The organism is Streptomyces sp. NPDC017246, assembly GCF_044331325.1.
In the GTDB taxonomy this organism is placed as follows: domain Bacteria; phylum Actinomycetota; class Actinomycetes; order Streptomycetales; family Streptomycetaceae; genus Streptomyces.
Map to the genome: position 1 here is coordinate 57,672 of NZ_JBIRMW010000018.1, position 57,671 is coordinate 115,342.

Consider the following 57,671-nt stretch of genomic DNA (forward strand, 5'->3'; position numbering starts at 1 on the left):
GATCCGCCACAACCCCTTCGGGCCCGGCGACGACGCCGTCTGCATCGCCTCTCTCACCACCCCCCGTCCCTGGCCGGGAGCCACCACCATGCGCTCCCGCCTCGCCGACGTCATCGGCCGCCTCGCCGCCCGTACCGGCCGCCCCACCACGGCCGTCTCCGCCGAGTGGTTCCTCCGCTACCTCGATCAGGTCGTCCGCCCCATCCTCTGGCTCGACGGACACGCCGGCATCGCCCTGGAGGCCCACCAGCAGAACACCCTGGTGCTCCTCGACCCCGACGGCTGGCCGGTCGGCGGGCGCTACCGGGACAACCAGGGCTACTACTTCCGTGAGTCCCACCGGAGCGAGCTGGAGAGCCGCCTCCCCGGCATCGGCGCCGACAGCGACACCTTCGTCTCCGACCAGGTCACCGACGAGCGCTTCGCCTACTACCTCGGCATCAACAACGTCCTCGGCCTCATCGGAGCCTTCGGGGCCCAACACCTCGCCGACGAGCGGGTCCTGCTTGCCGCCCTCCGCAGCTTTCTCGCCTCCGCCACCAGCCTCGGATCACCCCTTCCCCACCGCCTTCTGGAGGCCGCGACCCTCCGCAGCAAGGCCAACCTCCTCACCAGGCTGCACGGCCTGGACGAACTCGTCGGCCCCGTCGACACCCAGTCCGTCTACGTCACCGTCGCCAACCCCCTCCGCGCCTGAGGCCGCCTTCCAAGAACCCACGCCCCGACCGCACCGCCGAGAGGAGAGCGACACCGTGTCACCCACCCGCCCACCGGCCGACCCGCCAGGCGACGACACCCTCGACCTGAGGCTCGACGAGCTCGTCGCTCTCCTCGAAGGCGGTCCCGCCGACACCGAACTCCGCGAGGGCGACCTCCTGGACTCCGTCGCCTCATGGGACCCGGCCGACACCGCCGTCGGGGTCTTCCGGCTCGTCCCCGTACAACTCGAACGGGATCTGGCCCTTCTCACCCGGTGGATGAACGACCCCGCCGTAGCCGCCTTCTGGGAACTGTCCGGACCCGAGAACGTGACCGCCGAGCACCTCCGCGCCCAGCTCGAGGGCGACGGCCGGAGCGTGCCCTGCCTCGGCCTGCTCGACGCCACGCCCATGAGCTATTTCGAGATCTACCGCGCCGACCTCGACCCGCTCGCCCGCCACTACCCGGCGCGTCCCCACGACACCGGTATCCATCTGCTGATCGGAGGTGTCACGGACCGGGGTCGCGGCGTCGGTGCCACACTTCTGCGCGCCGTCGCCGATCTCGTCCTCGACCACCGTCCCCGCTGTACCCGCGTCGTCGCCGAACCCGACATCCGTAACACTCCCTCCGTCTCGGCCTTCCTCAGCGGTGGCTTCCGCTATGCGGCGGAAGTCGACCTCCCCGACAAACGAGCGGCGCTCATGATGCGTGACCGCGCCCTCCGTCACGCTCTGTGAACAACCCTCTGCCTTCTATACACCGCTCGACCCACAGCGGTTCCCACTCCGAGGAGTCCTCGTGTCGATGTCCCCTGCACCCCACGACTCCGCACAGCCCGCCCCGTCCCCCACGGCCGAACCGACGCCGGCACCCCACCTGCTCGCGCCCCCCGAGCTGAACGCCGCCGCCTGGACCCGCGCCTCCTCCCGCCTCCTCGCCAAGGCCCTCGCCGAGTTCGCCTACGAGGAGATCCTCGAACCCGAACCCGAACCCGAACCCGAACCCCGACCCGCGGTGACCCCGGACCTCACGTCCGCCGAACCCGCGGCGGCCCCGGACCTCACGTCCGCCGAACCCGCGGTCGCCCCGAACCTCACGTCCGCCGAACCCGCCATCGCGGCCGAGGAAGCGGACCTCGCCCCCGCGACCGACGAGGCCCCCCACCGCTACACACTGCGCCTCGACGACGGCACGACCCTCACCTTCCGTGCCCGGCGAGGCGCCTACGGCAGCTGGCACGTCGCCGCGGACACGATCACCCACGAGGGCCGGCCCATGACGGACCCCCTCGACTTCCTGGTCCGGGCCCGCCGTCTCCTTCAGCTCGACGGTGCCACCCTCGGCCACCTCATCCGGGAGCTCTCCGCCACTCTCGCCGCCGACGCCCGCCTCGACCACACGGCCCTTCCGGCCGCCCGGCTCGCCGACCTCTCCTACGCGGAACTCGAAGGCCATCAGACCGGCCACCCCTGGCTCGTCCTCAACAAGGGCCGTATCGGCTTCTCCGCCACCGACGCCGCCCGCTGGGCCCCCGAGGCGCGTCGCGCGGCCCGGCTGCCGTGGATCGCCGTCAGCAACCGCCTCGCCGCGTACCGAGGGGTGTCGGGTCTCGACACCCCCGACCGTCTCTACGCCCAGGAGCTCGACCCCGAGGTCCATGCCGCCTTCCGTGCCGAGCTGACCGCCCGCGGCCACGAACCCGACGGCTACCTCCTGCTGCCCGTCCACCCCTGGCAGTGGGACGAGGTCCTCCTCCCGCTCTACGCCCCGGCGGTCGCCGCAGGGACCGTCGTCCCGCTTCGCACGGACGGGGACCTCCGGCTTCCGCAGCAGTCGGTCCGCACCTTCCTCAACACCAGCCGCCCCGACCGGCACACCGTCAAACTCCCGCTGTCGGTGCTCAACACCCTCGTCTGGCGCGGTCTGCCCACCGAGCGCACTCTGGCCGCCCCCGCCGTCACCGCCTGGGTGCACGGCCTGCGCGAAGCCGACCCCTTCCTGCGGGACGAGTGCGGGGTGGTCCTTCTCGGCGAGGTCGCCTCCGTCACCGTCGAGCATCCCCTGTATGACCGGCTCCCCGAAGTCCCCTACCAGTACAAGGAACTTCTCGGCGCGATCTGGCGCGAACCGCTCCGGCTGCCCCCGGGCGAGCGGGCCCGTACCCTCGCCTCCCTGCTCCACGCGGATCCCGAGGGGCGGGCGTTCGTCGCCGAACTCGTCGAGCGGTCCGGACTCGCCCCCGCCGTCTGGCTCCAGCACCTCTTCGCCGCCCTGCTGCCACCGCTGCTGCACTTCCTCTACCAGTACGGCACGGTCTTCTCCCCGCACGGCGAGAACGCCATCGTCGTCTACGACGACGAGGACGTCCCCGTACGACTGGCGATCAAGGACTTCGTCGACGACGTGAACATCAGTGCCCGGCCGCTCCCCGAGCACGACACCCTGCCGGACGACGTGCGCGCCGTCCTCCTGACCGAGGAACCCGACTTCCTCGTCCAGTTCATCCATTCGGGGCTCTTCGTCGGTGTCTTCCGCTATCTGGCGCCGCTCTGCGAGGAGCAACTCGATTTTCCCGAGCAGGATTTCTGGTCCCTCGTCCGGGCCGAGATCCTCCGCCATCAGGCGCGTTTCCCCGAGCTGAAGGAACGGTTCGAGCTCTTCGACCTCCTCACCCCCCGGATCGAGCGTCTCTGCCTCAACCGCAACCGTCTGCACCTGGACGGCTACCGTGACCGCCCCGAGCGCCCTCACGCGGCCGTCCACGGGACCGTCCCCAACCCGCTCGCGTGACGCGCGCGCGTGCCCTGGGTGTCAGTGGAGCCCCGTAGGCTGGACCAGCTATGACGAAGCCATCCCTCCCCGACCTCCTCCACGCCGCCGTCTCCGCCGTCGGCGGCACGGAGCGGCCCGGCCAGGTCACCATGGCCGAGGCCGTGGCCGAGGCCATCGACGACAACTCCCACCTCCTCGTCCAGGCCGGTACCGGCACGGGCAAGTCGCTCGGCTACCTGGTGCCGGCACTGGCCCAGGGGGAGCGGGTGGTGGTGGCCACGGCCACCCTGGCGCTGCAGCGCCAGCTCGTCGAGCGCGACCTTCCGCGGACGGTCGACGCACTGCATCCGCAGCTGCGTCGCCGCCCGCAGTTCGCCATGCTCAAGGGCCGGTCGAACTACCTCTGTCTCCACCGGCTGCACGAAGGCGTCCCGCAGGACGAGGAGGACGGCCTCTTCGACCCCTTCGAGGCGGCCGCGCCCACCAGCAAGCTGGGTCAGGACCTGATGCGGCTCCGGGACTGGTCGGACGAGACGGAGACCGGGGACCGGGACGACCTGACGCCGGGCGTCTCCGACAAGGCCTGGGCGCAGGTCTCGGTCTCCTCCCGGGAGTGCCTCGGTGCGAGCAAGTGCGCGTACGGGGCGGAGTGCTTCGCCGAGGCGGCCCGCGAGCGGGCCAAGCTCGCCGATGTCGTCGTCACCAACCACGCCCTGCTCGCCATCGACGCCATCGAGGGCGCCCCGGTGCTCCCGCAGCACGAGGTGCTGATCGTCGACGAGGCGCACGAGCTGGTCTCCCGGGTCACCGGGGTCGCCACCGGCGAGCTCACCCCCGGCCAGGTCAACCGCGCGGTCCGCCGGTCCGCCAAGCTGGTCGACGAGAAGGTCGCCGACCAGCTGCAGACCGCCGCCGAGGGCTTCGAGCGGGTCATGGAGCTGGCTCTGCCCGGGCGCCTGGAGGAGATCCCCGAAGACCTCGCGTACGCCCTGATGGCGCTGCGGGACGCGGCCCGCGCGGTGATCACGGCCCTGGGCTCCACCCGGGACCGGGCCGTGCAGGACGAGGACGCCGTACGCAAGCAGGCCATGGCCTTCGTGGAGAACGTGCACGGTGTCGCGGAGCGGATCACCCAGGGGTCGGAGTACGACGTCGTCTGGTACGAGCGTCATGACCGTTTCGGCGCCTCGGTGCGGGTCGCACCCCTCAGCGTCTCGGGCCTGCTGCGGGAGAAGCTGTTCACGGAGCGGTCCGTCGTCCTGGCCTCGGCCACGCTCAAGCTCGGCGGCGACTTCAACGGTGTCGGCGCCTCGCTCGGCCTGGCTCCGGAGGGCACCACGGGCGACGACCTGCCCGTCTGGAAGGGGATCGACGTCGGTTCCCCGTTCGACTACCCCAAGCAGGGCATTCTCTACGTCGCCAAGCACCTCTCCCGCCCCGCGCGGGACGGCGACCGGGGCGACATGCTCGACGAGCTGACCGAGCTGATGCAGTCGGCCGGCGGGCGCACCCTCGGCCTGTTCTCCTCCATGCGTGCGGCGCAGCAGGCGGCGGAGGAGCTTCGGACCCGGGTTCCGGAGCTGCCGATCCTGCTCCAGGGCGAGGACACGCTCGGTGAGCTGATCAAGAACTTCGCGGCCGACCCCAAGACCTGTCTCTTCGGCACGCTGTCGCTCTGGCAGGGTGTGGACGTCCCGGGGGCCAGCTGCCAGCTGGTCGTCATGGACAAGATCCCCTTCCCGCGCCCGGACGACCCGCTGATGAGTGCCCGGCAGAAGGCCGTGGAGGAGGCCGGGGGCAACGGCTTCATGGCGGTCGCGGCGACCCATGCCGCCCTGCTGATGGCCCAGGGCGCCGGCCGTCTGGTGCGGGCCACGGGCGACCGGGGTGTCGTGGCGGTCCTCGACTCCCGGCTGGCCACGGCCCGGTACGGCAGCTATCTGAAGGCCTCGCTGCCCGATTTCTGGTACACGACCGACCGCAACCAGGTGCGGAAGTCGCTCGCTGCCATCGACGCCGCGTCGAAGGCGGCGGGTGCCTGAGGTCCACGCCCGTAGGAGCCCCGGAGCGTGCCGGGGCTCCTACGGACACGGCAGGGCCCCGGGACCGGCGCAGTGGGTCCCGGGGCCCGGTCAGAGCCGGCGAGGTGTGTCACACCCGCCGGAGTACCGCCACGACCTTGCCGAGGATGGTCGCCTCGTCACCGGGGATCGGCTGGTACGCCGCGTTGTGCGGGAGCAGCCAGACATGACCGTCCTCGCGCTTGAAGCGCTTGACCGTCGCCTCGCCGTCGAGCATGGCCGCGACGATGTCGCCGTTCTCCGCGACGGGCTGACGGCGCACCGTGACCCAGTCGCCGTCGCAGATGGCGGCCTCGATCATCGAGTCACCGACGACCTTGAGGACGAACAGCTCACCGTCGCCGACCAGCTGCCGGGGGAGCGGGAAGACGTCCTCGACGGACTCTTCGGCCAGGATCGGGCCACCGGCCGCGATCCGGCCGACCAGGGGCACGTACGACGCGGCGGGCTTGCCCGTGGTGTCCGTCGGCTGGGTGCTCGGCTGGTCGGAACCGCGAACCTCGTACGCCCGGGGGCGGTGGGGGTCGCGGCGGAGGAAGCCCTTGCGCTCGAGCGCCATGAGCTGGTGCGCCACCGAAGAGGTGCTGGAGAGGCCGACCGCCTGCCCGATCTCACGCATCGACGGCGGGTAGCCGCGTCGCTGGACCGAATCGCGGATGACTTCGATGACCCTGCGCTGCCGGTCGGTGAGACCGGAGCTGTCGGCTCGGATGCCTGGAGGTCGCCCGGGGAGGGCCCGGGCGGGTCGCCCGGGGTCCTCGCCGTTCATGCTTGTGTCGTTCATGGCGTGCACCGGCTCGAGTCGGCCCTGGGAGCGGTCCTGGGCGGTGATGGTGGCACTGTCTGCGGTGGTGGTCACGTCGTCGGCCCCTCTCGAATGGTCTCCCTGGCTGGCACAACGGTAGTGGCTTTCGAAAGGTTGCGCCAAACACACGTTCGAGTGAAAATTCGCAGATTGCCTTACGCCTGTACGCATGCGGGTGTATGAGCACTCTCACGCCGCCGTCCCAATTCGGTCGTTACGGTAGCCTTCGCCGCTGGGCCGCGAGCATCCGGTGCACCCTCCCAGTGTCGCACCCGGAGGGGCGGATTCGCGGGAGCCGGCGCGCTGCGACACGCAGAGGGCCCGGAAGTGTCCGCAACCCAAGATCTAGTGGTTGGATGGCACCGGCCACCCAGGGGTAGTGGTCCCCGGTCTGCCGGGGATGCTCGTATCGCCTATGCTGGTGGTCGCTTCGCAGGGCCTTGACGGGTCGGGCGGGGTTCACCAGTCGTGCCATGAGGGAGGGTCGGAACCAATGCACTGCCCCTTCTGCAGGCACCCCGACAGCCGTGTCGTCGACAGTCGCACCACCGACGACGGGACGTCGATCCGACGCCGTCGCCAGTGCCCCGACTGCTCCCGTCGTTTCACGACGGTGGAGACGTGTTCGCTCATGGTCGTGAAGCGGTCCGGTGTCACCGAGCCCTTCAGCCGTACCAAGGTCATCTCCGGCGTACGCAAGGCGTGCCAGGGGCGACCGGTCACGGAGGACGCCCTCGCCAAGCTCGGCCAGTGGGTCGAGGAGGCGGTGCGCGCCACCGGCAGCGCCGAGCTGACCACCCATGACGTGGGTCTGGCCATCCTCGGCCCGTTGCAGGAGCTCGACGTCGTCGCGTACCTGCGCTTCGCGTCCGTGTACAAGGCTTTCGACAGCCTCGAAGACTTCGAGGCCGCCATCGTGGAACTCCGCGTGCGGCCTCCCGCTGAGAACCGCGGGACCGGTGCGACCCCCGAGGTCCCCGTTCCCGCCACCGCCGCCGACTGATCGGCGGTCCGGGCCCGCAGTGCCCGGCGACCGGCCGCGGTGCGGCCTGGCAGACGTGCCTCGAGCGACCCCCGTGGCGCTTGTGGCAGCAGTACAGAACGACGTACAGAAGACGGTGCCCTGGGACTTTCTGGGTGCCAAAGTGTGTTTTGCCCGTATATGGGAGGCGGCATGACAGAGACGGCGAGCGGTCCGGCAGCACGTGGTTCTCGTTCCAAGGGAGCCAAGGCGAGCAAGGGCCTGCGTATCGAGCGCATCCACACCACCCCCGGCGTGCATCCGTACGACGAGGTGGCGTGGGAGCGCCGTGACGTCGTCATGACCAACTGGCGCGACGGCTCGATCAACTTCGAGCAGCGTGGCGTCGAGTTCCCCGACTTCTGGTCGGTGAACGCGGTCAACATCGTCACCAGCAAGTACTTCCGGGGGGCCGTCGGCACCCCGCAGCGCGAGACCGGTCTCAAGCAGCTCATCGACCGGATCGTGAAGACGTACACGAAGGCCGGCGAGGAGTACGGCTACTTCGCCTCGCCCGCCGACGCCGAGATCTTCGAGCACGAGCTGGCCTACGCCCTCCTGCACCAGATCTTCAGCTTCAACTCGCCGGTCTGGTTCAACGTCGGCACGCCCCAGCCCCAGCAGGTCTCCGCCTGCTTCATCCTGGCCGTCGACGACTCCATGGAGTCCATCCTCGACTGGTACAAGGAAGAGGGCATGATCTTCAAGGGCGGCTCCGGTGCCGGCCTGAACCTCTCCCGCATCCGCTCCTCCAAGGAGCTGCTCTCCTCCGGCGGCAACGCCTCCGGTCCGGTCTCCTTCATGCGCGGCGCCGACGCCTCCGCCGGAACGATCAAGTCGGGCGGCGCGACCCGTCGCGCGGCCAAGATGGTCATCCTCGACGTCGACCACCCCGACATCGAGGACTTCATCGAGACCAAGGTCAAGGAGGAGGAGAAGATCCGCGCCCTCCGTGACGCGGGCTTCGACATGGACCTGGGCGGCGACGACATCACGTCCGTCCAGTACCAGAACGCCAACAACTCCGTCCGCGTGAACGACACGTTCATGAAGGCCGTCGAGTCCGGCGGGAAGTTCGGCCTCACCTCCCGTATGACCGGAGAGGTCATCGAGGAGGTCGACGCCAAGTCGCTCTTCCGCAAGATGGCCGAGGCCGCGTGGGCCTGTGCCGACCCGGGCATCCAGTACGACGACACGATCAACCACTGGCACACCTGCCCCGAGTCCGGCCGCATCAACGGCTCGAACCCGTGCAGCGAGTACATGCACCTGGACAACACGTCCTGCAACCTCGCCTCGCTGAACCTCATGAAGTTCCTCAAGGACGACGGCAAGGGCAACCAGTCCTTCGAGATCGAGCGCTTCGCCAAGGTCGTCGAGCTCGTCATCACCGCGATGGACATCTCCATCTGCTTCGCCGACTTCCCCACCCAGAAGATCGGTGAGAACACCCGCGCCTACCGCCAGCTCGGCATCGGCTACGCCAACCTCGGCGCCCTGCTGATGGCGACCGGCCACGCGTACGACTCCGACGGCGGCCGCGCCCTCGCCGGTGCCATCACCTCCCTGATGACCGGCACCTCGTACAAGCGCTCCGCCGAGCTCGCCGCGGTCGTCGGCGCGTACGACGGCTACGCCCTCAACGCCGAGCCGCACCAGCGCGTCATGCAGCAGCACGCCGACGAGAACACCAAGGCCGTCCGCACCGACGACCTCGACTCGCCGATCTGGGCCGCCGCCACGGAAGCCTGGCAGGACGTGATCCGCCTCGGCGCCAAGAACGGCTTCCGCAACGCCCAGGCCTCGGTCATCGCCCCGACCGGCACCATCGGTCTCGCGATGTCCTGTGACACCACCGGCCTCGAGCCCGACCTCGCCCTGGTCAAGTTCAAGAAGCTGGTCGGCGGCGGCTCTATGCAGATCGTCAACGGCACCGTTCCGCAGGCCCTGCGCCGCCTGGGCTACCAGGAGGAGCAGATCGAGGCGATCGTCGCCCACATCGCCGACCACGGCAATGTGATCGACGCCCCCGCTCTGAAGGCCGAGCACTACGAGGTCTTCGACTGCGCCATGGGCGAGCGTTCCATCTCCGCGATGGGCCACGTCCGCATGATGGCCGCCATCCAGCCGTGGATCTCGGGCGCCCTCTCCAAGACCGTGAACCTGCCGGAGACGGCCACGGTCGAGGACGTCGAGGAGGTCTACTTCGAGGCCTGGAAGATGGGCGTCAAGGCGCTCGCCATCTACCGCGACAACTGCAAGGTCGGCCAGCCCCTCTCCGCCAAGAAGAAGGAAGAGGAGAAGGTCGAGGTCACCGCGAAGACCGAGGCGACGATCCGCGAGGCCGTCGAGAAGGTCGTCGAGTACCGCCCGGTCCGCAAGCGCCTCCCCAAGGGCCGTCCGGGGATCACCACCTCCTTCACCGTCGGTGGCGCCGAGGGCTACATGACCGCCAACTCCTACCCGGACGACGGTCTCGGCGAGGTCTTCCTCAAGATGTCCAAGCAGGGTTCGACGCTCGCCGGAATGATGGACGCCTTCTCCATCGCCGTCTCCGTCGGCCTGCAGTACGGCGTCCCGCTGGAGACGTACGTCTCGAAGTTCACCAACATGCGCTTCGAGCCGGCCGGCATGACGGACGACCCGGACGTGCGGATGGCGCAGTCGATCGTCGACTACATCTTCCGCCGCCTGGCGCTCGACTTCCTGCCCTTCGAGACCCGCTCGGCCCTCGGCATCCACTCGGCCGAGGAGCGTCAGCGTCACCTGGACACCGGCTCCTACGAGCAGTCCGACGAGGACGACGTCGACGTCGAGGCGCTGGCCCAGTCCGCGCCCCGCGCCCAGGAGCTGAAGGCCGTCGCGGCCCCGGCCCCGAAGACCGAGATCCCGGCTCCGAAGCAGGCGCACACCTCGGCGGAGCTCGTCGAGATGCAGCTCGGCATCAGCGCCGACGCCCCGCTCTGCTTCTCCTGCGGTACGAAGATGCAGCGCGCCGGCTCCTGCTACATCTGCGAGGGCTGCGGCTCGACCAGCGGCTGCAGCTGACACTCCGCGGGAGCGCGTCGGACGTGATGTCCGACGCGGTCCGCGCGGGTGACTGACCAGAGCCTCGACGAAGGGGACCTGCCTCGGGCGGGTCCCCTTCGTCGTGCCGGGCCGCCGGGCGGCCGCGTGTCCCGTGTCTCAGGGGCGCGCGGAGCCGAGCAGCGTGGCGAAGTCCTGGGGGTCGGCGTCGAAACCGTGGAGAAGGGGGCGGTACGTCCAGCCCTCGGCGCCGTCGCGAGTGAACTCCACGACCGTCGCCGAGAGGGAGCCGGGCACGTCCGCGAAGTCGTGGACCAGCAGGTCCGTGTAGCCCTCGCGGACGCGTATGCCCGTGTTCGCTATGTCGCCGAAGGCGAGCCGCCCACCGGCCTGCTGAATCGTGACGCCCACCACTACGCGCGCGTACGTCGGTGCCAGCCGGTCCAGCTCCAGGGTCATGGCCTCGTCGTAGCCGAATCCCTGGCCCGTACGGCTGTCACGGTGAAGCGTGATCGTGCCGTCGGGGGAGCGACTGCCGAAGTGCACCAGATGGACCGGCGCCCCGTGCGGGTCGTCCGTGGTGAAGACGCCGGCGACGAGGTCCAGGTCGTGGGCCGGTGCGCCGATCCGGGCAGGGTCCCACCTGAGCGTGACCTCGACCCGTCCCACCCCTTTGTTGAGTCCGCTCATGGCGCTTCCCCTTTCCGCGTACGCCCCCGCGCACGCCTCGCGTCGTACCGTCGAACCGCTCAAAAGCCCGTGGTCGTGGGCCGATTGCTCATGGTGTCATGGGGCTACGACAGCGGACCCGGGGGATGAGGGGGAGAGCGGTTTGTGGAGCGGTGAGCAGCTGGATCTCGACGCATATCTGGCTCGAATCGGATACGAGACGGAACGGGACGGCGAACTCGCCCCGGATATACGCACCTTGACGGCCCTTCACCGGGCGCACATCCGGGCCGTTCCCTTCGAGAACCTCGACGTCGCCCTGGGGAAGCAGGTCCCCCTGGACGTGAAGAGCCTTCAGGGCAAGCTCGTCGAGCGTCGCCGCGGAGGCTACTGCTACGAGCAGAACTCCCTGTTCGCGGCGGTGCTCGAACGGATCGGCTTCTCGGTGGCCGGGCGCGGAGCCCGCAACCGTTCGCGGGGCGCGGCCCTGTCGCCCGTCACGCACGCACTCCTCGTCGTCACGATCGACGGCGAACAGTGGCTCGCCGACGTCGGGTTCGGCTGGCAGGGGCCGCTGGAGCCGGTGCCCCTGCGGGACGGGGCGCACGTCGAGCAGAGCGGCTGGACGTGCGGGATCGGAGTCGAGGCAGAGGGCATCCACGTGCTCCGCTCCCTGCGGCAGCAGGGCTGGACCGATCTGTACGCCTTCTCCTCGCAGGCGCTCTACCCCGGTGACTTCACCGTCATGAACCACTACAGCTCCAGCCATCCGGAGTCCCGATTCCTCGGCCAGGTGGTGGCCCAGAGACCCGGCGCGGAGCTGCGCAGGGCGCTGGTGCGCGACCGGCTGTCGACGGTGGGGACGGACGGAGTCGCCGAGGAACGGGTCGTGACCGCGAGCGAGTTGATCTCCGTTCTGGAGGGCGAGTTCGGCATCGAACTGGACGACGAGGAGCGCACGGGTCTGGAGCGAATGCACCCGGCGGGAGCCTGACGAGGTCTGCCGGGGCGGTCGCCGGGCCCGTACGATGGCGCGGTGCTGGTCAAGTGGATTCGCTGCACCGTGATGGACCGTCGTGGGTTCGAGCGGGGACAGCGGAAATGGGCGGGGCTGCTCGGTGAGCCGGGATTCCGGGGACAGGGCGGCGGGTGGAGCCGGGCTCGGCCGGACGTCGCCCACATCTTCGCGTTCTGGGAGAGCCGGGCCTTCTACGACTCGTTCATGGCGCGCTCGCACGATCGTCTGGCGGCCGCGCAGGTGGGCACGTTCAAGGACATCCAGGTGAAGCTGTTCGACCACCGCTTCGACGTGAAGACGGGGTTCGAGCCGCGGTTCTCCGATGCCGACGTGGCTCGGGTGGCGCACTGCCGTGTCCACGAGGACCGGGCCGAGCACTTCGCGCTCATGCAGGAGAAGGTATGGAACCCGGCCATGGCCGGGTCCCCCGGCATGCTGCGGGGACTGTTCGGGGAGGCGCCGGGGAGCGAGTTCCTGGTGCTGTCGATGTGGCAGTCCGCGGCGGAGCACGGGAAGTACCGGGTGGAGCGGATCGAGCGGCTCGGGCTCCGGGCCAAGACGGCGGCCGACGTGGCGGCGCTGGCCGGGGACGTGGTGCAGCTCGAGTCGACCTGGACGGTCTGAGCTGGCTCCTGGCCGACCGTTCTGGCCGGCCTGGGACGTCTGGTGGCGATGCCGGGACGGGCTGGGCCGGGACCGGGAGGGGTTACGGCGAGGCCGGAGCCGGAGTCGGGGCTGGAAGGGGCTGAGCCGGGGTCGGGGTCGGCTGCGTCGTGACGAATGCGCCCGCGTTCACCCCGGCGAGTACGGCTTGTGCCGCCTGGTCGGCGACCGCGCCGTCGATCGGCTCCCGGGTGACGAAGAGTCTGAGGAACAGGGGTGCCGAGACCGCCCGGACGACCGCACCGGCGTCCGTACCCCGCGGTGCCGCGCCGCGGGCCACGGCCCGGGTGACGACGTCCTCGCAGCGCCGGAACCGCTCGGCGTAGAAGGCGTGCAGTGCCTCGGCCGCCCGCGGAGACTGGAACGCGGCGCCGACGAACGCGGTCGGGGCGGCGCCTGCCGCGGGATCACCGAAGGCGTCGACGACCTCGCGCGCGAGTGCGCGCAGATCCCCGGAGAGGCTCCCGGTGTCCGGCGGCGTCCAGGTGTCCTCGCTCGCCAGGTCGAGCGCATCGGCGAGGAGACCTTCGACGCTGCCCCAGCGGCGGTAGAGCGTCGTCTTGTGCACACCCGAGTGTTCCGCCACGTATTCCACCGTGAGAGCCGGGTAGCCGTGCTCGGACAGACCGGTCAGGACGGCGTCCCGGACGGCCGCCCGGGTGCGGGCGGTGCGCCCCCCGGGTCGCAGGCTGCCGGGTGCGGGGGTCGACGGCTCCTCGATCGAGTCATTCAATTGCCACTCCCGTTGCGTTAGGGGTCCGAGTGTGCCACACTCGCCTTAATGCAATCAAGGTTGCATTTGACGGTCCCGACTTTCGGAGGCGCCCTTGCCCACTCAGATCTCGCTGCACGACGTCGTCGTGACCCGTGGCGAACGACTGCTTCTCGACCAGGTCTCGCTCTCCGTACGCCCCGGGGAGCGGATCGGGATCGTGGGGGAGAACGGCGCGGGGAAGTCCACCCTGCTGCGCCTCCTCGCCGGGGCGGAGCAGCCCGACGAGGGCAGGGTCGTCACCGTCGCCGACGGCGGCATGAGGATGCTGGCCCAGACTCCCGAACTGCCGCCCGGGGCCACCGTCGGCGACGCGATAGACGCCGCCCTCGCCGAACTCCGCGCCATGGAGCGGCGGCTCCGCACACTCGAGGCCGGACTCGACTCGGCGGACCGGGCGGAACTCGATACATACGGCGAGCTCCTCACCGCCTACGAGCTGCGGGGCGGGTACGAGGCCGACGCCCGGGTCGACAAAGCCCTGTACGGACTCGGTCTCGCCGGTACGGGACGCGGGCGACGGCTTGGCAGCCTCTCGGGCGGCGAGCTGGCCCGGCTCGGCATCGCCTGCGCGGTCGCCGCCGGCCCGGAGGTGCTCCTGCTCGACGAGCCGACCAACCACCTCGACGCGCAGGCACTCGACTGGCTGGAGGGCGCGCTCCTCGCGCACCGCGGCACCCTCGTGGCCGTCTCCCACGACCGGACCTTCCTGGAGCGGGTCGCCACCGCGATCGTCGAGGTGGACGCCGACAGACGCGCGCTCGTGCGGTACGGCGACGGATACGCCGGCTACCGCGCGGCACGGGAAGCGGCCCGTTGGCGTTGGGAGGAGGCGTACCAGGAATGGTGCGAGGAGACCGCACGGCTGGAGGCGTACGCGTCGACCACGGCTCGCGGTGTCGCGCCGGGGAGGGAGATGAAGGACAACAACAAGATGGCGTTCGACCGGGCGGCGGGCCGCGTCCAGGCCTCCGTCTCGGGCCGCGTCCGCAACGCCCGGGAGCGGCTGAGACGACTCCGTGAGGAGCCCGTGCCGCAGCCGCCGCCGCCCCTCGCCTTCGCCGCCCGGCCGCCGGCCGGGTCGGCCGAGGGAGCGCTCGTCACGCTGAGCGGAGTGCGGGTCGCGGACCGCCTCGCCGTCGACGCGCTCACCGTCCGTGCGGGGGACCGGCTGCTCGTCCACGGCGGCAACGGCGCGGGGAAGTCCACGCTGCTACGAGTCATGGCAGGGGCCGTCGGCCCCGATTCCGGGGACGTCCGGCGCACGGGACGGATCGGGTACCTCGCCCAGGACGTCGCCGTCCGGCACCAGGAGGAACGGCTGCTGGCCTGCTTCGGACGCGGGCTCGCACTGCCCGAGGAGGAGCGCGCCGAACTGCTCCTGTCGTACGGACTGTTCCGCCCGGCCGACCTGAGCGTTCCGGTCGGCGCTCTCTCCGCGGGCCAGCTCCGCCGGCTGGCACTCGCCCGGCTGCTGGCCCGGCCCGCCGATCTCCTCCTGCTCGACGAGCCCGGCAACCACCTGGCCCCGGGACTCGTCGAGGAGCTGGAGCAGGCCCTGGAGCAGTGGAAGGGAGCCCTGGTGGTGGTCTCGCACGACCGTGCGCTGCGGCGCCGCTTCACCGGAGACATACGCCGGATGGACTCCGGGCGCCTCCTCGGCTGAGCCTGCCCGGGACCGGCGATCTAGGGTCGGGGTATGGCACGACCGCGGCGCATCGTCCTCGTACGGCACGGAGAGTCCGAGGGCAATGTCGATGACACGGTGTACGAACGCGAGCCCGACCACGCGCTGAGGCTCACGGAGACCGGCCTGCGACAGGCGGAGGAGACGGGGGAGCGGCTGCGGGAGCTCTTCGGGGAGGAGGCGGTCAGCGTCTATGTCTCGCCGTACCGGCGCACCCACGAGACCCTCCGTGCCTTCCGGCTGCCCCCGGGGCAGGTCCGGGTGCGGGAGGAGCCGCGGCTGCGGGAGCAGGACTGGGGCAACTGGCAGGAGAGGGAGGACGTACGACTGCAGAAGGCCTACCGGGACGCGTACGGGCACTTCTTCTACCGCTTCGCCCAGGGGGAGTCGGGGGCGGACGTCTACGACCGGGTCGGGGCGTTCCTGGAGAGCCTGTACCGCAGTTTCGAGGCGCCCGACCACCCGCCCAACGTCCTGCTGGTCACCCACGGACTGACCATGCGGCTGTTCTGCATGCGCTGGTTCCACTGGACGGTCGCGGACTTCGAGTCGCTGTCGAATCCCGGCAACGCCGAGACCCGCATGCTCCGGCTCGACGAGGACGGGCGATACCGTCTGGACAGGCCGTTCGAGCGCTGGCGTACCCCCGAACCGTACGGCCCCACCGGATAGAGTGGCAGACCGATGACCGCTGACTCCGCATTCGACCGGCGCTTCGACCGCGCCCTGGCCAGCCTGCGCGGGCTGTCCGTGGGAGACGCCCTGGGCTCCCAGTTCTTCGTACCCGCCAACTATCCCCTGCTCAAGCGGCGCGAGCTGCCCGCCGGCCCCTGGCAGTGGACCGACGACACCGAGATGGCCTGCTCCGTCCTGGCCGTCCTCGCCCGCCACGAACGCATCGACCAGGACGCCCTGGCGATGTCCTTCGCCCAGCACCACGACTTCGACCGGGGATACGGCCCGGCCGTGAACCGGATGCTCCGGCTCATCAGGGAAGGGGGCGACTGGCGGGAGCTCGCCGCCGCGCTCTTCCAGGGCCAGGGGTCCTGGGGCAACGGCGCCGCGATGCGGATCGCCCCGCTCGGCGCCTGGTACGCGGACGACCCGGAGCAGGCGACGCACCAGGCCGAGATCTCGGCGTACACCACCCACCAGCACCGTGAGGCCGTGGTCGGCGCGATGGCCGTCGCCGCCGCGGCCGCCCTGGCCGCCGACCCGGCGGGACCGCCCACGCCAGAGGCGCTCCTCGACGGGGTCATCGCCCTGGTGCCGCGCAGTGCGGTCGGGGCGGGGCTGCGCCGGGCCCGGGACATGCTCGACTACGGCGACGCGGGCACGGTCGCCGCGGTGCTCGGCAGCGGCCGACGAACGAGCGCGCACGACACGGTTCCGTTCGCCCTCTGGTCGGCGGCCCGTGGCCTCGGCGATTTCGAGCGGGTGTTCTGGACGACCGCGCAGGTCGGTGGAGATGTCGACACCACCTGTGCCATCGCCGGAGGCGTGGTGGCCTCGGCGGCGGCCGGAGCTCCTCCCGAGCTGTGGCTGCGGCAGACCGAGGACCTTCCGGAGTGGATTCCGGTCACGACGGCCTGAGACGCCCGATGGCCCCTGCACCCCGGTCGGGACGCAGGGGCCATCGGTGTGTTCTCAGGCCACCGGCCCGGCGGCCTCCGCGCGCCCGCTGAGCGCTTCCAGGTCGCTCTTGCGGACCCGGATCACCAGGACGGCCGTGACCAGCGCGATCAGGACCATCGCCACAGCGGCCATGAACGCCGAGGAGATGCCCGAGGTCAGCACCTCGTGGCCCCAGGGCGGGGGCAGCTCCTTCGTCTTCATCGCCTCGGCCTGCTGCTCGGGCGTCGAGTTCGCGAGGAAGCCGGGCAACTGCTTCTCGCCCTCCTCGCGGCTCGCCGTGCCGAAGACGGTGACCAGGATGGACAGACCGAGCGAACCGCCGACCTGCTGCGTGGCGTTGAGCAGACCCGAAGCGGCGCCCGCCTCGTGCTGGGCCACTCCGGAGACTGCCGTGAGCGTGAGCGTCACGAAGTTGAGGCCCATGCCGAAACCGAACAGGACCATGGGGCCGAGGACACCGCTCGCGTAGCTGCTGTCCGATTCGATGAACGTCAGCCAGAAGAGGCCGACGCCCGTGATCGCCGCACCGCTCACCATGAACGGCTTGGGGCCGAGGGCCGGCAGCAGCCGCTGCGCGAGACCCGCGCCGGCACCGATCGCGACCGTCACGGGCAGGAAGGCGAGCCCGGACTGGATCGGGGTGTAGCCCAGGACGCCCTGGACCCAGAGCGCGATGAAGAAGAACATGCCGAACATGGCGGCCGCCAGGCTGAGCATGATGACGTACGTGCCCGAACGGTTGCGGTCCGCGAACATCCGGAGCGGGGTGATCGGCTCCTTGGCGCGGGACTCCACGAGCGCGAAGGCCACGAGCAGGATGACCGCGGAGACGAACGAGCCGATGGTCAGCGCGTCCTTCCAGCCTTCCTCGGACGCCCGGATGAACCCGTAGACCAACGCGGCCATGCCGAGGGTCGAGGTCGTGGCGCCCGCGATGTCGAAGCGGCCCGGGTGACGCTCGGACTCCGCGATGTAGCGCGGGGCGAGGAAGGCGATCAGCAGGCCGATCGGGACGTTGACGAAGAGAACCCAGCGCCAGTCCAGCCACTCTGTGAGCATGCCGCCGGCGAGCAGACCGATCGCGCCACCACCGGCGGAGACGGCGGCGAACACGCCGAACGCCCGGTTGCGCTCCGGTCCTTCTGGGAAGGTCGTGGTGATCAGGGCGAGCGAGGTGGGTGAGGCGATGGCGCCTCCCACTCCCTGCAGGGCCCGCGCGGCGAGCAGGTGCCAGGGCTCCTGGGCGAAGCCGCCGACGAGCGAGGCGAAGGTGAAGAGCAGGATGCCGACGATGAACACCCGGCGGCGGCCCAGGATGTCGCCCGCGCGCCCGCCGAGGAGCAGTAGACCGCCGAAGGTGAGCGTGTAGGCGCTGAGCACCCACGACAGGTCGGTCGTCGAGAAGGAGAGCGCGTCCTGGATGTGCGGCAGTGCGATGTTCACGATGGTGGCGTCGAGGACGACCATCAGCTGGCAGGCGGCGATGACGGTCAGGGCGATGCCCGGCCGACCTCCGGCGCGAGCAGGCCCGTCCTTGGTCTGTGTGTCCACCGGAGAAGTTGTCACTATGGATCCCCCACGGAAGAATTAGTGAACGCACCCGTTCACTGTCCATCACGGTAGTGAGTCCCCCTCAGTGAACGCAACCGTTCACTGTGCGCTGCCGAAGACCTGACATCGCCTCAACGGAGAGACCCTGATGGTTACTTCACGCTCCACGGCCGCCGCCCGGCCGGAAGGGGCATCGCTCCGACGTCGCGGTCCCGTCCTTGAACGGGCCATCCTGGAGGCCACGCTCGACCAGTTGAGCCGCGTCGGCTGGAGCGGTCTGACGATGGAGGGCGTCGCGGTCGGCGCGCAGACGGGCAAAGCCGCGGTGTACCGGCGCTGGCCGTCGAAGGAGGACCTCGTCGCGGACGCCCTCCAGGCCGGACTGCCGGTGCTCGACGAGGCGCCGGACCTCGGAAGTGTGCGCGAGGACCTGTACGAGCTGTGCCTCCGCGTCCGGGACGTCATGTACTCCAAGCCCGGCTTCGCCCTGCGCGCTGTGCTTCACGAATGCGATGCCGGGTCCGCCGAGAGGTTCCACGGTCTGATCACCACCGGAGTGGTCGAGCCCTCGGCCCGCCTCGTCCGGGACGTGCTGCGGCGCGGAATCGCGCGAGGCGAGGTCCGGGCCGACGCGAACGACGACCTGGTCATCGACGTCATTCCCGCCATGATGATGTATCGATCCAAGGTGTGCGCGAGCGAATGGCCGGACGGCGAGATCGCCGACCTGGTCGACCGGATCATGGTGCCGCTGCTGCGTGCCTGACGCGGGCGGGGGCGGCTCCCGAGGGATGGCACGCACGGATCCGGCCGGGCGAGCGAGGTCCTCTCGGGAGCCCGAGGGGAATCCGGGTATCGCACCCGGCGCCGAGCGGCGTAACCTGTCAGGCGCCATGCCGTACGAACCACCCACCCACACCGTCGAGCGATCGCTCCGAGCCACCACCGGCGCCAAGATCGTCGCCGGAGTCGACGAGGTCGGACGCGGGGCGTGGGCCGGCCCCGTCACCGTGTGCGCGGCCGTCACCGGCCTGCGTCGGGCGCCCGAGGGCCTCACCGACTCCAAACTGCTCACCCCCAAGCGCAGGACCGTGCTCGCCGCGGAGCTGGAGGGGTGGGTCACGGCGTACGCGCTCGGCGACGCCACCCCGCAGGAGATAGACGAGCTCGGCATGACCGCCGCACTGCGACTCGCGGCGGTCCGGGCTCTCGAAGGCCTTCCCGTGCGACCCGACGCGGTGATCCTCGACGGCAAGCACGACTATCTCGGCAGCCCCTGGCAGGTCCGCACGGTGATCAAGGGCGACCAGTCCTGCATCGCCGTGGCGGCGGCCTCCGTCATCGCCAAGGTCCGGCGGGACGCCGTCATGGCGGAGCTGGGGACCGGGGCCGAGGAGTACGCGGCGTACGCCTTCGGCGCCAACGCGGGCTACCCTTCGCCGGTCCACAAAGCGGCGCTCGAAGAGCTGGGGCCCACCCCTCACCACCGTCTCTCCTGGTCGTACCTGGACGCGATGCCCAGGTGGCGCCACCTCAAGAAGGTCCGCCTCTCCGCCGAGGCGGCCGCGCTGGAAAGCGGGGGCCAACTCGGCTTCGACTTCTGAACTTCCGGTCGCGGGACCCCGTCGAAGGGGCTCCCACGCGGCCGGGGTGCACATGTGTGCCCACCCGCCGGTGCTTCGCGCAGCGGCGTTTGATAGACATCCACTCATGCCTCTCATCCCCGAGGAGCCTCAGATTCACGAGAGCGCCCAGGGTCCCCGCGCCACCGCGTCGACCCCCCGTCCCGTACCCGGCCCGCGTTCCGCGGCCTCACCGCGTCCCGGACGTCCTGTCCCGGGTCCGGCCAGGCCCGCGGCCCCGGCACAGCGCCCGCACCCCGGTGCCGGGCCGGCTCCGGCGAACACCCCGGAGAATCGTTCCGAACAGCGATCCACGCCGCAGCTCCAGCTGATCCCGGCCCCCGTCGACGGTGCGCTGGACGCCGCCGAAGAGGCCCTGGACCTGCTCCTGGAGAGCGGACGGGCACCGGGCGAAGTCCTGGTACTCACCACCGGCGACCCGCACCCGTGGGTCACGCACGAGCTGTCCTTCGGCGAGGCCTCCTACTGGGCCCAGCAGGACACCGGTGACGACGTGTTCTTCGCACACGCCGCCGCCGTGGAGCGGGCCACCGCCCGCCCCGTGGTCATCGTCGCCGTCAACGGCGGAGACGACGAGACGGCCGCCACGGCCCTGCCGTCGGCGCTGGCCCGCGCCGGCACGCTTCTCGTCGTGTGCGGTGACCCGCAGCGCGTCACCACGCTCCTCGGAGCAGGCGCCGGAGTCTGACCGACCGCCCCTCCGCCGGACCGAACCGGGTCCGGCGGGGGCCGTCGTCGTTCAGGCGATCAGCGGGCGGCGGCCCGGCGCAAGGGCTCGGCCGCGCCGCTCGCGGTGCGAGGGGTCAGCAGCCCCAGCTCGGCCGGCCCGTCGTCGAGCGGCAGCGGGGGCGAGTCGGAGCTCGGACGACGACCGCCGCGCCCCTCCCCGAGCACCTGCCAGCCCGCGCGGGTCAGCGTGATGTACGCGCCGCAGCGGAGCCCGTGCAGGGTGCAGGCGTCCCGGAGACCCCACATCCAGGCTCCGTCCTCCTCCGTCCAGCGCTCGTCGCCCTCGCGGCAGTACAGCAGGACCGCGGTCCGTACCGGCGTGCGCCTGCGGAGGTCGTGCGGAATGACCCGCCGCAGATGCGCGAGCAGCGCGTTGCGGAAGTCCCAGCCGTCCGCGGGCGAGGGGCGCCGGACGAACGAGGCGCTGGCGGCCAGCCGTTCCTCGTGGTCCAGGACAGCGAGGACCGCCATCGAGGGCGTGGGCGTGTGACGTGAGTGCAGGCCGCTGACGACCTCACGAGGATTGCGCAGCAACGGGATCCCCGCCGCGGACCACTCGGCCGGTTCGAGTATCCGAGCGAGGCGGTTGGCGGACTCGGACGAAGATCTGAGCGAGGTGGCTGTGGGCGGAGCGAATCCGAGGGTCACGGTCCTCCCTTCGGATACGCGCCCGCGAGGCGGGCAAGGTCGGGTGAGGGCGCACCACGGCACAGTCCTTCAGGACCGCTGACGGGCCGTGCGGGGCGGTCTCCCAATTCTTGCTGGCCCGTGCGCGAGCGGCAACGAGCAATTGAGGCCGCTGACGGGAATGAGTCGGAATGCCTCTCATATCCCTGCCCAGTTGCCCATTGTTCACTCCCCGTTTCCCCTCCTGTCTCACCCCTGGACGGCGAGCACCAGCGGAAACACCCCTTCCGCTCCGGCCCGCCGCAGCAGCCTCGACGCGACCGCCAAGGTCCACCCGCTGTCGGACAGGTCGTCGACGAGGAGAATCGGCCCGCCGGCTTCGGCCAGCCGGCCCGCCAGCTCGGCGGTGACCGTCAGGGTCCGCTGCAACCCGACGACCCGCTGGGCGCTGTTGGTCCGGGACAACCGCAGCTCCTCCGCCTCGGGCGCGTACTCCACCGCACCGAGCAGGGGCATCCTGCCGATCTCGGCGATCCGCTGCCCGAGCGAACCCACCAGTCGCGGCCTGCGGTGGGAGGCGACCGTGACCACACCGGCGGGCCGAGCGGGGGCGTCCGACGCCCCGGAGGCCCAACCGCCTGGCCCCTTGGCCCAGTCGGCGAGGACATGCACCACCGCCTGCACGACATCGTCCGGAACCGGACCATCCGCAGCGGTGTCAGCCAGCAGCGGACGCAGCCGGTTGCCCCAGCCGATGTCCGAGAGCCGCCCCAGGGCCCGGCCGCCGAAGGCCTGCTCGCCGAGGGGGATACGGCCCTTCAGGTCGACCCCGACCGCCGCCAGGCCCGTCGGCCACATCTTCCGCGGCTCGACCTCCACGCCCGGCCGGCCCAGCTCTCCCTTGGCCGCGTCCAGGGCCGCGTCGGACACCTTCGGATCGAAGCGGTTTCCCGCGCAGTTGTCACAGCGGCCGCACGGAGCGGCCTCCTCGTCGTCCAACTGGCGCCGCAGGAATTCCATCCGGCAGCCCGTTCCCGCCGCGTAGTCGCGCATCGCCTGCTGCTCGGCCGCCCGCTGCCGCGCCACCCACGCGTACCGCTCCGTGTCGTACACCCAGGGCCGGCCCGTGCTCTCCCAGCCGCCCTTCACCCGCCGTACCGCGCCGTCCACGTCGAGGACCTTGAGCATCGTCTCCAGCCGGGTCCTGCGCAGTTCCACCAAGGGCTCGAGCGCGGGCAGGGACAAGGGCCGACCGGCCTGCGCGAGCACGTCGATCGTGCGGCGCACCTGCTCCTCCGGAGGGAAGGCGACCGAGGCGAAGTAGCGCCAGATCGCCTCGTCCTCCTGCCCGGGCAGCAGCAGTACCTCCGCGTGCTCCACGCCACGCCCGGCCCGGCCGACCTGCTGGTAGTAGGCGATCGGGGAGGAGGGCGACCCTAGGTGCACCACGAAGCCCAGGTCCGGCTTGTCGAAGCCCATGCCGAGGGCCGAGGTCGCCACGAGCGCCTTGACCCGGTTGGCCTGGAGATCGTCTTCCGCCTGCTGCCGGTCGGCGTTCTCCGTACGGCCCGTGTACGAGGAGACCGTGTGACCGCACTGGCGCAGATAGGCCGTGACCTCGTCGGCGGCGGCGACCGTCAGGGTGTAGATGATCCCGGAACCGGGCAGCTCGCCGAGGTGATCGGCGAGCCAGGCGAGCCGATGGGCCGCGTCCGGCAGCCTGACCACTCCCAGACTCAGGCTCTCCCGGTCCAACGGCCCGCGCAGCACCAGGGCGTCCGTGCCGGCACCCGTACCCAGCTGCTCGGCCACGTCCGCCGTCACCCGGGCGTTCGCCGTGGCGGTGGTGGCCAGGACCGGAACCCCGGACGGCAGATCGGCCAGCATCGTGCGCAGCCTGCGGTAGTCCGGGCGGAAGTCGTGCCCCCAGTCCGAGATGCAGTGTGCCTCGTCGACCACGAGCAGACCGGTGGCGGCGGCGAGCCGGGGGAGCACCTGGTCGCGGAAGTCGGGGTTGTTGAGCCGCTCGGGGCTCACCAGGAGCACATCCACCTCGCCGGCGGACACCTCCTCCTGGACCGTGTCCCACTCCTCCGTGTTCGACGAGTTGATCGTCCGGGCGCGAATACCCGCCCGGGCGGCCGCCTCCACCTGGTTGCGCATCAACGCGAGCAGCGGGGAGACGATCACGGTCGGGCCGCTGCCGCGCTCGCGGAGCAGTGAGGTCGCCACGAAGTACACGGCCGACTTGCCCCAGCCGGTCCGCTGCACCACCAGGGCCCGCCGGTGGTCGGCGACCAGGGCCTCGATGGCCCGCCACTGGTCCTCGCGCAGTCTCGCCCTGCCGGTCGGGTCCGAGACGAGACGGGCGAGCACGGCATCGGCGGCGGTCCGGAGCGCGGCGCGGTCTTCCAGGGGGTCTGCGTGGGTCATGCCTCCATGCAACCCGATGCCTCGGACATCGCGCGAATGAGAGCCGAACCTGTGGACAACTCGACGGGGTGACGGAAGCCCCGTTCCGGGAGTTATCCACAGGGGTTTCGGAATTCGGGAGATCACGAGACCGTCCTGACCATGAACGCGAATCACCACGAATCCAATGGACTCTCCCGTACCCAGCAGATCACCCTGCGTGGCCCGGCGGAACTGGCCGACGCCCTTCCGTTCATGCTGGGCTTCCACCCCACCGACTCCGTCGTCCTGGTCGCCCTGCACGGTGAGCGCGGCCGCTTCGGCGGCCGGGTCAGGCTCGGCATTCCGCGCTCGCCCCGCGAATGGGCGTCCACCGCCGACCACCTCGCCGAATGCCTCGTCGAGGGCGGCAGCAGGAGCGGCACACGACCGGACGGCATCGTCGTCTTCCTCTGTCAGGACCCCGCGGCGGGGGAGACGGGCCGCCGGGTCATGGAACGCCTGCGCCCCTTCGCCCAGCGGCTCCGTACCGCCTGCGGCGACCTGGACATCCCGGTCTACGAAGCCCTCTGCATCTCCGACGGTCTCTACTTCTCCTACTGCTGCCCCGACACGCGGTGCTGTCCGCCCGAAGGGACACCGCTCGCCCTCAGCGGTACGTCGGTGATGGCGGCGACCGCGGCGTACGCCGGAGTACAGGTACGGGGCTCCCTGCGCGACATGGAGCGCAGGTTCACACCCTCCGGCGCCCCCGGGGAGGAGGAGCAGCGTGCGGCGCTCGACGCGACCGCGGCCGCGATCGTCCCCCGGATCCTCGAAGACGCCGAAGGCAAGGGACGGACGGAGGTGCGCGAGGCGACGCTGCGACTCGCCCGCGAGATCCTCCGCCGGTTCGTCGAGCCGAAGCGCAAGGAGAGCCCGAAGGCCCCGGCGGCCCCAGCGGCCCCAGCGGGGCCGAACGGCCCGACCGCCCCGGTCGGCGCCGGCGTCCCGTCGGCGCCGACGAACGCGGGGAGGAACGTCACCGGAACGGCCGAGGGCGACGCGGCCGACGACGCCCTGGTCACGGTCGGCGAAGCCGCCGCACTCGTCATCGGCCTTCAGGACCGGGTCACCCGGGACCGTGCCGCCGAATGGATGGAGGGCTGGGAGGCCACGGCGGCCCTGCGGCTCTGGCGTGTACTGGCCCGGCGCTGCGTCAAGCCCTACCAGGAGCACGCCGCAGCGCCCCTCGCCCTCGCGGGCTGGGTCGCCTGGTCCACCGGCGACGAGCCGACCGCCCGGGTGGCCCTGGGACTCGCGCTCGACGCCGACCCCGAATACGTCTTCGCCCGGCTGCTGCACCAGGCGTGCAACGAAGGGCTCGACCCCGAGTCGCTCCGCTCCTGCCTGCGGGCCGAGCGGGACACCAGGGCCGTCTCCGAACAGGCCGCTCCCGCCACCTCCCGACGGGTCCGGATGCGTACCGCCCGCTCGCAGGGCACCCGGCAGGCCCTCCGGAAGCCCGGTCACCGGACCGGTGGCGGGGAGCGCCGGTCGACGGCCGGAGTCCGGCCCGGTGGGCCCGCCACGGGTAAGCCGGGGAGCGGGGCCCCGAGGCCCGGAGGGCAGCGCGGCACCAGGAGCGGCCGATGAGGGCCGTGACCCCGCTGCCCGCAGGCGCGTTCAGCTCTCTGGCGGAGTCGTCCGAACCGTGCCGCCGACACCCCGCCGGCCGCCCGGTCCGCACAGAGAGCACCCCGAACCCGCCATGGCCCTCAGCCCTGTCCCGGCCCCCGGCCGCTCCACCGGACATCCGCCCGGTCCCGGTCCCGCCCCCGTCCGCCCGTCCGGACCCGGCGCCACGCCTCCGCGCGTGGCGCGGCCCGCGGAGCTCCCCTCGGTGCACGACGCGCTCCTCTGCGTGGCCCTTCCCGCCCTCGCCGTCTGCGCCGAGCACGGCCAGCTCACCGGTGAGGGACCCGAGGGGGTGTACGCGGCAGGGCGACGGCTGCTGTCCCGCTGCGTCCTGCGGGTGGCGGGGCGCGAGCCCCTCGCCCTCCAGGGCCGCATGGCGAGCGCCGACCGGGCCGTGTTCCTCGGAGTCGTCCGTGTCCCCGGAGACATGGGGCCCGATCCCGGTCTCACCGTCGAGCGCGCGCGGAGCGCCGACGGAACCGAACGGATCACCCTGCGCAGCTCCGTCGCCCGCCCCCTCCGGCTCCCTGTGGAGGTCTCTCTGGGCACGGACCTCGCGGACCTGGGCGCGGTGGCGTCCGGACGGTCCGGGCCGGAGCTCACCGCGAGCGTCCACGGCACCGGCCTGCGCTGGACCGGAGGCGACGGGCGGTCCGTCGCCGTCACGGCGGACCCGCCGCCCATGGACGCCCTGGCGGCGGCGGGGGTGCTGCGCTGGGAGGCGGAGCTGGCGCCGGGAGCCGCGTTCACGATCCGCCTGCGGCTACGTGACGGCTCGGCCGGCCGTCCCACCGGCTCCGCGAGTGCGAGTGCGAGTGCGGGCGCCGGACGGCCCGGTGGTCACGTCCTCGCCGAGGCCCTCGCCGAGGGGGACGATCCGCGCCCGGGGGAGCTGCTGCGGGCGTCCGTCGAGGACCTGCGGGCCCTGCTCCAGCGCGACCCCGCGCACCCCGCGGACGTGCACCTCGCGGCCGGTGTCCCTTGGCGCTGCGGACCGGTTACCGCCGAGGCGCTCTGGGCGGCTCGCATGGCCCTTCCCCTGGGCACCCGGCTCGCCGTCACCACCCTGCGCGCGCTCGGCCGCACCCAGCTCGTCGGCGGCGGAACCGAGTCCGGACGCATCCCGGGACCTCTCAGGGACTCGGGTCCGCATCTTCCGCCCCGCTGCACGGGCATCGAGGCCACCCTCGCCTTTCCGGTCGTGCTCGCCGAGGCCCGCCGCTGGGGGCTCCCTGCGACGGACCTGGAGGAGCTTCTTCCCGTGGCGGAGCGGTGCCTCGACTGGCTGCGCCGGGCGGTCGGCGGGAGCGGTCTCGTGCCGGACCCGGGGCCCGCCGGCCCCTGGCGGGCGGAGACACAGGCGCACGCGCATCGCGCCGCCCTGCTCGGGGCGGACCTGCTCGACGCCTGCGGGAGGCCCGGGGGAGACGCGCTGCGCGAAGCGGCACGGAGCCTGCGCGAGCGCTTCCGGCGGGAGTTCTGGCTCGACGACCGCGCGGGGGGCCGGCCCGCCGTCGCCCGCGGGCCGGACGGCCGGGTGTGGCCTCAGCTGGGCGGCTGGGCCGCACACCTGCTCGACACAGGCCTGCTGGACGGCGGCCGTCCTGCGCAGGGCTTGCTGGACAGGACCGAGGCCGAGCAGGTGGCGAGGCTGCTCGGCACCCCGGCCCTCGACTCCGGCTGGGGGCTGCGCAGCCTGGGGGCCAAGGAGCCGGGACACAACCCCTTCGGCCACCGGGCGGGCTCGGTGCGGGTGCACGAGACGGCGGTCGCCGTGGCCGGACTCTCCGCCCTCGGCCACGAGAAGGAGGCCGCCTCCCTGCTGCGCGGTCTGCTCGACGCGTCGGAGGCTTTCGGATACCGGCTGCCCGAGATGTACGCGGGTGAGCAGCGGACGACGGGCGGGCGCCCGGTGCCGCACCCGGCCGCGTGCCGACCGGCGGCCGTCGCGGCCGCCGGAGCCGTACACGCTCTGCTCGCCCTCGCCGGAATCCGGCCGGACGCACCGGGCCGCTCCGTGTCGACGCAGCCGCTGCGGTCGGCACCGCTCGGAGCGATCCGTTTCTCGGGGCTCGTGGTCGCAGGTGAGCCGTTCGCCGTGCGAGTCGGCAGGCTCGGTCTCGGTATGGTCGAGGAGGCCGCCGAGGGCCTTCAGCTGGGGGTGTGAGGGGATGCCGGACACGGACACGAGGGAAGACTCGCGGCGGGGTGAGGAAGTCGCCGCCGATGCTTCCGGGGGGCGTGTTTATCGTCAGGAAGACGACTATGATCGCGGCATGCCTCCCTACGACCCGTCGGCCTATCCGCCCTTCGCCGTCACCGTCGATCTGGTCGTGCTCACCGTGCGCCGCCATGCGCTCTGCACGCTGGTCGTACGGCGGGGAGAAGCGCCGTACCAGGGACGTTGGGCGCTGCCCGGCGGCTTCGTGCGCGCGGAGGAGGACCTCGGTGCCGCCGCCGCGCGCGAGTTGGTCGAGGAGACGGGCCTCTGCGCCCACGATCCGGCGGCCCCGCCGCCCGTTCCGAGCAACGGCGCTCACCTGGAGCAGCTGGCGACGTACGGGGCGCCCGACCGGGACCCGCGCATGCGGGTGGTCAGCGTGGCGCACCTGGCTCTGGCCCCCGACCTTCCCGCGCCGAGGGCCGGCGGCGACGCGAACAGCGCGCGCTGGGCCCCGGTCGAGGAGCTGCTCGGCGAGGACGCGCTCGCCGGGCACGCAGAGCCGGCCGCGGCGGCCGGGAAGACCACGAGCGAGGAGAAGGAAGGGGGCCCGGAGGCGCTCGCCTTCGACCATGCCCGGATCCTCGCCGACGGGGTGGAGCGCGCCCGCTCCAAGATCGAGTACTCCTCCCTGGCCACGGCCTTCTGCCCGCCGGAGTTCACGGTCGGGGAGCTGCGGCGCGTCTACGAGGCCGTCTGGGGCGTGTCCCTGGACCCGCGCAACTTCCACCGGAAGGTGACCGGCACGCCCGGCTTCCTGGTTCCGGCCGGTGGCACCACGACCCGTCAGGGCGGGCGCCCCGCCCAGCTCTTCAGGGCAGGTGGGGCCACTCTCCTCAACCCGCCGATGCTGCGTCCCGAGGTCTGACGGACGGTCCATCCGTTGCTCAGGGTGCCAACCCTGCACCGAAAGTCCGAAATGTAGCGTTATCTTGCTGCGATAGCACCGCCCTGCCGCGGAGCGGTGTCACCTACCGCGAGAGAAGCGATGCTCCAGGCAATCGGACTGACCAGCACGCCCCGCCGCGATCGCCCGCCCGCCGTGGACGATCTGACCTTCGAGGCCCGGCCGGGTGCCGTGACCGCTCTCCTCGGCTCCCCGGGCTCCGGGAAGACCACCGCGCTCCGCCTCATGCTCGAACTCGAGCCGGGCCGCGGGATCACCTACTTCCGGGGCCGGCCACTGCACCGCATCGCCCACCCTCCGCGCGAGGTGGGCGTGCTCCTCGGTGACATCCCCGGACACCCCTCCCGCACACTCCGGGGGCAGTTGCGGATGCTCTGTGCCGCCACGGGAGTACCCGCCGTGCGGGCCGAGGAGCTGACACGGGCCGTGGGCCTCGGCGGCCTGGAGCGCCGGCGGATCGGCACCCTTCCGATCGGGGCCGATCGCCGACTCGGCCTCGCCTCGGCCCTGTTGGGCGCCCCTCACACGCTGCTGCTGGACGAGCCGGGCGCCGGGCTCTCCGTACCCGAGAGTGCCTGGCTGTACGAGCTCCTGCGGGCGCACGCGGACGAGGGCGGAACCGTGCTGTACACCACGGGGGACCCCAAGGACGCGGCCCGCAACGCCGACCGCGTCGTCACGCTCGACGGCGGACGGCTCGCCGGCGACCAGGACGTCGCCGAGTTCGCCCGTACCCGGTTGCGCCCCCGGGTCGCCGTCCGCACCCCGCAGGCCGCCCGGCTGGCGGCGGTGGTCGCCCAGGAGGCCAGGGCCGCACGACGCCCCGTGGAGGTGGTCGCCGAGGACGGCAATCGCCTGTCGGTCTACGGCAGCGACTGCGCGGCCGTCGGCGACACGGCGTTCCGCCACGGTGTACCGATCCACCGGCTCGCCGCCGAGACCGGCGACACCGGGCCGGCCCGGCGCGCTCCGGAGGGTGACGAGCCCCGGCGGTCCGACTCCGGGCGGCCCGCCCTCGCGCCCCCCGTGGCCTCGGCCGGGGAGCCGGGAGGCGCGCGGAGGCCCGCCCGCTCGCCGCTGCGCCCGCTGCGGTACGAGATCCATCGGCTCCTGGGGGTGCCGTCCACCCCGCTCGTCGTGGCGGCCGTCCTGCTCGGCTCCGTGGCGCTCGCCCTGCTCCTCGGGCGGGGTGGTCACGCCGCGCTGCCCGCCGTGCTGGCCGGCTGGCCCGAGATCTCCCCGCTGCCGCCCGCCGCCCTCGGGGCCGGACTGCTGGGTGCCTTCTCCTTCGGTGAGGAGTATCGCTATCCGGCGCTCACGACGGGCCGGGGAGCCGTACCCCGACGGCCTGGCCTGCTGCTGGCGAAGCTCGCCGTGGCGGCGGCCGTCGCCCTCGCGCTCGGGGCGGCCGTGGTGCTGGCGGATCTGGAGGTTCTGCGGTTCGTCTACGGCGGCGAGTTGATCGCCGTACCGAAGAACTGGCCCTCACTGTGCGCGAGTTGGCTGGGGCTGCTCGTCGGCTGCGCCTGGGCCGGGGTGCTCGGCGCCGGGGTGTTCCGGGCCGCGGCGGCCGGGGTGGCGGCGGTCCTCGCGGTGCCGGTCGCGTTCGTCCCGTTGCTGCAGAAGGTGCTGACCGGGCCGTCGGTGCGGTCGGCCGCCGGACTCCCGGCGCGGTTGCGCGAGTTCGCCGGTCCGCAGTGGTCTCCGGCGGCGGACCGCTGGCTGGCGGGAGCGCTGCGGGTGCTCGGTCAGCCCGCGGGGGTGGCTCTCTCGCTGACGTTGACGGGGTTGCTGTGTGCCTATGTGTTCACGGGCCTTCGCCGTAAGGCTCGTTGGTGATCACTTTCGGACCGAAAGATTCCGGTTAGCCGTCAACTCCCTTGAAAGCTGACCAATATGTCCGATTAATCGTCAATTGTGCAGGGGGTGCCGATCACCCTTTCGTGTGCTTTTCACCAAAGACCTCAAGGGTCACGGAAGCAACGCCGACAAAGGATGCGTGAGTACCCTTGCGCACACCATGATGACCGCCGCCCGCTCCGTCGACTCCGGCCTCGGCGCCCCGGGCGATCTCGACCGCTACCCCTACGCGGAGGCGCCCGCCGCCGGCCGCGTGGGCCCGCCCTCCTGGGAGGGGGTGGACACCGACCTGGGCCGCGTCGGCCGCCGCGGCACCGGCAACCGGGGGCGCGGGCTGCACGGGCAGCTCGTCCAGCAGCTCGGCCAGATGATCGTCTCCGGCGACCTCGGGGCCGACCGCCCGCTCGTGCCCGAGGAGATCGGCCAGCGGTTCGAGGTCTCGCGCACCGTCGTGCGCGAGTCGCTGCGCGTGCTGGAGGCCAAGGGGCTCGTCAGCGCCCGCCCCAACGTCGGCACCCGCGTCAGGCCCGTCAGCGACTGGAACCTCCTCGACCCCGACATCATCGAGTGGCGCGCCTTCGGCCCGCAGCGTGACGACCAGCGCCGGGAGCTGAACGAGCTGCGCTGGACCATCGAGCCCCTGGCCGCCCGCCTCGCCGCCGGACACGGCCGCGAGGACGTCCAGCAGCGGCTCGCCGACATGGTCGAGATCATGGGGCACGCGTTCGCCCAGGGGGACGGCATCACCTTCTCCCGCGCGGACACCGAGTTCCACTCGCTCCTCATCCAGCTCGCCGGGAACCGGATGCTGGAGCACCTCTCCGGCATCGTCGGCGCCGCGCTCCAGGTGTCCGGTGGTCCCGTCACCGGCTGTGACCGTCCGAGCGAGGCCTGCCTCTCGCACCATGCGCGGATCGTGGACGCGCTCGCCGCCGGGGACGCCCACGGCGCCGAGACGGCCATGCGGGCGCTGCTCATCGTCCACCCCGAGGTGGAGCGGGTCGTCCCCGCCCCCCGCGAACACTGACGCGCGGGCCGTGGCCGGGAGCGTGGAGGTGCGGGCATCACGTGCCGCCGGGTCCGAGCGTCACCCGGGGAACCTGGAAGGGGTTCCCCGGGTGACGCCCCGATTTCGGCGGCGTGAATGTACCCTTATTTACTCCTCTGCGTTGTTTCGTCGCACATGAGGTGTGACTCGGGCCACGAAGATTGGGCGTAACACTCCTCCGAGCCGTGCGATGACCTAAGAGGTGACAGCCGAGGAAGGAATACAGCAGCCGATGGAGGCGCTGTGCAGTTCCCCGGTCCAGCCCGCGCCGTCGGCACATTCCCCGTCGACGGTCGTCGGCTCCAGCCCGATCCAGGGCGGGGCCGGAAGCCGTTTCCATCGTTCCGAGAGGTTGTTCGTGTCGGCCAGCACATCCCGTACGCTCCCGCCGGAGATCGCCGAGTCCGAGTCTGTGATGGCGCTCATCGAGCGGGGAAAGGCTGATGGGCAGATCGCCGGCGATGACGTGCGTCGGGCCTTCGAGGCTGACCAGATTCCGCCAACCCAGTGGAAGAATGTTCTGCGCAGCCTCAATCAGATCCTCGAGGAAGAGGGTGTGACGCTGATGGTCAGTGCAGCGGAGTCGCCGAAGCGCGCCCGCAAGAGCGTCGCAGCGAAGAGCCCGGCCAAGCGCACCGCCACCAAGACCGTCACCGCCAGGACCGCCGTGACGAAGACGACCGTCACGGCGGCCACGGCCTCCGCGGCCGAGGGCGATGACCCGGCCGACGAGGCCGGATCCGCGGCCAAGAAGGCGGCCGCGAAGAAGACCGTCGCCAAGAAGACGGTGGCCAAGAAGACCGTCGCCAAGAAGACGGCTGCCAAGAAGGCCACGTCCAAGAAGGACGCCGACGACGTCGAGGGCGAAGAGCCGCTCGAGGACGTCGCGCCCGGCAAGGGCGAGGAGGAGGAGACCGAGGGCGAGAGCAAGGGCTTCGTCCTGTCCGACGACGACGAGGACGACGCTCCGGCGCAGCAGGTCGCCGTCGCGGGTGCCACGGCCGACCCGGTCAAGGACTACCTGAAGCAGATCGGCAAGGTCCCGCTCCTCAACGCCGAGCAGGAGGTCGAGCTCGCCAAGCGCATCGAGGCCGGCCTGTTCGCCGAGGACAAGCTCGCGAACTCGGACAAGCTCGCGCCGAAGCTCAAGCGCGAGCTGGAGATCATCGCCGAGGACGGCCGCCGGGCCAAGAACCACCTCCTGGAGGCCAACCTCCGTCTGGTGGTCTCCCTGGCCAAGCGTTACACCGGCCGCGGCATGCTCTTCCTGGACCTGATCCAGGAGGGCAACCTGGGTCTGATCCGCGCGGTCGAGAAGTTCGACTACACCAAGGGCTACAAGTTCTCCACGTACGCCACCTGGTGGATCCGTCAGGCGATCACCCGCGCCATGGCCGACCAGGCCCGCACCATCCGTATCCCGGTGCACATGGTCGAGGTCATCAACAAGCTCGCGCGTGTGCAGCGTCAGATGCTCCAGGACCTGGGCCGTGAGCCCACCCCGGAGGAGCTGGCCAAGGAGCTCGACATGACCCCTGAGAAGGTCATCGAGGTCCAGAAGTACGGCCGTGAGCCGATCTCCCTCCACACCCCGCTGGGTGAGGACGGCGACAGCGAGTTCGGCGACCTGATCGAGGACTCCGAGGCGGTCGTTCCGGCCGACGCGGTGAGCTTCACGCTCCTCCAGGAGCAGCTGCACTCGGTGCTCGACACGCTCTCCGAGCGTGAGGCCGGTGTCGTCTCGATGCGCTTCGGTCTCACCGACGGCCAGCCGAAGACGCTGGACGAGATCGGCAAGGTCTACGGCGTGACCCGTGAGCGCATCCGTCAGATCGAGTCGAAGACGATGTCGAAGCTGCGTCACCCGTCGCGCTCGCAGGTGCTGCGCGACTACCTCGACTGATCCGTACGAGCCTCGGAATCGAGGTACGGAGCGGTACGCGGAAGGGCCCGGTTCCCCCCAGGGGGAGCCGGGCCCTCCGGCTGTGCGCGGGTGCACGGCGCGGCCACGTGTTGGACGCTGGGTGAACCGACATCACCGGAGAGTCAGGAGGCTCCATGCGTGGTTCCCTCACCCGTGCATTGACGGGTGCTCTGGGTCTGATCGCCGCAGCGGCCGGACAGGTCGCCACCGCCGCGCCCGTGGCCGCCGACAGCGTCGTGGTGGGCGGCCAACAGGCCCGGATCGCCGACGCGCCGTGGGTCGTGGCGCTGTCCAGCCGTGACCGGTTCGGAGGTACGCGCGCGGGTCAGTTCTGCGGCGGCGTGGTCGTGGCGCCGACCAAGGTGCTCACGGCGGCCCACTGCCTGGGCAGGGAGGTCCTCGGCGGCGAGCCGTGGGAGGTGCGTGACTTCGTGGCCATCGCGGGCCGGGAGACGCTGCGTGGGCAGGGCGGGCAGGAGGTGCGGATCTCCGACACATGGGTCAATCCCGACTACGACCCGACGACCAACGCGGGCGATCTCGCGGTGCTGACGCTCGTGAGCGCGCTGCCGCAGTCGTACGTGATCGGTGTCGCCCGTGCCGGAGACGCCGCGTACACGCCGGGAACGGAGGCGGACGTCTACGGCTGGGGCGACACGACCGGCAACGGCACCTATGCCTCCACGCTGCGGACGGCGCGGGTGCAGGTGCTGCCGGACGGTGCGTGCGAGCGGGCGTATCCGAGCGGCTTCGGTGTCGCGTACCGGGGCGACACGATGCTGTGCGCCGGTGACCCGCAGGGCGGCAAGGACGCGTGCCAGGGGGACAGTGGAGGCCCGCTGGTGGCCGAGGGGCTTCTCGTCGGCCTGGTGTCCTGGGGCAGCGGCTGCGGGCAGGCGGAGAACCCGGGGGTGTACACACGGGTCTCGGCGGTGCTGCCGCCCGATTTCTGATCAGCAACTCGTCGGCGCCCGGTCATGGGCGCCGACGGTGCGGGCCGGGGCCCGGGCGGGGGCCCGGTTCCACGGTGGGTACGAGGACGGGCGGCCGCCCCCTGTGCATACGGGGGTGGCCGCCCGCCGTCCGGTCAGTGGCCGGATCTGAGCTCGTCGTGGATGCGAGGCGTCAGTGGTCGTCGCCCATGGTGCGGGCCGGCACGTCCGTCAGGCGGTCCGTCTCATCCTGTATCTCAACGGCGATCTTCTTGAGTTCCGGCTCGAACTTACGTCCGTGGTGGGCGCAGAAGAGCAAGTCACCTCCGCTGGTCAGGACGACGCGCAGGTACGCCTGGGCGCCGCAGCGGTCGCAGCGGTCAGCGGCCGTCAGGGGGCTCGCGGGGGTCAGAACAGTAGTCACGTCGCCTCTTCTCTAGCTCGACGAGCTGTCGTACCAGGGTCAACATCCAACCAGGCCGAAAACGTTCCCGCTCGTGCCTTTTCCTTGAAACTTCTTCCGAAGGTGGCTGTCTGCTGCCGGTTGGCGGCGAATGAGCCGTATTGCGTCGCTCTACGGATTTCGCGTTGCTTGTGTCGGTTAGCCCTCCCGGCGTGGTTGCCGGTTGTTGATGAGGACGTGCCCGGAGCCTAAATGGTTCATGCCTGGAAGGGAACGTGATGTTCGCGTCACCCCATCGAGGGATCGAACATCCATGCGACGCTGGACTAGCATGAGGAAACGGGGAGGGTGGCGTTACAACGGCTCTACCAGGCATCGGTACCCTCTGACCGGTGACCGACGCCGGGCCTTACCCCATCGGGCCAGATTTCAAATTCAGCGAGGAGCGAACCGCGTGACCGCCGAAACGTCCGTGCCGTCCAGTGCGCTGCTGACCGCAGACCGTGACGCTTCCAACTACACCGCGCGGCACCTGCTCGTACTCGAAGGGCTCGAAGCGGTCCGCAAGCGCCCCGGTATGTACATCGGGTCCACCGACAGCCGCGGCCTGATGCACTGCATCTGGGAGATCATCGACAACTCCGTCGACGAGGCTCTCGGAGGCTACTGCGACCACATCGACGTCATCCTTCACGACGACGGCTCCGTCGAGGTCAGGGACAACGGCCGAGGCATCCCGGTCGACGTCGAGCCGAAGACCGGACTCTCCGGGGTCGAGGTCGTCATGACCAAGCTGCACGCCGGCGGAAAGTTCGGCGGCGGATCGTACGCCGCCTCCGGCGGTCTGCACGGCGTCGGTGCCTCCGTGGTCAACGCCCTGTCGGCCCGCCTCGACGTCGAGGTCGACCGGAACAGTGCCACGCACACGATCAGCTTCCGGCGGGGCGTCCCGGGCATCTTCACGGAGCAGGGCCCCGACAGCCCCTTCGACCCGGGCAACGGCCTCCGCAAGGGCAAGCGGGTCGCCAAGAACCGCACCGGCACGCGCGTCCGCTACTGGGCGGACCGGCAGATCTTCCTCAAGGACGCCAAGCTCTCCCTGGAGACGCTGCACCAGCGCGCCCGGCAGACCGCCTTCCTCGTGCCCGGCCTCACCATCGTCGTCCGCGACGAGCGGGATCTGGCCGGGATCGGCAAGAGCGAGGAGACCTTCCGCTTCGACGGCGGCATCAGCGAGTTCTGCGAGTACCTCGCGCAGGACAAGGCCGTCTGCGACATCCAGCGCCTCACCGGCCAGGGCACCTTCAAGGAGACCGTCCCGGTCCTCGACGAGCGCGGCCACATGACCCCGACCGAGGTCACCCGCGAGCTCGCCGTCGACGTCGCCCTGCGCTGGGGCACCGGCTACGACGCGACGGTCAAGTCCTTCGTCAACATCATCGCCACCCCCAAGGGCGGCACCCATGTCTCGGGCTTCGAGCAGGCCATCACCAAGACGGTGAACGAGGTGCTGCGCTCGGCGAAGATGCTGCGCGTCGCCGAGGACGACATCGTCAAGGACGACGCCCTGGAGGGGCTCACGGCCGTCGTGACGGTCCGCCTCGCCGAGCCGCAGTTCGAGGGACAGACCAAGGAGGTCCTCGGCACGTCCGCCGCCCGCCGGATCGTGGCGAACGTGGTCGCCAAGGAGCTCAAGGCCTTCCTCACCTCCACCAACCGGGACGCCAAGGCGCAGGCCCGTGCCGTCCTGGAGAAGGCCGTCGCGGCGGCCCGCACCCGGATCGCGGCCCGCCAGCACAAGGACGCGCAGCGCCGGAAGACCGCGCTCGAGTCCTCCTCTCTGCCGGCCAAGCTGGCCGACTGCCGTAGCGACGACGTGGAGCGCAGCGAGCTCTTCATCGTCGAGGGAGACTCGGCCCTCGGTACGGCCAAGCTCGCCCGCAACAGCGAGTTCCAGGCCCTGCTGCCGATCCGCGGAAAGATCCTCAACGTTCAGAAGTCGTCCGTCACGGACATGCTGAAGAACGCCGAGTGCGGCGCGATCATCCAGGTCATAGGAGCGGGCTCGGGCCGCACCTTCGACATCGACGCGGCCCGCTACGGGAAGATCGTCCTCCTCGTCGACGCCGACGTCGACGGTGCCCACATCCGCTGCCTGCTGCTGACGCTCTTCCAGCGCTACATGCGGCCCATGGTCGAGGCCGGGCGGGTCTTCGCCGCCGTGCCCCCGCTGCACCGGATCGAGCTCGTCCAGCCCAAGAAGGGCCAGGACAAGTACGTCTACACGTACTCGGACAACGAGCTGCGCCAGACCCTGCTGGAGTTCCAACGCAAGGGGGTCCGCTACAAGGACGCCATTCAGCGCTACAAGGGTCTGGGCGAGATGGACGCCGACCAGCTGGCGGAGACCACGATGGACCCGCGTCACCGCACCCTGCGCCGGATCAACATCGGCGACCTGGACGCGGCGGAGCAGGTCTTCGACCTCCTCATGGGCAACGACGTGGCACCCCGCAAGGAGTTCATCACCGGCTCCGCGGCGACCCTCGACCGTTCGCGTATCGACGCCTGAGGCGCTCCACCCGTGGGTGGAGCCAGAAGCTCCACCCACGGGCCGATCACACCGTCTCCGACTCTCCGTAGCATTCGTGTGACGGAGGGGGACAGTCATGGACGAGAAGCGCGAGAAGCGCGGCCGGGTGCTCTGGAGGAGCGGCGCGGCCCAGGAGAGCTCCTGGAGCGCCTGGCCCTCACGGGAGGCGCTCACCCGTATGGGAGTGCCCCGGGGCAGGATCGTCCTCGACTACGTCATGGTCACGGCCGTGAGCGCCTGGGTGCTCACAGGCTGTTACACCTCGGGGGCCTTCGACGGCTGGTCCGCGCCCCTGCCCGCGCTCGGGTTCGGGCTCTGCGTGGCGGCGGCGCTGGGTTTTCACCACGCGACTGTCGACCACCGGGCGGCGGCGTCGCTGGGGCTCCTCGGAGTTATCGCGCTCTGCGGTCTCGGGGCGTACGCGGCCGGGGCGCCGACGCCCGCCACCGTCCTCTGGATAATCGTCTCGATCATGGCCGTGGAACGGCTGCCGCTCCCGGTGGGCCTGGCCACCGTGGCGGTGCTCGTGCCCGGATTCGTGGAGGCCGACGAGACCGGGATGCTGGGGGCGGGACTCACCACCGGAGCCGTGCTGCTCGCGGGGTACTCGCTCCGGCTGGACGCCCAGGCGAGGGGAGCCGGGTTCCAGCTGGCAGCGCAGGAGCGGCTCGCCCGGGAGGCCGAGGCGGCGTCGGCGGCACTGGCGGAGCGGGCCAGGATCGCCAGGGAGATACATGACGTGCTCGCCCACAGCCTCTCCGCCCAGATGGTTCACCTGGAAGTCGCGCGGCTCCAGGTCGAGGCCGGAGTGGATCGGGCGGAGATCCTCAAGCTGGTGACCTCGGCCCGCTCCATGGCCAGGGAGGGCCTCGCCGAGACCCGTCACGCGCTGTCGGCGCTGCGTGGCGACATGGTGCCCGTCGAGGACTATCTGCGGGAGCTGGCGCGGGAGGACCGCACCGAGGTCGACGTCACCGGCGAACGCCGTCGCCTGCCGGCCGAGGCCTCCCAGGCGGTACGCCGGGTCGCGCAGGAGGCCCTGACGAATGTGCGCAAACACGCTCCGGGCGCGCGGACCCGGATCCGCTTCGCCTACGAGGTGGACGGGATCTCCCTGGAGATACGCGACTCCGGGCCACCGCCGAAGGCCGACGGCGGGCGCGAGGGGTACGGGCTGGGCTCCTCCGGTTCCGGGTACGGGCTGCTCGGCATGAGGGAGCGTGCCGAACTGCTCGGCGGCAGCCTGGACGCCGGGCCCGAGGGGCCGGGGTTCGCGGTGCGGCTGCGGGTGCCGGCATGAGCGCCGAGGAGAGGGCCGAAGGTCGGGAAGACCGGCCCATGCGAGAGGGCGCCGGGGGCCCCGAAGGGAATCGTGACGTGCGGGTGGTGGTCGCCGACGACCAGGCGGTGGTGCGGGAGGGGATCGTGATGCTGCTCGGGCTGCTGCCAGGGGTCGAGGTCGTCGGCGCGGCCAGGGACGGGGAGGAAGCGGTGGCGCTGACCGCGGAGCTCGCGCCGGACGTGGTCCTGATGGATCTGCGGATGCCCCGCTGCGACGGTGTCGAGGCCACGCGTCGGATTCGCGAGGGGCACCCGGGGACGGAGGTCGTCGTGCTCACCACGTACGCCGACGACGACTCCCTGTTTCCGGCACTGCGGGCCGGAGCGCGGGGGTACCTCACCAAGGACGCCGACGGGGAGGAGATCGTACGGGCGCTGCGGGATGTGACCGACGGGCGGGCCGGCCTCTCCCCCTCCGTGCAGCGGCGGCTCCTCGAACAGCTGCTGGACCGGACCGACCGGACCGACCGGACCGACCGGACCGATCGCCCGGAGCGCCCAGGGCGGGCCGAGGGCGGCTCGTGGACGGTGTCCGGTGGGCCGGGAGGCGGGGCGGACGGCCCGGCTGCCGCGGACGGCCCCGGAGCCCCGCCGGACGACGGGCTCACGGAGCGGGAGACCGAGGTGCTCGTGCTCGTCGCCGACGGGCTCTCCAACCAGGAGATCGCCGGGCGGCTGCGGATCTCGACGGCCACGGTGAAGACCCATATCAACAACCTCTTCGCCAAGACCGGGGTGCGCGACCGGGCGCAGGCCGTGCGGTACGCATATCAGCACGGTCTGGTCAGGTCACCTGGGAGAGGAGTCACCTGATGGGGTGAATCGAGGGGGGAGAAGAGTCCGGGATCTTCCCGCTCTGTCCATCCTTGGGCACGCGGCCGAAACGGTTCGCTGACAAGGAGAGTTGGCCGGTGGAGCAGGTGGACAAGCAGGAGGGGCTCGGCGCTTCGGCGATGCCGGTCGACGACCCCTGGTACGAGGCGACGGCCTCCGGCTGGGGCGAGGGGACGGAATCCGGAGCACCCGGCGACGCCCGCCCCGACGAGGTGCCGCGACAGCGGGTCCACAGCACGGCGGAGATCTACCTGGAAGTGCAGCGGAGTCCCGCCTTCCAGGAAGTGCGCAGCCGCTACCGCCGGTTCGTCTTCCCTGCCGCCCTCGCCTTCCTCCTCTGGTACCTCGCCTATGTCGTCGCGGCGACCGTCGCACCCGGGCTCATGGCCCGGCCGGTTGCCGGGGCGGTGAACGTGGCGATGATCGCGGGGCTGGGGCAGTTCCTCACCACCTTCCTGCTGACCTGGGCCTACGCACGGCACGCGCGGCTGCGCAGGGATCGGGCCGCGCTCGAGCTGCGCTGGGACACGCAGGAGATGACCCGAGGGGTGACGCGGCCGTGACCGGAGACCACCAGACCCTGGCGCTCGTGCTGTTCAGCGTCTTCGTCGCCGTCACCCTGGGGATCACCACCTGGGTGAGCCGCAACCGGCACGGTTCGGCGGAGGAGTTCTATGCCGGGGGCCGGCTGTTCTCGCCCCTGGAGAACGGTTTCGCCATCGCCGGCGACTACATGTCGGCGGCCTCGTTCCTCGGCATCTCCGGGCTGATCGCGCTCTACGGCTACGACGGCATGCTGTACTCCGTCGGATTCCTCGTCGCCTGGCTGGTCGTGCTGCTCCTGGTGGCGGAACTGGTCCGCAACTGCGGCCGGTTCACGCTGGCCGACGTCGTCGCCGCGCGGATGGCCGAGCGACCGGTGCGGATCGCCGCCGGAACGTCCTCCGTGGCGGTGTCCGTGCTGTACCTCGTGGCCCAGATGGTGGGCGCCGGAAGTCTGGTGGCCCTGCTGCTCGGCGGAACCGGCGAGGCGGCCCGCTCGTGGACGGTGATCGGCGTCGGCGCCCTGATGGTGATCTACGTGTCGCTCGGCGGCATGCGGGCCACCACCTGGATCCAGATCGTCAAGGCGGTCCTGCTCATGGCGGGCACGATCACGCTCACCGTTCTCGTCCTGCTCCGATTCCACGGCGATGTGAACAGCCTGCTCTCCACCGCCGCCGAACGCAGCGGCCACGGAGTGGACTTCCTCGCCCCCGGACTCCGCTACGGCGGGGACTGGACGGCCCGCCTCGACTTCATCAGCCTCGGCCTCGCCCTGGTCCTGGGCACGGCGGGACTGCCCCACATCCTGTCGCGCTTCTACACCGTGCCGACCGCGCGGGCCGCCCGCCGCTCCGTCGTCTGGGCCATCGGGCTCATCGGCGGCTTCTATCTGATGACCATCGTGCTCGGCTTCGGTGCGGCGGCCCTGATCGGCCCCGGTGAGGTCCGCGCCTCCAACGCGTCGGGGAACACCGCCGTACCGCTGCTCGCCCTCGACCTCGGCGGGGGAGCGGGCTCCACCGGCGGCACCGTGCTCTTCGCGGTCGTCGCCGCCGTCGCGTTCGCCACCATCCTGGCCGTCGTCGCGGGGATCACCCTCGCCTCCTCGGCCTCCGTCGCCCACGACCTGTACGCCTCGCTGCGCCGACGGCACGCGAAGCAGTACAGCGAGGTGACCGTGGCCCGGATCGCCGCGGCGGTGATCGGCGCGGCCGCCATCGGGCTCGGGCTGCTCGCCCGCGACCTCAATGTGGCCTTCCTCGTCGGCCTGGCGTTCGCGGTCGCGGCCTCGGCCAATCTGCCGGTGCTGCTCTACTCGCTGTTCTGGCGGAAGTTCACCACCCGGGGCGCGGTCTGGGCCGTGTACGGAGGCCTGATTCCGGCGGTGTTGCTCGTGCTGGTCTCGCCGGTTGTCTCCGGCAGCCCCGAGGCGCTGTTCCCCGGAGTCGACTTCCACCTCTTCCCGCTGCAGAACCCCGGGGTGGTCTCCATCCCGCTCGGGTTCCTCGCGGGCTGGATCGGGACGGTCACCTCGGCCGAACCGCCCGACGAGGCGCGGCACGCCGAGACGGAGGTCCGGGCGCTGACCGGAGCGGGCGCCGTCTGACCGGCCCTGCGTACGCGGACATGCCTCGGCCCTGCTTACGCGGCCCATGCCGCGGCCCTGCCTACGCGGACGCGCCTCGGCCGGCCTACGCGGTGCCTGGGCGGGCCTACGCGGACGTGCCTCAGCCGCTGTGCGGGGAGGTCGCCCAGGTGTAGCGGTGTTCGGGGCGGCCCGTCTCGCCGTACCGGAGCGAGAGCCGGACCCGGTCGGTGCGTTCGAGGAGTTTGAGATAGCGCTGGGCGGTCTGGCGGCTGACCCCGGACCGCTCGGCGATCTCCTGCGCGGACAGTGGGCCGTCGGCGGCGAGCAGGACCTGCCGGACCAGCTCGGCGGTGGTGGGGGAGTGGCCCTTGGGCAGGTCGGGCGTGACGGCGCCGGCCGACAGGACTCCGAAGATCCGGTCCACCTCGGCCTGTTCCGCCTCGCCCCCGTTCGCCAGGGTCTCCCGGAGTGTCGCGTACGCCTCCAGCTTGGAGCGCAGACCGGCGAAGTTGAACGGCTTGACCAGGTACTGGAGGGCGCCGTGCCGCATCGCCGCCTGCACCGTGGCCACGTCCCGGGCCGCCGTCACCATGATCACGTCGCACTGGTGGCCGCGGGCCCGGAGTTCCCGTACGGCCGCGAGCCCGTTCTCGTCCGGGAGGTAGTGGTCGAGGAGGATCAGATCCACCGGCTGTCCGTCCAGGACGGCGAGGGCCTCGGCGGTCGAGTGGGCGGTGGCGGCGACGCGGAAGCCGGGCACCTTGGCGACATAGGCGGCGTTGATCCGCGCGACCAGCACGTCGTCGTCCACGACGAGGACGTCGATCATCGTGCCTCCTCGACGGTCTCGGACAGCGCATCCGGATCCGGGGCTCCCGCGGTCGCGGGGGCGTCCGGTTCCGGCTCGGTCAGGGCGTCCGGGAGGACGACGGTGAACTCGGCGCCCCCGTCCGGCCCTCCGGCCACGCGCGCGCTGCCGCCCCGGCGCTCGGCGAGCCGGCGGACCAGGGCGAGACCGAGCCCGCGCTTTCCGTGGGACGGAAGGGCCTTCGTCGACCAGCCCTCGGTGAAGATCAGTTCGCGGCGCTCCTCGGGAACCCCGGGGCCGCTGTCCGCGACCCTCAGCACCACCGTACGGCCCTCGGCACGGAAGGAGACGTCGATCCGGGCGCCGGGGGTGCCGGCGACGGCGTCCAGGGCGTTGTCGACCAGGTTGCCGACGACGGTGACCAGCTCACGCGGGTCGACGAGCCGGTCCGGCAGCAGCGAGTCGGGGGTGATCCGCAGCGAGACACCCCGCTCGGCGGCGACGGTGGCCTTGCCGACCAGGAGCGCCGCGAGCAGAGGATCGTGGACCTTCTCCGTGACCTGCTCGGCGGTGGCCCGGTGCACACCGACGACGTCGGTGACGAACTCGACGGCTTCCTCGTGCATCTCCAGCTCCAGGAGCCCCAGGAGGGTGTGCATCCGGTTGGCGTGCTCGTGGTCCTGGGCGCGGAGGGCGTCGATCAGACCCCGGGTCGAATCCAGCTCGCGCCCGAGCCGCTCCAGCTCGGTGCGGTCGCGGAGGGTCGCGACGGCGCCGCCGTCATCGGTCGGCATCCGGTTGGCGATCAGCACCCGGTGTCCGCGGACGGTGAGCAGGTCCTCGCCGGTCACCCGTCCCGCGAGGACATCGGCGGTACGGCCGCTGCCGAGGACCTCGTCGAGCGGCCGGCCCGCCGCCTCGGGGCCGAGGCCGAGAAGCCGCTGCGCCTCGTCGTTCATGAGGCGTACGGAGCCGTTGCGGTCCAGGGCCACGACCCCCTCGCGGATGCCGTGCAGCATCGCCTCGCGTTCGGCGAGCAGCGCGGAGATGTCGGAGAAGGCCAGGTCGTGGGTCTGCCGCTGGAGGCGGCGGGAGATCAGATACGCGGCCAGGGCCCCCGCGGCGAGCGCCCCGCCCGCGTAGGCGAGGAGGCCGGGGATCGCGGCGAGGAGCCGGTCGCGGACACTGTCGTACTCGATGCCGACCGACACCGCGCCGACGATCCGGCCGTCCGCGTCCCGCAGGGGCGTCTTGCCGCGCGCCGAGCGGCCCAGGGTGCCGCTGTCGATCTCCATCACCTCGTGCCCGGCGAGGACGTCGGTCGGATCGGTGGAGACGCGGCGGCCGATCGCGGCGGGATCGGTGTGCGACCAGCGCACCCCGCGGGTGTCCATGACCACGACGTACTCGGCGCCCGTGGACGTCCGGATCCGCTCGGCCTCCGTCTGCACGGGGCCCCGAGCGGAGGGGGGTGTGCCGGTGAGGTCCGCCGCCAGGCGGGGCGAGGCGGTGGTCCCGGCGATGGCCAGGGCCCGCCGCATGGCCTGGTCGTCGAGCTGGGCGCTGAGCGGGGCCAGGAAGAGCCCGGTGGCGAGCACGGTCACGCCGGTCGCGATGGCCAGCTGCATCAGCAGGACCTGCGAGAACACCCGCTGGGGCCACCCGAACCGCCGACGGCGCGCGAGGGGGCGCGAGGGGCTGGTCTGTGCGGGGTTCATGCCGGCAAAGGTAAGCGGCCTCGCCCCGGGACCGGAAACGGCGACGGAACGGCACCCCGTCCGGGTGCCTATTCTGGGGGTTTCCCACAGCCGTGGGACCCGAAGGAACCGGAGGCACGTCCCTTGACCACGCAGCAGATCCCCGTCGTCGTCCTGGCCGGGTTTCTCGGGGCCGGGAAGACCACGCTCCTCAACCATCTGCTGCGCGGCGCCCGGGGCACCCGTATCGGCGTCATGGTCAACGACTTCGGAGACATCGGCATCGACGCGATGAGCGTCGCCGGGCAGGTCGGCTCCACCGTCTCCCTCGGCAACGGCTGCCTGTGCTGTGCCGTCGACGCGAGCGAGCTCGACGAGTACCTGGAGGTCCTCACCCGCCCGGAGTCCCGGCTCGATGTGATCGTGATCGAGGCGAGCGGCCTGGCCGAGCCGCAGGAACTGGTCCGCATGGTGCTCGCCAGCGAGAACGATCGGATCGTGTACGGAGGGCTCGTCCAGGTCGTCGACGCGGCCGAGTTCTCCGCCACCCGGCAGCGGCACCCCGAGACCGACCGGCACCTGCCGATCGCGGACCTCGTGGTGGTGAACAAGACCGACCGGGTCTCCGGGGCCGAGCTGGACGCCGTCCACGAGACCGTGGGCGCACTGGCCGGGAAGGCCGTCGTCGTCGACGCCACGCACGGGCGGATCGACCCGGAGCTGCTCTTCGACCGGGTGGTACCCGAGGGCGAGATCGAGGGCCAGATGTCCATCGAGGACATCCTGTACGGGGAGGACTGCGAGGACGACCCGCGGGCCCACGTCCACACGGCCTACGAGACCGTCTCCCTGACGGCCGCGACGCCGCTCCATCCGCGGCGGCTGATGGCCCTCCTCGACGCGCGTCCCGAGGGCCTCTACCGGATCAAGGGCTTCGTCGACTTCGGCACCGCGGACCCGGACAACCGCTACACCGTGCACGCCGTCGGCCGTTTCCTGCGCTTCTACCCGGAGCGGTGGCCCGAGGGCGAGGAGCGGCTCACCCAGCTCGTCCTGATCGGCTCCGGCATCGACGCGTCGGGCCTGCGCAAGGAGCTCGCGGAGTGTGAGCAGAACGGACCCCGGGACGCCCCCGACGAACACAGCATGTGGGGCGTCCTGCGGTACGTGCAGCAGACGGAGGAGGAGCCGGAGCAGGCAGACGTCTCCACCTGACCTCCTCGGCCGGGCGGATCAGAGGCCGTCGGGGGCCTCCACCTCCACGAGGTCGTCCGCGATGGCCTTTCCCATCTCGGCGGAGACCCGCGTGAGCAGCGCCGCCTTCCGTGCGGCGAAGAACGACGGGAAGTCGTCGACCGACATGTGCTCGGGCGCCACGAGATGCGAGCGGATGTGACCGCGCACCTCCTCGGAGGTGCTCTCCGCGCTCTTCGCCAGTTTCACCAGGTAGTCGGAGGGCGCGTTGCCGCCGATGATCCGGTTGGTGCGGGCGGTCAGCGGGGTCTTGTTGACGACGGAGTTGTACAGCCCCGGGTCCTTCCCGGCCTCCTGGCACCACACCTTCGGGAAGATGTGGTGGATGTCGATCGACTCGTCGAAGTACTCGGTGACCTCGGCCTTCACACCGGTGCGCCAGTCCACGGCCCCCGCCTTGAGCAGGAGCGCGTAGATGCCCTTGTACGCGGCGCTGTTGCGGGTGCGCAGGGTCAGGAGACGGCCGGGCGAGAACTGAGCCGCCTCGACGGTCCGGGGCTCGCCGGAGGTGCCCCTGATCCAGCCCACGACGTCCGGCAGGTCATGGCTGAACCGGGTCTCCGTCGAGCCGCCGTACAGCTCGCCGAAGACGCCGCACCAGTACCAGCGGGCGAGCTTGCTCTGCGCTCCCGCGCTCTGCGCGTCCTCGCCCGCGAGGGCCAGGATGGCGGAGAGCGGGATGAGCTGGGTGCCGTAGGGCAGGAACCGGGTGTCGAAGACGTACTGCTGGCGCAGGAACTGCGCGGCGCGCCTGAACCCCTCGACCACGAGGGGTGCGAAGCGCTCGTACTCGTCGAGGGAGAGCTCCAGCATGTCCTTGCGCTTGCAGCCGATGCGCGGCAGGCGCTCCTCCACCACTCCGTGGGTCACGGCGTCCTCACGCCGGGCCGCTGTTGCGAGCAGGGTCACGGACTGGAGGAAGTCGGTGTTCGAGACCTCCTTCAGAATGCGGTACTTCGGCGCCTCCCAGGCCGCCTTGACCTCCTTCTCCCAGTGCTGCCGCAGGTCGAACTCGTCAGCGGCGAAGGTGGCGGTGAGCAGCTCGAAGACGGTGAGTGAGACGCCGCCCGTATTGACGTTCTCAAAGACCTGGCAGACGGCCTGGCGCGCCGTGTTCTTACCCAAGGAGATGACGGGCACCTGGTAGCGGTCGAAGTGCCGCAGGAACTCGTCGTCGAAGTCCCGCCAGAACTTCCGCTTGTCCTTGTCGAAGTCCCAGTACTCCTCGTAGCCGGACTCCCAGTCCCGGGGATTCAGCACGTACCGCAGCGGGAAGAGGTGGGCCTCGTACTCCTTCAGGGGAGTGGAGTAGTCCTCGATCACCTCGCCGCGGAAGCTCTTGACGACCTTGTCCTGCGGCAGGAAGCGGATGGCGTCCTCGCGGTCGGTACGGCTGTCCAGCACAGCGCGCATGTCGGCGTAGAACCAACCGGTGACGCGCTGCTTGCGCACGTCCTGGGTGACCACCGGCTCGCCCAGCTTGATCGCCTGGAAGAGCGAGGTCAGGCGCTGCTGGCCGTCGAGGACGAGGGTCTCGGGCTCGACGCCCAGGGGAGGCGTGGCCCCTTCGATCGGACGGTGTTTGAAGCGGACGTCCCCACCGGACTGCAGCGTCATGACCGTGCCGACCGGGAAGCCCTGCGACACGGATGCCAGCAACGCGGTGATGTTCGGGTGGGGCCACACCCAGCCCCGCTGGAACTCGGGGAGCTGCGCCCTGCCGTCCTCGACCTGCCGGAGCAGATCGCGGAGCGGGCGCTTGTCGATGCTGAATGCTTCGTCCGTCAACGCGGCCATCCTTCACTCGGGCGTCAGACGTGCCGGAGCAGCCCCCCGGCCGGTCACCGGGCCGAGGCTACCCGGCAGTCGGAAGGCCCGTCCGGCGGTCCCGCGAGACGCGATCACTACGAGTTCGGATCACCACGAGTCGGGATCACCACGAGTCCGGAACTCCGCGAGGTCGGACCACACGGAGCGGGTCCCCGCTCGGTCGCCTCGCTGCGAGGGTGGAGAAACGGGAGGAGACCCCGGGCATCAGGTGTTCGCTCGCCTGACGCCCGGGGTCTCCTCCCGGCGGAAGCTGCTCAGGAGGCCGGGCTCGCCAGGACGTCCACCGGGTGGGGGAGCGGGGTGCCCGAGCCGTCTCGGCGCGGGTCGATGTCCGGGAGTTCCACCGGGGCGCCGGTCTTCTGGGCGGCTCGGGCGGGGGTGGTGCCCGCCCAGGCCAGGATCAGGACGTCCTCGCCCTTCAGGAAGCGCTGGCAGCGGACACCGCCGGTCGCGCGGCCCTTGCGCGGGTACTGGTCGAAGGGTGTCAGCTTCGCCGACGTGGCCGCCGAGGAGTCCAGGGTGCCCGTGGAGCCGGCGACGGTGAACACGACGGCGTCCGCCGCCGGGTCGACCGCCGTGAACGAGATCACGTCGGCGCCCGCCGTCAGCTTCACGCCGGCCATGCCGCCTGCCGGGCGGCCCTGGGGCCGTACCTGCGAGGCCGGGTAGCGCAGCAGCTGGGCGTCGGAGGTGATGAAGACCAGGTCCTCCTCACCCGTGCGCAGCTCGGTCGCGCCGACGATCCGGTCGCCCTCCTTGAGGGTGATGACCTCCAGCTCGTCCTTGTTCGCCGGATAGTCCGGGACGACGCGCTTGACCACGCCCTGGAGCGTGCCGAGGGCGAGCCCCGGTGAGGCCTCGTCGAGCGTCGTGAGGCAGACCACGGTCTCGTCCGCCTCCAGCGACAGGAACTCGGAGAGCGGCGCTCCGCCCGCCAGGTTCGGGGCGCTCGCGGTGTCCGGGAGCTGCGGCAGGTCGATCACGGCGATCCGCAGCAGCCGCCCGTCGGAGGTCACCGCGCCGATGTCGCCGCGCTGGGTGGCGGCCACCGCCGACAGGATCACGTCGTGCTTCACACGGGTCGCGTCCGGGTCGACCGGGGGCAGCTCCGCCGTCGCCGTACGGGCCAGCAGGCCGGTGGAGGAGAGCAGCACGCGGCACGGGTCGTCGGCGACCTCGAGGGACACGGCCGCGACGGGGGCGCCCGCCGATTCGAGGAGGACCGTCCGCCGGTCCGTGGCGAACTTCTTCGCGACCGCGGCCAGTTCCGCGGAGACCAGCTTGCGCAGCTCCGCGTCGGAGTCCAGGATCCCGGTCAGCTCGTCGATCTCGCCGTTGAGCCGGTCGCTCTCGGTCTCCAGCTCGATGCGGTCGAACTTGGTGAGGCGGCGCAGCGGGGTGTCCAGGATGTACTGCGTCTGGATCTCGCTCAGCGAGAAGCGCTCGATCAGGCGCTCCTTGGCCTGAGCCGAGTTCTCGCTCTCCCGGATCAGCCGGATGACCTCGTCGATGTCGAGCAGGGCGACGAGCAGGCCCTCCACCAGGTGGAGCCGGTCCCGCTTCTTGGTACGGCGGAACTCGGAGCGGCGCCGGACGACCTCGAAGCGGTGGTCGAGGTAGACCTCCAGGAGCTCCTTGAGGCCGAGCGTGAGCGGCTGGCCGTCGACCAGCGCGACGTTGTTGATGCCGAAGGACTCCTCCATCGGCGTCAGCTTGTAGAGCTGCTCCAGGACCGCCTCGGGCACGAAGCCGTTCTTGATCTCGATGACCAGGCGCAGCCCGTGGTTGCGGTCGGTGAGGTCCTTGACGTCCGCGATGCCCTGGAGCTTCTTGGAACCGACCAGGTCCTTGATCTTGGAGATGACCTTCTCGGGGCCCACCGTGAACGGGAGCTCGGTCACGACGATGCCCTTGCGGCGCGCCGTCACCGTCTCCACGCTCGTCGTGGCGCGGATCTTGAAGGAGCCGCGGCCCGACTCGTAGGCGTCCTTGATGCCGGAGAGTCCGACGATCCGGCCGCCCGTCGGCAGGTCGGGGCCGGGCACGAAACGCATCAGCGTCTCGAGGTCGGCGCCCGGGTGGCGGATCAGATGGCGGGCGGCCGCGATGACTTCGCCGAGGTTGTGCGGGGGCATGTTGGTCGCCATGCCGACCGCGATGCCCGAAGCGCCGTTGACCAGCAGGTTCGGGTAGGCGGCGGGGAGTGCCACCGGCTCCCGCTCCTGGCCGTCGTAGTTCGGCGAGAAGTCGACCGTGTCCTCGTCGATGGACTCGGTCATGAGCAGCGCGGCCGGGGCCATCCGCGACTCGGTGTAGCGCATGGCGGCCGGCGGGTCGTCGTTGCCCAGGGAACCGAAGTTCCCGTGGCCGTCGACGAGGGGCAGGCGCATGGAGAACGGCTGCGCCATGCGGACCATCGCGTCGTAGATCGACGCGTCGCCGTGCGGATGGAGCTTGCCCATCACCTCGCCGACGACGCGGGCGCACTTGACGAAGCCGCGGTCGGGGCGGAGCCCCATCTCGCCCATCTGGTAGACGATGCGTCGCTGGACGGGCTTCATTCCGTCACGGGCGTCCGGCAGGGCGCGCGAGTAGATCACGGAGTACGCGTACTCGAGGAAGGAGCCCTGCATCTCGTCGACAACGTCGATGTCGAGGATTCGCTCCTCGAACGCGTCGTCCGGCGGCGGTGTCTTCGTGCTGCGGCGGGCCATCGCGGCTGCGGCTCCTTCACCAACAAGGTTGATCTGACGCGGACCATTGTGGACCGTGCCACCGACAACGCCGACCGCGACCCGGAAGAGGGACATCTCGAACGGGCGGGAACTTCGCCAGGTGTCGGCGCGCTTGCATACAGTGGCAGGACTTTTTCACATCGCGATCGAAGGGACGTACATGCCCATGGGTCACACGGCCACGGCCGAGGCCGGCTCCGGCGGCCTGACAGCGACCGAGCACCGGTTGGCGAACGGCCTGCGTGTGGTGCTGTCGGAGGACCACCTGACCCCGGTCGCCGCGGTCTGCCTCTGGTACGACGTCGGCTCGCGTCACGAGGTACCGGGCCGCACGGGCCTCGCCCACCTCTTCGAGCACCTGATGTTCCAGGGCTCGAAGCAGGTCCACGGGAACGGGCACTTCGAGCTGGTGCAGGGCGCCGGCGGCTCGCTCAACGGCACGACGAGCTTCGAGCGCACCAACTACTTCGAGACCATGCCCACACACCAGCTGGAGCTCGCGCTCTGGCTGGAGGCCGACCGCATGGGCTCGCTGCTCGCCGCCCTGGACGACGAGTCCATGGAGAACCAGCGGGACGTCGTCAAGAACGAGCGCCGCCAGCGCTACGACAACGTGCCGTACGGCACGGCCTTCGAGAAGCTGACCGCCCTCGCCTACCCGGAGGGCCACCCGTACCACCACACGCCGATCGGCTCCATGGCCGACCTGGACGCGGCGACCCTGGAGGACGCGCGGAACTTCTTCCGCACGTACTACGCCCCGAACAACGCGGTGCTGTCCGTCGTCGGCGACATCGACCCGGAGCAGACCCTCGCCTGGGTCGAGAAGTACTTCGGCTCCATCCCCGGCCACGACGGCAAGCCCGCGCCGCGCCCCGGCGACCTGCCCGAGGTCATCGGCGAGCAGCTGCGCGAGGTCGTCGAGGAGGACGTCCCGGCCCGCGCGCTGATGGCGGCCTACCGTCTGCCGCACGACGGCACGCGCGAGTGCGACGCCGCCGACCTGGCCCTGACGGTTCTCGGCGGCGGTGAGTCCTCGCGGCTGCACAACCGTCTGGTCCGCCGCGACCGTACGGCCGTCGCCGCCGGATTCGGCCTGCTGCGGCTGGCCGGCGCGCCCTCGCTGGGCTGGCTGGACGTCAAGACCTCGGGAGGTGTCGAGGTCCCGCAGATCGAGGCGGCCGTCGACGAGGAGCTCGCCCGGTTCGCCGCCGAGGGCCCCACGCCCGAGGAGATGGAGCGCGCGCAGGCCCAGTTGGAGCGCGAGTGGCTCGACCGGCTCGGCACGGTAGCGGGCCGCGCCGACGAACTCTGCCGGTTCGCCGTGCTGTTCGGTGACCCGCAGCTCGCCCTCACCGCCGTCGACCGGGTCCTGGACATCACCGCCGACGAGGTGCGTGAGGCCGCCGCGGCCACGCTGCGCCCCGACAACCGCGCGGTGCTGGTCTACGAGCCCCTGGCGACCGAACAGAGCGACAGCGACGAGGAAGAGGGAGCGGACCAGTGACCGACGCTGCCGCGTCTTTGACGAGCATGGACTTCCACCCGCAGCCGACGCCGGGCGTCGCCAGGCCCTGGGCCTTCCCGGCCCCGGACCGCGGCGCCCTGGACAACGGTCTGACGGTGCTGACCAGCCACCGCCCCGGCCAGCAGGTCGTGGCCGTGGAGATCTTCCTCACGGCCCCGCTGGACGCCGAGCCCGCCGGTCTCGACGGTGTCGCCACCATCATGGCCCGCGCGCTCTCCGAGGGCACCGACAAGCACAGCGCCGAGGAGTTCGCGGCCGAACTGGAGCGCTGCGGCGCCACGCTCGACGCGCACGCCGACCACCCGGGCGTACGGGTCTCCCTGGAGGTTCCCGTCTCCCGGCTGCCCAAGGCGCTCGGTCTGGTCTCCGAGGCCCTGATCGCGCCGGCCTTCCTCGACACCGAGATCGAGCGTCTGGTGCGCAACCGCCTGGACGAGATCCCGCACGAGACGGCCAACCCGGCCCGTCGTGCCGCCAAGCAGCTCTCCAAGGAGCTCTTCCCGGCCGAGTCCCGGATGTCCCGGCCGCGCCAGGGCACCGAGGAGACCGTCGAGGCGATCGACGCCGCCGCGGTCCGCGCCTTCTACGAGGCGTACGTGCGGCCCGCCACCGCCACCGCCGTGGTCGTCGGCGACCTGACCGGCGTCGACCTGGACAAGGTCCTCGCCGAGACGCTGGGCGCCTGGACCGGCGAGCCGGCCGAGCCGCTCCCGATGCCGCCGATCACCGCCGACGACACCGGACGGGTCGTCGTCGTGGACCGTCCCGGCGCCGTCCAGACCCAGTTGCTGATCGGCCGGGTCGGCTCCGACCGGCACGACAGCGTCTGGCCGGCCCAGGTCCTGGGCACGTACTGCCTCGGCGGCACCCTCACCTCGCGGCTCGACCGGGTCCTGCGCGAGGAGAAGGGCTACACGTACGGCGTGCGGGCCTTCGGGCAGGTGCTCCGCTCCGACGGCAGGGGGAACGGCGCCGCGATGCTCGCCATCAGCGGTTCCGTCGACACCCCCAACACCGGACCGGCTCTTGACGACCTGTGGAAGGTGCTGCGGACGCTGGCCGCCGAGGGGCTCACGGACGCCGAGCGCGAGACCGCCGTGCAGAACCTGGTCGGGGTCGCGCCGCTCAAGTACGAGACGGCCGCCTCGGTCGCCGGGACGCTCGCCGACCAGCTCGAGCAGCACCTCCCGGACGACTACCAGGCCCAGTTGTACGCGCGTCTGGCCGAGACGGGCACGGTCGAGGCGACCGCGGCCGTCGTGAGCGCCTTCCCGGTGGACCGGCTCGTCACGGTCCTGGTGGGCGACGCGGCGCAGATCGCGGAGCCGGTGCGTGCGCTCGGCATCGGTGAAGTGACCGTCGTGACCGGCTGATTCGACCGGTCCGGCCGCTGCGGAAAGGCTGATTCCGGAGCGCCGGTGCTTCTGACACGGCAACAGGAGGACCCCGACGGCATGGTTCGTCGGGGTCCTCCCGTATGTCCGTATTGGCGGCAAGGGTGATCGTATGGTCTGTGGCATGTCTTACAAAAATCGCGTCTGGTTGGTGATTGAAAGACGATCCGCATAGCGTCGGTGCGGCTGTTCGTCAGTGCACGTGCCGCACCCGCGGCATCGGACAGTCATCGCCGAGTCCCCGTCAGGCGCGAGCCTGGGGAGCCGGGGACCCATATGAAGTCCCTGGGGTGAATCGGGCGCCTTCGTCTCGTACGGAGGGGCTCGTAGGAGACCTTCCTGCTCCGAACCCGTCAGCTAACCCGGTAGGCGAGAAGGAAGGAAAGGATCAGCCACTACATGGCGTTCACCCGTGCCACCGGGAAGCACCGTGCTCCGAGCCGGACGGCGCGCCGCACCGTGGGCATCGCCGGCGTCGCGACGCTGGCCACCACCGGCGTCATCGGAACCCTCGCCTCCCCGGCGCTCGCCGCCGACACGGACCACCGTTCCGTCGAGGACACCGGCCTCACCAAGGTGATCACCGAGGACTCCCTCGCGGACCGGGTCAGCGCCCAGGTCGCCGCGCAGGAGCAGGAGGTCTTCGAGGCCGCCGCCAAGGCGAAGGCCGAGGCCGAGGCGAAGCGCAAGGCCGAGGCCCGGGCCAAGGAGATCCGCCAGGCCAAGGAGCGCGCCGCCCGCGAGGCCGAGCGCCGTCGCCTGGCCTCCTTCCAGCTCCCCGTCGCCGGCTCGTACGTGTCCACCGGCTACCAGACCGGTGGCTCGCTCTGGTCCTCCGGCAGCCACTCGGGCATCGACTTCCACGCCTCCTACGGCAGCAGCGTGGTCTCCGTCGGTTCCGGCACGGTCGTCGAGGCAGGCTGGGGCGGCGCGTACGGCAACAACATCGTCATCCGGATGCACGACGGCACGTACACCCAGTACGGTCACCTCTCGTCCATCGGGGTCTACGTCGGCCAGAGCGTCGAGCCGGGCCAGCAGATCGGCATCTCGGGCTCCTCCGGCAACTCGACCGGTCCGCACCTCCACTTCGAGGCGCGTACGACTTCCGAGTACGGCTCCGACATCAACCCGATCGCCTACCTGCGGACCCGGGGCGTCAACGTCTGACCCGCACCGCACCGCATCGCGTCGCAAAAGCCCCGGCTCGTACTGAGCCGGGGCTTTTCGTCGGTCAAAAGGCATCCATATTCCGCTGAGGCATCGGAAATTCCGGCGCGCTGCAATAGAGTCGCAGATCGGGCGCAGAACAGGCGCCGCTCGAATTGTCTCGCGCAGACCAAGGCGGAGGTCGGACATGCGCATTCCCGCGCACTCGGTATGCACGGCGATCCGGGACGACATCGTCTCCGGCGTCTTCGAGCGGGGCAGCCGGCTGACCGAGGAACAGCTCGCCCGTCGGTACGGGGTCTCCCGTGTCCCGGTCCGCGAGGCCCTGCGCACCCTGGAGTCCGAGGGCTTCGTCGTCACCCGCCGCCACGCGGGCGCGCATGTCGCCGAGCCCACCGAGCAGGAGGCGGCCGATCTGCTCGACATGCGGGCGCTGCTCGAACCCCTGGGGGCCGCACGCGCCGCCCAGCGGCGCACGGACGCCCATCTCAAGGTGCTGCGCGGCCTGGTCAGACTGGGTCAGGAGCGGGCCAGGCGCGGCCAGGGCGAGGATCTGCGCTCGCTCGGCGGCTGGTTCCACGAGACGCTCGCGCAGGCCTCCGGCAGTCCGGCCCTGACGGCGCTGCTGACCCAGCTGCGGCACAAGATCGCCTGGACGTACGCGGTCGAGCAGCCCGCCCAGCCGGTGGAGGCCTGGGCGGAGCACGGCGCGATCGTGGACGCCGTGGCGCGCGGTGACGCCGAGCGGGCGCGGGCGCTGACCGCGCTGCACGCCGAGCGCTCGCAGTCGCTGCACCGGCTCAAAAGGCCGGACCGCAGCCGTGTGAGGGTTTCGCAACATGCAGTCAACAGGGCGAGTGCCCGGAATTAACGTGCACGCCGTATACAAAGAATAGGAATTCGGCGCCGTTGTTCTGTGCTGCCCGAAAAGCGGGCGCCGGGAAAGCGAAAGGCCGTGACCGCCGGAATTTCGGCAGTCACGGCCTTTCGTCGTACGCGGTGGGGCGTACGGCGGGTTCGACCCGGATCAGACGGTCTCGGGGAGCTCGTCGAGACCCTCGGCGACCAGCTTCGCCAGACGGTCCAGAGCGGCCTCGGCGCCGTCGGCCTCCGAAGCGAGGACGATCTCCTCGCCGCCCTGCGCGCCCAGGCCGAGCACCGCGAGCATGGAGGCGGCGTTCACGGGGGTGCCGTCGGACTTGGCGATCGTCACCGGAACGCCGGAAGCCGTGGCGGCACGGACGAAGATGGACGCGGGGCGGGCGTGCAGGCCCTCGGCCCAGCCGACGTTGACGCGGCGCTCAGCCATGGTGTTGCCCTTCAAGTCTTAAGGGGTTGTCTAGACCAGTCTCTCACGGGATGCTGCGTGCTCGTGCCGACCTCCGGCCCGGGCCGGACCGCCTTTCGGCCCTCTCGCGCCGTGTACGGCGTGCTCCCCACCTTGCACGGAGCGCACTCGCCGCGCGACCGGTGCCGGGGCCGTGTCGCGGCCGTAGGCTGACCCCATGGAGAGCGCGTCGGAGCAGTCGGAAGCGGCGGAACAACCGGCGTCACCCGCGCGCCCGGAGCCACCGGCGCACGACTATCCCGACCACTGGGAAGCGGACGTGGTGCTCCGCGACGGCGGCACGGCGCGCATCCGCCCCATCACCGCCGACGACGCCGAACGCCTCGTCAGCTTCTACGAGCAGGTCTCGGACGAGTCGAAGTACTACCGCTTCTTCGCCCCCTACCCGCGGCTCTCCGCCAAGGACGTCCACCGCTTCACCCACCACGACTTCGTGGACCGGGTCGGACTCGCGGCGACGGTGGGCGGCGAGTTCATCGCCACCGTGCGCTACGACCGCATCGACCACCGCGGAATGCCCGCCTCCGCGCCGGCCGACGAGGCCGAGGTCGCCTTCCTCGTCCAGGACGCCCACCAGGGACGCGGCGTCGCCTCCGCACTGCTCGAACACATCGCCGCGGTCGCGCGCGAGCGGGACATCCGGCGCTTCGCCGCCGAGGTGCTCCCCGCCAACACCAAGATGATCAAGGTGTTCACGGACGCGGGCTACACCCAGAAGCGCAGCTTCGAGGACGGGTCCGTACGGCTCCACCTCGACCTCGAGCCCACCGACCGCTCCCTCGCCGTCCAGCGGGCACGGGAACAGCGCGCCGAGGCCCGCTCCGTCCAGCGTCTCCTCACCCCCCGGTCCGTCGCCGTCGTCGGAGCCGGGCGCGCGCCGGGCGGCGTCGGCCGGACCGTCCTGCGCAACCTCCTGGCGGCCGGTTACACCGGCCGCGTGTACGCGGTCAACGCCGCGCTCGGCGAGAGCGACGGGGCCGTGGAGTTCGACGGCGTCCCCGCCCACCGCTCCGTGGGCGCCATCGGGGAGCCCGTCGACCTCGCGATCGTCGCCGTCCCCGCCGAACGGGTGCCGGACGCCGTCGCCGACTGCGGGGAACACGGCGTACAGGGCCTCGTCGTCCTCTCCGCCGGATACGCCGAGAGCGGGGCCGCCGGGCGCGAGCGGCAGCGTCAGCTCGTCCGGCAGGCCCGCTCGTACGGGATGCGGATCATCGGTCCCAACGCCTTCGGGATCATCAACACCACCGCCGACGTCCGGCTCAACGCCTCCCTCGCCCCCCAGATGCCGGCCGCCGGTCGGATCGGCCTCTTCACCCAGTCCGGCGCCATCGGCATCGCCCTCCTCGCCGGGCTGCACCGACGGGGCGCCGGACTCTCCTCCTTCATCTCGGCCGGCAACCGGGCCGACGTCTCCGGCAACGACTTCCTCCAGCACTGGTACGACGACCCCGGCACCGATGTCGTCCTCCTCTATCTGGAGTCGATCGGCAACCCCCGGAAGTTCACTCGCCTCGCCCGCCGCACCGCAGCCGTCAAGCCGGTCGTCGTCGTCAAGGGCGCCCGGCACAGCGGCAGCGCCCCGCCCGGCCACCGGGTGCCGGTCACCCGCATCCCGCACGCCACGGTCTCCGCGCTGCTCCGCCAGGCCGGGGTGATCCGCGTCGACACGGTCACCGAACTCGTCGACGCCGGACTCCTCCTCGCCGCCCAGCCGCTGCCCGCCGGGCCCCGGGTCGCGATCCTCGGCAACTCCGAGTCGCTCGGCCTCCTCACGTACGACGCCTGCCTGACCGAGGGACTCCGTCCGCTGAGGCCCCTCGACCTGACGACGGCGGCGGAGCCGGCGGACTTCCGGGACGCGCTGGCGGCCGCGCTCGTCGACGAGACCTCCGACGCGGTCGTCGTGAACGCGATCCCGTGGGTCGGCGAGAACGGCGCCACCGAGTTCGGCGACGGCGAGGTCCTGGCGGCCTCCCTCCGCGAGGCCGTCGCGTCCGCCCCCGCCCCGACCAAGCCGGTCGTCGTCGTCCATGTCGAGATGGGCGGGCTCGCGGAGGCCCTCGCGGTCGCCACGAGCACCCGCCCGGCGGCACGCGGCCGGGGTGCGACCACGGCCGGCCCGGGGTCGCGGCCGGCCGGTCCGGGTGCGGTTCCGACCGCCTCGGCCGGGCAGGGCGTGCCTCCGTCCGGACCGGGTGCGGCCGCGACCTGGCAAG

General features: G+C 71.4%; 44 protein-coding genes and 1 riboswitch (2 of these 45 cut by a window edge). Of the genes, 32 read left to right on the plus strand and 12 right to left on the minus strand.

Going from position 1 to position 57,671, the window contains the following annotated elements:
* The 4 genes from ACH4MY_RS32200 to ACH4MY_RS32215 all read left to right on the plus strand — a co-directional run.
* On the plus strand, positions 1 to 697 hold the 3' portion of the coding sequence (locus ACH4MY_RS32200) for an IucA/IucC family protein (RefSeq protein WP_398007647.1). The gene continues 1,124 nt to the left of window position 1, outside the view; only the last 697 of its 1,821 coding nucleotides appear in the window; the start codon falls outside the window, past its left edge; the stop codon is at positions 695 to 697.
* A gap of 55 nt (positions 698 to 752) precedes the next feature.
* Positions 753 to 1,439 (plus strand): GNAT family N-acetyltransferase, encoded by a 687-nt coding sequence (locus ACH4MY_RS32205; RefSeq protein ID WP_398007501.1) that lies wholly within the window; start codon positions 753 to 755, stop codon positions 1,437 to 1,439.
* Positions 1,440 to 1,506: 67 nt separating this feature from the next.
* Complete coding sequence (locus ACH4MY_RS32210; RefSeq protein ID WP_398007503.1) at positions 1,507 to 3,492, plus strand: IucA/IucC family protein; 1,986 nt, start codon at positions 1,507 to 1,509, stop codon at positions 3,490 to 3,492.
* Positions 3,493 to 3,542: 50 nt separating this feature from the next.
* Positions 3,543 to 5,516 (plus strand): ATP-dependent DNA helicase, encoded by a 1,974-nt coding sequence (locus ACH4MY_RS32215; protein WP_398007505.1) that lies wholly within the window; start codon positions 3,543 to 3,545, stop codon positions 5,514 to 5,516.
* A 109-nt stretch (positions 5,517 to 5,625) separates the two neighbouring features.
* On the opposite strand, the gene lexA is transcribed toward ACH4MY_RS32215, so the two are convergent.
* A complete protein-coding gene (lexA, locus tag ACH4MY_RS32220) occupies positions 5,626 to 6,414 on the minus strand; it encodes a transcriptional repressor LexA (RefSeq protein WP_030325322.1) in 789 nt (262 codons plus the stop codon).
* A 439-nt stretch (positions 6,415 to 6,853) separates the two neighbouring features.
* Between lexA and nrdR the strand changes: the two genes are divergently transcribed.
* The gene (gene nrdR / locus ACH4MY_RS32225) at positions 6,854 to 7,363 is read left to right on the plus strand and encodes a transcriptional regulator NrdR (protein WP_398007507.1); all 510 of its coding nucleotides are present in this window, start codon (positions 6,854 to 6,856) and stop codon (positions 7,361 to 7,363) included.
* Positions 7,364 to 7,534: 171 nt separating this feature from the next.
* Positions 7,535 to 10,429 carry a vitamin B12-dependent ribonucleotide reductase gene (locus ACH4MY_RS32230; RefSeq protein WP_398007509.1) on the plus strand — a complete coding sequence of 965 codons (2,895 nt, stop codon included), beginning with the start codon at positions 7,535 to 7,537 and terminating at the stop codon, positions 10,427 to 10,429.
* Positions 10,430 to 10,567: 138 nt separating this feature from the next.
* Here ACH4MY_RS32230 and ACH4MY_RS32235 read toward each other — a convergent pair whose 3' ends face one another.
* Positions 10,568 to 11,098 carry a TerD family protein gene (locus ACH4MY_RS32235; protein ID WP_398007510.1) on the minus strand — a complete coding sequence of 177 codons (531 nt, stop codon included), beginning with the start codon at positions 11,096 to 11,098 and terminating at the stop codon, positions 10,568 to 10,570.
* Between the two features lie 238 nt (positions 11,099 to 11,336).
* On the opposite strand from ACH4MY_RS32235, the gene ACH4MY_RS32240 reads away from it, so the two are divergent.
* Together ACH4MY_RS32240 and ACH4MY_RS32245 are read left to right on the plus strand one after the other, a co-directional pair.
* Complete coding sequence (locus ACH4MY_RS32240) at positions 11,337 to 12,071, plus strand: arylamine N-acetyltransferase (RefSeq protein ID WP_398007512.1); 735 nt, start codon at positions 11,337 to 11,339, stop codon at positions 12,069 to 12,071.
* Between the two features lie 42 nt (positions 12,072 to 12,113).
* A complete protein-coding gene (locus ACH4MY_RS32245; RefSeq protein WP_398007514.1) occupies positions 12,114 to 12,719 on the plus strand; it encodes a YdbC family protein in 606 nt (201 codons plus the stop codon).
* An 82-nt stretch (positions 12,720 to 12,801) separates the two neighbouring features.
* Here the strand turns inward: ACH4MY_RS32245 and ACH4MY_RS32250 are convergent, their stop codons facing one another.
* The gene (locus tag ACH4MY_RS32250; RefSeq protein ID WP_398007515.1) at positions 12,802 to 13,491 is read right to left on the minus strand and encodes a TetR/AcrR family transcriptional regulator; all 690 of its coding nucleotides are present in this window, start codon (positions 13,489 to 13,491) and stop codon (positions 12,802 to 12,804) included.
* Positions 13,492 to 13,585: 94 nt separating this feature from the next.
* Here ACH4MY_RS32250 and ACH4MY_RS32255 point away from each other — a divergent pair, with 94 nt between their 5' ends.
* Genes ACH4MY_RS32255 through ACH4MY_RS32265 form a run of 3 tightly spaced genes read left to right on the plus strand, consistent with a single transcriptional unit; the run spans position 13,586 to position 16,810 of the window.
* Complete coding sequence (locus tag ACH4MY_RS32255) at positions 13,586 to 15,196, plus strand: ABC-F family ATP-binding cassette domain-containing protein (RefSeq protein ID WP_398007517.1); 1,611 nt, start codon at positions 13,586 to 13,588, stop codon at positions 15,194 to 15,196.
* Between the two features lie 33 nt (positions 15,197 to 15,229).
* On the plus strand, positions 15,230 to 15,889 hold the full coding sequence (locus tag ACH4MY_RS32260) for a histidine phosphatase family protein (protein WP_398007519.1): 660 nt from the start codon (positions 15,230 to 15,232) through the stop codon (positions 15,887 to 15,889).
* Positions 15,890 to 15,901: 12 nt separating this feature from the next.
* Positions 15,902 to 16,810 (plus strand): ADP-ribosylglycohydrolase family protein, encoded by a 909-nt coding sequence (locus tag ACH4MY_RS32265; protein WP_398007520.1) that lies wholly within the window; start codon positions 15,902 to 15,904, stop codon positions 16,808 to 16,810.
* A 54-nt stretch (positions 16,811 to 16,864) separates the two neighbouring features.
* On the opposite strand, the gene ACH4MY_RS32270 is transcribed toward ACH4MY_RS32265, so the two are convergent.
* The gene (locus ACH4MY_RS32270) at positions 16,865 to 18,418 is read right to left on the minus strand and encodes an MFS transporter (RefSeq protein WP_398007522.1); all 1,554 of its coding nucleotides are present in this window, start codon (positions 18,416 to 18,418) and stop codon (positions 16,865 to 16,867) included.
* Between the two features lie 133 nt (positions 18,419 to 18,551).
* Between ACH4MY_RS32270 and ACH4MY_RS32275 the strand changes: the two genes are divergently transcribed.
* The 3 genes from ACH4MY_RS32275 (at position 18,552) to ACH4MY_RS32285 (ending at position 20,734) form a co-directional block, all read left to right on the plus strand.
* Entirely contained in the window at positions 18,552 to 19,169 is a 618-nt protein-coding gene (locus ACH4MY_RS32275) for a TetR/AcrR family transcriptional regulator (protein WP_398007524.1), read from the plus strand.
* A gap of 127 nt (positions 19,170 to 19,296) precedes the next feature.
* Positions 19,297 to 20,007 (plus strand): ribonuclease HII, encoded by a 711-nt coding sequence (locus tag ACH4MY_RS32280; protein WP_398007526.1) that lies wholly within the window; start codon positions 19,297 to 19,299, stop codon positions 20,005 to 20,007.
* A gap of 106 nt (positions 20,008 to 20,113) precedes the next feature.
* A complete protein-coding gene (locus tag ACH4MY_RS32285) occupies positions 20,114 to 20,734 on the plus strand; it encodes a hypothetical protein (RefSeq protein WP_398007528.1) in 621 nt (206 codons plus the stop codon).
* A 59-nt stretch (positions 20,735 to 20,793) separates the two neighbouring features.
* Here the strand turns inward: ACH4MY_RS32285 and ACH4MY_RS32290 are convergent, their stop codons facing one another.
* The gene (locus tag ACH4MY_RS32290) at positions 20,794 to 21,423 is read right to left on the minus strand and encodes a hypothetical protein (RefSeq protein ID WP_398007529.1); all 630 of its coding nucleotides are present in this window, start codon (positions 21,421 to 21,423) and stop codon (positions 20,794 to 20,796) included.
* A 228-nt stretch (positions 21,424 to 21,651) separates the two neighbouring features.
* Positions 21,652 to 23,835, minus strand: a complete 2,184-nt coding sequence (locus ACH4MY_RS32295) for a RecQ family ATP-dependent DNA helicase (RefSeq protein ID WP_398007531.1) — start codon at positions 23,833 to 23,835, stop codon at positions 21,652 to 21,654.
* Positions 23,836 to 23,976: 141 nt separating this feature from the next.
* Here ACH4MY_RS32295 and ACH4MY_RS32300 point away from each other — a divergent pair, with 141 nt between their 5' ends.
* The 7 genes from ACH4MY_RS32300 (at position 23,977) to ACH4MY_RS32330 (ending at position 34,404) form a co-directional block, all read left to right on the plus strand.
* Positions 23,977 to 25,449, plus strand: a complete 1,473-nt coding sequence (locus tag ACH4MY_RS32300; RefSeq protein ID WP_398007533.1) for a DUF4192 domain-containing protein — start codon at positions 23,977 to 23,979, stop codon at positions 25,447 to 25,449.
* A gap of 115 nt (positions 25,450 to 25,564) precedes the next feature.
* Entirely contained in the window at positions 25,565 to 27,658 is a 2,094-nt protein-coding gene (locus tag ACH4MY_RS32305; protein ID WP_398007535.1) for a glycogen debranching N-terminal domain-containing protein, read from the plus strand.
* Between the two features lie 109 nt (positions 27,659 to 27,767).
* Positions 27,768 to 28,580 carry an NUDIX domain-containing protein gene (locus tag ACH4MY_RS32310; protein WP_398007536.1) on the plus strand — a complete coding sequence of 271 codons (813 nt, stop codon included), beginning with the start codon at positions 27,768 to 27,770 and terminating at the stop codon, positions 28,578 to 28,580.
* A 120-nt stretch (positions 28,581 to 28,700) separates the two neighbouring features.
* Positions 28,701 to 30,458 (plus strand): ATP-binding cassette domain-containing protein, encoded by a 1,758-nt coding sequence (locus tag ACH4MY_RS32315; protein ID WP_398007538.1) that lies wholly within the window; start codon positions 28,701 to 28,703, stop codon positions 30,456 to 30,458.
* 160 nt (positions 30,459 to 30,618) lie between these two features.
* Complete coding sequence (locus tag ACH4MY_RS32320; RefSeq protein WP_398007540.1) at positions 30,619 to 31,506, plus strand: FadR/GntR family transcriptional regulator; 888 nt, start codon at positions 30,619 to 30,621, stop codon at positions 31,504 to 31,506.
* A 379-nt stretch (positions 31,507 to 31,885) separates the two neighbouring features.
* A complete protein-coding gene (locus ACH4MY_RS32325) occupies positions 31,886 to 33,430 on the plus strand; it encodes an RNA polymerase sigma factor (RefSeq protein ID WP_398007649.1) in 1,545 nt (514 codons plus the stop codon).
* Between the two features lie 155 nt (positions 33,431 to 33,585).
* The gene (locus tag ACH4MY_RS32330; RefSeq protein ID WP_398007542.1) at positions 33,586 to 34,404 is read left to right on the plus strand and encodes a serine protease; all 819 of its coding nucleotides are present in this window, start codon (positions 33,586 to 33,588) and stop codon (positions 34,402 to 34,404) included.
* A 172-nt stretch (positions 34,405 to 34,576) separates the two neighbouring features.
* Here the strand turns inward: ACH4MY_RS32330 and ACH4MY_RS32335 are convergent, their stop codons facing one another.
* Complete coding sequence (locus tag ACH4MY_RS32335; RefSeq protein ID WP_189832487.1) at positions 34,577 to 34,807, minus strand: hypothetical protein; 231 nt, start codon at positions 34,805 to 34,807, stop codon at positions 34,577 to 34,579.
* Between the two features lie 433 nt (positions 34,808 to 35,240).
* Here ACH4MY_RS32335 and ACH4MY_RS32340 point away from each other — a divergent pair, with 433 nt between their 5' ends.
* The 5 genes from ACH4MY_RS32340 (at position 35,241) to ACH4MY_RS32360 (ending at position 41,706) form a co-directional block, all read left to right on the plus strand.
* Complete coding sequence (locus ACH4MY_RS32340) at positions 35,241 to 37,358, plus strand: type IIA DNA topoisomerase subunit B (protein WP_398007544.1); 2,118 nt, start codon at positions 35,241 to 35,243, stop codon at positions 37,356 to 37,358.
* A 97-nt stretch (positions 37,359 to 37,455) separates the two neighbouring features.
* Complete coding sequence (locus ACH4MY_RS32345; protein ID WP_398007546.1) at positions 37,456 to 38,679, plus strand: sensor histidine kinase; 1,224 nt, start codon at positions 37,456 to 37,458, stop codon at positions 38,677 to 38,679.
* A 38-nt stretch (positions 38,680 to 38,717) separates the two neighbouring features.
* The gene (locus ACH4MY_RS32350) at positions 38,718 to 39,533 is read left to right on the plus strand and encodes a response regulator (protein WP_398007548.1); all 816 of its coding nucleotides are present in this window, start codon (positions 38,718 to 38,720) and stop codon (positions 39,531 to 39,533) included.
* A gap of 98 nt (positions 39,534 to 39,631) precedes the next feature.
* Entirely contained in the window at positions 39,632 to 40,117 is a 486-nt protein-coding gene (locus tag ACH4MY_RS32355) for a DUF485 domain-containing protein (protein ID WP_398007549.1), read from the plus strand.
* Positions 40,114 to 41,706, plus strand: coding sequence for a cation acetate symporter (locus tag ACH4MY_RS32360; RefSeq protein WP_398007551.1), 1,593 nt, complete (start codon positions 40,114 to 40,116; stop codon positions 41,704 to 41,706). Before ACH4MY_RS32355 ends, ACH4MY_RS32360 begins: the two co-directional genes overlap by 4 nt.
* 121 nt (positions 41,707 to 41,827) lie before the next feature.
* On the opposite strand, the gene ACH4MY_RS32365 is transcribed toward ACH4MY_RS32360, so the two are convergent.
* Positions 41,828 to 42,517, minus strand: coding sequence for a response regulator (locus tag ACH4MY_RS32365; protein ID WP_398007553.1), 690 nt, complete (start codon positions 42,515 to 42,517; stop codon positions 41,828 to 41,830).
* Positions 42,514 to 44,214, minus strand: coding sequence for an ATP-binding protein (locus ACH4MY_RS32370; protein WP_398007555.1), 1,701 nt, complete (start codon positions 44,212 to 44,214; stop codon positions 42,514 to 42,516). Before ACH4MY_RS32370 ends, ACH4MY_RS32365 begins: the two co-directional genes overlap by 4 nt.
* A gap of 123 nt (positions 44,215 to 44,337) precedes the next feature.
* On the opposite strand from ACH4MY_RS32370, the gene ACH4MY_RS32375 reads away from it, so the two are divergent.
* Complete coding sequence (locus tag ACH4MY_RS32375) at positions 44,338 to 45,408, plus strand: CobW family GTP-binding protein (RefSeq protein ID WP_398007557.1); 1,071 nt, start codon at positions 44,338 to 44,340, stop codon at positions 45,406 to 45,408.
* Positions 45,409 to 45,426: 18 nt separating this feature from the next.
* Here ACH4MY_RS32375 and ACH4MY_RS32380 read toward each other — a convergent pair whose 3' ends face one another.
* Positions 45,427 to 47,235 (minus strand): DUF262 domain-containing protein, encoded by a 1,809-nt coding sequence (locus ACH4MY_RS32380; RefSeq protein WP_398007559.1) that lies wholly within the window; start codon positions 47,233 to 47,235, stop codon positions 45,427 to 45,429.
* Positions 47,236 to 47,531: 296 nt separating this feature from the next.
* On the minus strand, positions 47,532 to 49,991 hold the full coding sequence (locus ACH4MY_RS32385) for a DNA topoisomerase (ATP-hydrolyzing) subunit A (protein WP_398007561.1): 2,460 nt from the start codon (positions 49,989 to 49,991) through the stop codon (positions 47,532 to 47,534).
* 181 nt (positions 49,992 to 50,172) lie between these two features.
* Between ACH4MY_RS32385 and ACH4MY_RS32390 the strand changes: the two genes are divergently transcribed.
* From ACH4MY_RS32390 to ACH4MY_RS32405, 4 genes are all read left to right on the plus strand, one after another.
* On the plus strand, positions 50,173 to 51,519 hold the full coding sequence (locus tag ACH4MY_RS32390) for a M16 family metallopeptidase (RefSeq protein WP_398007563.1): 1,347 nt from the start codon (positions 50,173 to 50,175) through the stop codon (positions 51,517 to 51,519).
* Between the two features lie 26 nt (positions 51,520 to 51,545).
* Positions 51,546 to 52,913 (plus strand): M16 family metallopeptidase, encoded by a 1,368-nt coding sequence (locus ACH4MY_RS32395; RefSeq protein ID WP_398007651.1) that lies wholly within the window; start codon positions 51,546 to 51,548, stop codon positions 52,911 to 52,913.
* 242 nt (positions 52,914 to 53,155) lie between these two features.
* Positions 53,156 to 53,321, plus strand: a riboswitch (cyclic di-AMP (ydaO/yuaA leader).
* 12 nt (positions 53,322 to 53,333) lie between these two features.
* On the plus strand, positions 53,334 to 54,104 hold the full coding sequence (locus ACH4MY_RS32400; RefSeq protein ID WP_398007565.1) for a M23 family metallopeptidase: 771 nt from the start codon (positions 53,334 to 53,336) through the stop codon (positions 54,102 to 54,104).
* 187 nt (positions 54,105 to 54,291) lie between these two features.
* A complete protein-coding gene (locus ACH4MY_RS32405) occupies positions 54,292 to 54,975 on the plus strand; it encodes a GntR family transcriptional regulator (protein ID WP_398007567.1) in 684 nt (227 codons plus the stop codon).
* A gap of 156 nt (positions 54,976 to 55,131) precedes the next feature.
* On the opposite strand, the gene ACH4MY_RS32410 is transcribed toward ACH4MY_RS32405, so the two are convergent.
* Positions 55,132 to 55,413, minus strand: coding sequence for an HPr family phosphocarrier protein (locus ACH4MY_RS32410; protein ID WP_015036698.1), 282 nt, complete (start codon positions 55,411 to 55,413; stop codon positions 55,132 to 55,134).
* Positions 55,414 to 55,609: 196 nt separating this feature from the next.
* On the opposite strand from ACH4MY_RS32410, the gene ACH4MY_RS32415 reads away from it, so the two are divergent.
* Positions 55,610 to 57,671 carry the 5' portion of a GNAT family N-acetyltransferase gene (locus ACH4MY_RS32415; RefSeq protein ID WP_398007569.1) on the plus strand. Its footprint extends 1,046 nt past the window's final position, so the window shows 2,062 of its 3,108 coding nt (coding positions 1-2,062); its start codon is at positions 55,610 to 55,612; its stop codon lies off the right edge, out of view.

Bases quoted from the DNA above. Each gene is read 5' to 3' on its own strand.
- ACH4MY_RS32210 (WP_398007503.1), top strand. From the start codon at position 1,507: ATGTCCCCTGCACCCCACGACTCCGCACAGCCCGCCCCGTCCCCCACG.
- ACH4MY_RS32215 (WP_398007505.1), top strand. From the start codon at position 3,543: ATGACGAAGCCATCCCTCCCCGACCTCCTCCACGCCGCCGTCTCCGCC.
- nrdR (WP_398007507.1), top strand. From the start codon at position 6,854: ATGCACTGCCCCTTCTGCAGGCACCCCGACAGCCGTGTCGTCGACAGT.
- ACH4MY_RS32230 (WP_398007509.1), top strand. From the start codon at position 7,535: ATGACAGAGACGGCGAGCGGTCCGGCAGCACGTGGTTCTCGTTCCAAG.
- ACH4MY_RS32235 (WP_398007510.1), bottom strand. From the start codon at position 11,098: ATGAGCGGACTCAACAAAGGGGTGGGACGGGTCGAGGTCACGCTCAGG.
- ACH4MY_RS32260 (WP_398007519.1), top strand. From the start codon at position 15,230: ATGGCACGACCGCGGCGCATCGTCCTCGTACGGCACGGAGAGTCCGAG.
- ACH4MY_RS32265 (WP_398007520.1), top strand. From the start codon at position 15,902: ATGACCGCTGACTCCGCATTCGACCGGCGCTTCGACCGCGCCCTGGCC.
- ACH4MY_RS32275 (WP_398007524.1), top strand. From the start codon at position 18,552: ATGGTTACTTCACGCTCCACGGCCGCCGCCCGGCCGGAAGGGGCATCG.
- ACH4MY_RS32280 (WP_398007526.1), top strand. From the start codon at position 19,297: ATGCCGTACGAACCACCCACCCACACCGTCGAGCGATCGCTCCGAGCC.
- ACH4MY_RS32285 (WP_398007528.1), top strand. From the start codon at position 20,114: ATGCCTCTCATCCCCGAGGAGCCTCAGATTCACGAGAGCGCCCAGGGT.
- ACH4MY_RS32295 (WP_398007531.1), bottom strand. From the start codon at position 23,835: ATGACCCACGCAGACCCCCTGGAAGACCGCGCCGCGCTCCGGACCGCC.
- ACH4MY_RS32300 (WP_398007533.1), top strand. From the start codon at position 23,977: ATGAACGCGAATCACCACGAATCCAATGGACTCTCCCGTACCCAGCAG.
- ACH4MY_RS32305 (WP_398007535.1), top strand. From the start codon at position 25,565: ATGGCCCTCAGCCCTGTCCCGGCCCCCGGCCGCTCCACCGGACATCCG.
- ACH4MY_RS32310 (WP_398007536.1), top strand. From the start codon at position 27,768: ATGCCTCCCTACGACCCGTCGGCCTATCCGCCCTTCGCCGTCACCGTC.
- ACH4MY_RS32315 (WP_398007538.1), top strand. From the start codon at position 28,701: ATGCTCCAGGCAATCGGACTGACCAGCACGCCCCGCCGCGATCGCCCG.
- ACH4MY_RS32330 (WP_398007542.1), top strand. From the start codon at position 33,586: ATGCGTGGTTCCCTCACCCGTGCATTGACGGGTGCTCTGGGTCTGATC.
- ACH4MY_RS32345 (WP_398007546.1), top strand. From the start codon at position 37,456: ATGGACGAGAAGCGCGAGAAGCGCGGCCGGGTGCTCTGGAGGAGCGGC.
- ACH4MY_RS32350 (WP_398007548.1), top strand. From the start codon at position 38,718: ATGCGAGAGGGCGCCGGGGGCCCCGAAGGGAATCGTGACGTGCGGGTG.
- ACH4MY_RS32365 (WP_398007553.1), bottom strand. From the start codon at position 42,517: ATGATCGACGTCCTCGTCGTGGACGACGACGTGCTGGTCGCGCGGATC.
- ACH4MY_RS32370 (WP_398007555.1), bottom strand. From the start codon at position 44,214: ATGAACCCCGCACAGACCAGCCCCTCGCGCCCCCTCGCGCGCCGTCGG.
- ACH4MY_RS32385 (WP_398007561.1), bottom strand. From the start codon at position 49,991: ATGGCCCGCCGCAGCACGAAGACACCGCCGCCGGACGACGCGTTCGAG.
- ACH4MY_RS32390 (WP_398007563.1), top strand. From the start codon at position 50,173: ATGCCCATGGGTCACACGGCCACGGCCGAGGCCGGCTCCGGCGGCCTG.
- ACH4MY_RS32395 (WP_398007651.1), top strand. From the start codon at position 51,546: ATGGACTTCCACCCGCAGCCGACGCCGGGCGTCGCCAGGCCCTGGGCC.
- ACH4MY_RS32400 (WP_398007565.1), top strand. From the start codon at position 53,334: ATGGCGTTCACCCGTGCCACCGGGAAGCACCGTGCTCCGAGCCGGACG.
- ACH4MY_RS32405 (WP_398007567.1), top strand. From the start codon at position 54,292: ATGCGCATTCCCGCGCACTCGGTATGCACGGCGATCCGGGACGACATC.
- ACH4MY_RS32410 (WP_015036698.1), bottom strand. From the start codon at position 55,413: ATGGCTGAGCGCCGCGTCAACGTCGGCTGGGCCGAGGGCCTGCACGCC.